The sequence below is a fragment of the Mesorhizobium sp. M0830 genome, assembly GCF_040319965.1.
Classification (GTDB): domain Bacteria; phylum Pseudomonadota; class Alphaproteobacteria; order Rhizobiales; family Rhizobiaceae; genus Mesorhizobium.
The window spans coordinates 1-57671 of sequence record NZ_JAMYOR010000030.1 but is presented as its reverse complement, the minus strand read 5'-3'; the positions used below and the strand labels follow the sequence as shown (position 1 = coordinate 57671).

The 57671-nt window shown below is 60.4% G+C and carries 46 protein-coding genes and 2 pseudogenes (1 of these 48 running past the window's edge); 20 read left to right on the top strand and 28 right to left on the bottom strand.

Features of this window, described 5'->3' with window-relative positions; translation table 11 throughout:
* Both NKI20_RS18695 and NKI20_RS18690 read left to right on the top strand, forming a co-directional pair.
* A protein-coding gene (locus tag NKI20_RS18695) for an ABC transporter substrate-binding protein (protein WP_352832869.1) crosses the window boundary here: on the top strand, positions 1-708 show its 3' portion. It extends 408 nt beyond the left edge of the window; 708 of the gene's 1116 nt are visible here — the last part of the coding sequence; the start codon falls outside the window, past its left edge; the stop codon is at positions 706-708.
* 128 nt (positions 709-836) lie between these two features.
* Positions 837-1172 carry a hypothetical protein gene (locus tag NKI20_RS18690; RefSeq protein ID WP_352832866.1) on the top strand — a complete coding sequence of 112 codons (336 nt, stop codon included), beginning with the start codon at positions 837-839 and terminating at the stop codon, positions 1170-1172.
* Between the two features lies 1 nt (position 1173).
* Here NKI20_RS18690 and NKI20_RS18685 read toward each other — a convergent pair whose 3' ends face one another.
* From NKI20_RS18685 to NKI20_RS18645, 9 genes and pseudogenes are all read right to left on the bottom strand, one after another.
* Positions 1174-2256 carry a RelA/SpoT domain-containing protein gene (locus NKI20_RS18685; RefSeq protein WP_352832864.1) on the bottom strand — a complete coding sequence of 361 codons (1083 nt, stop codon included), beginning with the start codon at positions 2254-2256 and terminating at the stop codon, positions 1174-1176.
* Between the two features lie 312 nt (positions 2257-2568).
* A pseudogene (locus NKI20_RS18680) lies at positions 2569-2782 on the bottom strand (spermidine/putrescine ABC transporter substrate-binding protein PotF); the annotation flags it as partial.
* A 66-nt stretch (positions 2783-2848) separates the two neighbouring features.
* Positions 2849-3700 (bottom strand): adenylate/guanylate cyclase domain-containing protein, encoded by an 852-nt coding sequence (locus NKI20_RS18675; protein ID WP_352832861.1) that lies wholly within the window; start codon positions 3698-3700, stop codon positions 2849-2851.
* 222 nt (positions 3701-3922) lie between these two features.
* Positions 3923-4417 carry a Rab family GTPase gene (locus NKI20_RS18670; protein WP_352832858.1) on the bottom strand — a complete coding sequence of 165 codons (495 nt, stop codon included), beginning with the start codon at positions 4415-4417 and terminating at the stop codon, positions 3923-3925.
* A 13-nt stretch (positions 4418-4430) separates the two neighbouring features.
* Positions 4431-7088 (bottom strand): OmpA family protein, encoded by a 2658-nt coding sequence (locus tag NKI20_RS18665; RefSeq protein WP_352832855.1) that lies wholly within the window; start codon positions 7086-7088, stop codon positions 4431-4433.
* Positions 7089-7095: 7 nt separating this feature from the next.
* On the bottom strand, positions 7096-7761 hold the full coding sequence (locus NKI20_RS18660) for a hypothetical protein (RefSeq protein ID WP_352832852.1): 666 nt from the start codon (positions 7759-7761) through the stop codon (positions 7096-7098).
* Between the two features lie 716 nt (positions 7762-8477).
* Complete coding sequence (locus tag NKI20_RS18655) at positions 8478-9158, bottom strand: redoxin domain-containing protein (protein ID WP_023762157.1); 681 nt, start codon at positions 9156-9158, stop codon at positions 8478-8480.
* Positions 9159-9176: 18 nt separating this feature from the next.
* Positions 9177-12476 (bottom strand): ATP-binding protein, encoded by a 3300-nt coding sequence (locus tag NKI20_RS18650; RefSeq protein ID WP_352832848.1) that lies wholly within the window; start codon positions 12474-12476, stop codon positions 9177-9179.
* Between the two features lie 460 nt (positions 12477-12936).
* Positions 12937-15279 carry a mechanosensitive ion channel family protein gene (locus NKI20_RS18645; protein WP_023762159.1) on the bottom strand — a complete coding sequence of 781 codons (2343 nt, stop codon included), beginning with the start codon at positions 15277-15279 and terminating at the stop codon, positions 12937-12939.
* Between the two features lie 240 nt (positions 15280-15519).
* On the opposite strand from NKI20_RS18645, the gene NKI20_RS18640 reads away from it, so the two are divergent.
* Positions 15520-15762 carry a glycosyltransferase gene (locus NKI20_RS18640; protein ID WP_352832843.1) on the top strand — a complete coding sequence of 81 codons (243 nt, stop codon included), beginning with the start codon at positions 15520-15522 and terminating at the stop codon, positions 15760-15762.
* A gap of 6 nt (positions 15763-15768) precedes the next feature.
* On the top strand, positions 15769-18729 hold the full coding sequence (locus NKI20_RS18635) for a glycosyltransferase (protein ID WP_352832840.1): 2961 nt from the start codon (positions 15769-15771) through the stop codon (positions 18727-18729).
* 75 nt (positions 18730-18804) lie between these two features.
* Here the strand turns inward: NKI20_RS18635 and NKI20_RS18630 are convergent, their stop codons facing one another.
* From NKI20_RS18630 to NKI20_RS18620, 3 genes are all read right to left on the bottom strand, one after another.
* The gene (locus NKI20_RS18630; protein WP_352832837.1) at positions 18805-20190 is read right to left on the bottom strand and encodes a hypothetical protein; all 1386 of its coding nucleotides are present in this window, start codon (positions 20188-20190) and stop codon (positions 18805-18807) included.
* On the bottom strand, positions 20190-20714 hold the full coding sequence (locus NKI20_RS18625) for a GNAT family N-acetyltransferase (protein WP_352832834.1): 525 nt from the start codon (positions 20712-20714) through the stop codon (positions 20190-20192). The genes NKI20_RS18630 and NKI20_RS18625 overlap by 1 nt, the downstream gene beginning before the upstream one ends.
* 74 nt (positions 20715-20788) lie before the next feature.
* Positions 20789-21613: a hypothetical protein gene (locus tag NKI20_RS18620; protein ID WP_023762164.1), complete on the bottom strand. Its 825-nt coding sequence runs from the start codon at positions 21611-21613 to the stop codon at positions 20789-20791.
* 204 nt (positions 21614-21817) lie between these two features.
* Between NKI20_RS18620 and NKI20_RS18615 the strand changes: the two genes are divergently transcribed.
* Positions 21818-23233, top strand: a complete 1416-nt coding sequence (locus NKI20_RS18615) for an adenylate/guanylate cyclase domain-containing protein (protein WP_352832830.1) — start codon at positions 21818-21820, stop codon at positions 23231-23233.
* A gap of 48 nt (positions 23234-23281) precedes the next feature.
* Here NKI20_RS18615 and NKI20_RS18610 read toward each other — a convergent pair whose 3' ends face one another.
* The 8 genes from NKI20_RS18610 to NKI20_RS18575 all read right to left on the bottom strand — a co-directional run bounded on the left by NKI20_RS18610 (position 23282) and on the right by NKI20_RS18575 (position 34285).
* Positions 23282-23761, bottom strand: coding sequence for a class I SAM-dependent methyltransferase (locus tag NKI20_RS18610; RefSeq protein ID WP_352832900.1), 480 nt, complete (start codon positions 23759-23761; stop codon positions 23282-23284).
* Positions 23762-23932: 171 nt separating this feature from the next.
* Positions 23933-25114: an ABC transporter permease gene (locus NKI20_RS18605; RefSeq protein ID WP_352730669.1), complete on the bottom strand. Its 1182-nt coding sequence runs from the start codon at positions 25112-25114 to the stop codon at positions 23933-23935.
* A complete protein-coding gene (locus NKI20_RS18600; protein WP_031261060.1) occupies positions 25111-26109 on the bottom strand; it encodes an ABC transporter permease in 999 nt (332 codons plus the stop codon). Before NKI20_RS18600 ends, NKI20_RS18605 begins: the two co-directional genes overlap by 4 nt.
* A 2-nt stretch (positions 26110-26111) precedes the next feature.
* Entirely contained in the window at positions 26112-28010 is a 1899-nt protein-coding gene (locus NKI20_RS18595) for an ABC transporter substrate-binding protein (protein WP_352832826.1), read from the bottom strand.
* Positions 28007-29902 (bottom strand): ABC transporter ATP-binding protein, encoded by a 1896-nt coding sequence (locus NKI20_RS18590; protein WP_023762170.1) that lies wholly within the window; start codon positions 29900-29902, stop codon positions 28007-28009. Before NKI20_RS18590 ends, NKI20_RS18595 begins: the two co-directional genes overlap by 4 nt.
* A gap of 160 nt (positions 29903-30062) precedes the next feature.
* Positions 30063-31403: an adenylate/guanylate cyclase domain-containing protein gene (locus tag NKI20_RS18585; RefSeq protein ID WP_352832822.1), complete on the bottom strand. Its 1341-nt coding sequence runs from the start codon at positions 31401-31403 to the stop codon at positions 30063-30065.
* A 262-nt stretch (positions 31404-31665) separates the two neighbouring features.
* Positions 31666-33009, bottom strand: a complete 1344-nt coding sequence (locus NKI20_RS18580) for a nucleotide sugar dehydrogenase (RefSeq protein WP_352832820.1) — start codon at positions 33007-33009, stop codon at positions 31666-31668.
* 115 nt (positions 33010-33124) lie between these two features.
* Positions 33125-34285 (bottom strand): DUF3095 domain-containing protein, encoded by a 1161-nt coding sequence (locus tag NKI20_RS18575; protein ID WP_352605716.1) that lies wholly within the window; start codon positions 34283-34285, stop codon positions 33125-33127.
* A 92-nt stretch (positions 34286-34377) separates the two neighbouring features.
* On the opposite strand from NKI20_RS18575, the gene NKI20_RS18570 reads away from it, so the two are divergent.
* Together NKI20_RS18570 and NKI20_RS18565 are read left to right on the top strand one after the other, a co-directional pair.
* Positions 34378-35466 carry a glycosyltransferase family 4 protein gene (locus NKI20_RS18570; RefSeq protein ID WP_352832818.1) on the top strand — a complete coding sequence of 363 codons (1089 nt, stop codon included), beginning with the start codon at positions 34378-34380 and terminating at the stop codon, positions 35464-35466.
* Positions 35463-36224, top strand: a complete 762-nt coding sequence (locus tag NKI20_RS18565) for a polysaccharide deacetylase family protein (RefSeq protein ID WP_023762175.1) — start codon at positions 35463-35465, stop codon at positions 36222-36224. Before NKI20_RS18570 ends, NKI20_RS18565 begins: the two co-directional genes overlap by 4 nt.
* A 1-nt stretch (position 36225) precedes the next feature.
* On the opposite strand, the gene NKI20_RS18560 is transcribed toward NKI20_RS18565, so the two are convergent.
* The 4 genes from NKI20_RS18560 to NKI20_RS18545 form a co-directional block, all read right to left on the bottom strand.
* Positions 36226-37080, bottom strand: coding sequence for an MBL fold metallo-hydrolase (locus tag NKI20_RS18560; protein ID WP_352832897.1), 855 nt, complete (start codon positions 37078-37080; stop codon positions 36226-36228).
* 186 nt (positions 37081-37266) lie between these two features.
* Positions 37267-37716: a cyclic nucleotide-binding domain-containing protein gene (locus tag NKI20_RS18555; RefSeq protein WP_352605636.1), complete on the bottom strand. Its 450-nt coding sequence runs from the start codon at positions 37714-37716 to the stop codon at positions 37267-37269.
* Between the two features lie 83 nt (positions 37717-37799).
* Positions 37800-40514 (bottom strand): ABC transporter transmembrane domain-containing protein, encoded by a 2715-nt coding sequence (locus tag NKI20_RS18550; RefSeq protein ID WP_023762178.1) that lies wholly within the window; start codon positions 40512-40514, stop codon positions 37800-37802.
* Between the two features lie 17 nt (positions 40515-40531).
* A complete protein-coding gene (locus tag NKI20_RS18545) occupies positions 40532-40795 on the bottom strand; it encodes a hypothetical protein (protein WP_352832814.1) in 264 nt (87 codons plus the stop codon).
* 83 nt (positions 40796-40878) lie between these two features.
* On the opposite strand from NKI20_RS18545, the gene NKI20_RS18540 reads away from it, so the two are divergent.
* Positions 40879-41550, top strand: coding sequence for a class I SAM-dependent methyltransferase (locus NKI20_RS18540; RefSeq protein ID WP_352832893.1), 672 nt, complete (start codon positions 40879-40881; stop codon positions 41548-41550).
* Positions 41551-41557: 7 nt separating this feature from the next.
* Here the strand turns inward: NKI20_RS18540 and NKI20_RS18535 are convergent, their stop codons facing one another.
* From NKI20_RS18535 to NKI20_RS18525, 3 genes are read right to left on the bottom strand one after another with little or no spacing between them, the layout of a single operon-like run.
* On the bottom strand, positions 41558-42754 hold the full coding sequence (locus NKI20_RS18535) for a glycosyltransferase family protein (RefSeq protein ID WP_352832812.1): 1197 nt from the start codon (positions 42752-42754) through the stop codon (positions 41558-41560).
* A complete protein-coding gene (locus NKI20_RS18530; protein WP_352832809.1) occupies positions 42751-43995 on the bottom strand; it encodes a glycosyltransferase in 1245 nt (414 codons plus the stop codon). The genes NKI20_RS18535 and NKI20_RS18530 overlap by 4 nt, the downstream gene beginning before the upstream one ends.
* Position 43996: 1 nt before the next feature.
* Positions 43997-45211, bottom strand: a complete 1215-nt coding sequence (locus tag NKI20_RS18525) for a glycosyltransferase family protein (protein WP_031261200.1) — start codon at positions 45209-45211, stop codon at positions 43997-43999.
* Positions 45212-45624: 413 nt separating this feature from the next.
* Here NKI20_RS18525 and NKI20_RS18520 point away from each other — a divergent pair, with 413 nt between their 5' ends.
* The 6 genes from NKI20_RS18520 (at position 45625) to NKI20_RS18495 (ending at position 52656) form a co-directional block, all read left to right on the top strand.
* Positions 45625-47007: an adenylate/guanylate cyclase domain-containing protein gene (locus NKI20_RS18520; RefSeq protein ID WP_352832806.1), complete on the top strand. Its 1383-nt coding sequence runs from the start codon at positions 45625-45627 to the stop codon at positions 47005-47007.
* A gap of 219 nt (positions 47008-47226) precedes the next feature.
* Positions 47227-48291: a cyclic nucleotide-gated potassium channel gene (locus NKI20_RS18515; RefSeq protein WP_352832803.1), complete on the top strand. Its 1065-nt coding sequence runs from the start codon at positions 47227-47229 to the stop codon at positions 48289-48291.
* A gap of 504 nt (positions 48292-48795) precedes the next feature.
* Positions 48796-49074, top strand: coding sequence for a hypothetical protein (locus NKI20_RS18510; protein ID WP_352832800.1), 279 nt, complete (start codon positions 48796-48798; stop codon positions 49072-49074).
* Positions 49075-49182: 108 nt separating this feature from the next.
* On the top strand, positions 49183-49875 hold the full coding sequence (locus NKI20_RS18505) for a response regulator (protein ID WP_352832798.1): 693 nt from the start codon (positions 49183-49185) through the stop codon (positions 49873-49875).
* Positions 49866-51461, top strand: a complete 1596-nt coding sequence (locus NKI20_RS18500; protein WP_352832795.1) for a sensor histidine kinase — start codon at positions 49866-49868, stop codon at positions 51459-51461. Before NKI20_RS18505 ends, NKI20_RS18500 begins: the two co-directional genes overlap by 10 nt.
* A 28-nt stretch (positions 51462-51489) precedes the next feature.
* Entirely contained in the window at positions 51490-52656 is a 1167-nt protein-coding gene (locus NKI20_RS18495) for an NAD(P)/FAD-dependent oxidoreductase (RefSeq protein WP_352832793.1), read from the top strand.
* 235 nt (positions 52657-52891) lie between these two features.
* On the opposite strand, the gene NKI20_RS18490 is transcribed toward NKI20_RS18495, so the two are convergent.
* Positions 52892-53317: a GNAT family N-acetyltransferase gene (locus tag NKI20_RS18490; protein ID WP_352832790.1), complete on the bottom strand. Its 426-nt coding sequence runs from the start codon at positions 53315-53317 to the stop codon at positions 52892-52894.
* A gap of 260 nt (positions 53318-53577) precedes the next feature.
* On the opposite strand from NKI20_RS18490, the gene leuD reads away from it, so the two are divergent.
* The 6 genes and pseudogenes from leuD to NKI20_RS18460 all read left to right on the top strand — a co-directional run.
* Complete coding sequence (gene leuD / locus NKI20_RS18485; RefSeq protein ID WP_352832787.1) at positions 53578-54183, top strand: 3-isopropylmalate dehydratase small subunit; 606 nt, start codon at positions 53578-53580, stop codon at positions 54181-54183.
* Between the two features lie 55 nt (positions 54184-54238).
* Positions 54239-55162 carry an Ivy family c-type lysozyme inhibitor gene (locus NKI20_RS18480; protein WP_352832784.1) on the top strand — a complete coding sequence of 308 codons (924 nt, stop codon included), beginning with the start codon at positions 54239-54241 and terminating at the stop codon, positions 55160-55162.
* Between the two features lie 310 nt (positions 55163-55472).
* A complete protein-coding gene (locus NKI20_RS18475; protein WP_023758962.1) occupies positions 55473-55856 on the top strand; it encodes a RidA family protein in 384 nt (127 codons plus the stop codon).
* Between the two features lie 11 nt (positions 55857-55867).
* A complete protein-coding gene (locus NKI20_RS18470) occupies positions 55868-56218 on the top strand; it encodes a VOC family protein (RefSeq protein WP_352832780.1) in 351 nt (116 codons plus the stop codon).
* Between the two features lie 90 nt (positions 56219-56308).
* Positions 56309-57412 carry a 3-isopropylmalate dehydrogenase gene (leuB, locus tag NKI20_RS18465; RefSeq protein WP_352606110.1) on the top strand — a complete coding sequence of 368 codons (1104 nt, stop codon included), beginning with the start codon at positions 56309-56311 and terminating at the stop codon, positions 57410-57412.
* A 5-nt stretch (positions 57413-57417) separates the two neighbouring features.
* Positions 57418-57671: pseudogene (locus tag NKI20_RS18460) on the top strand (hypothetical protein); the annotation flags it as partial.

The following is a 57671-nucleotide window of genomic DNA, read 5'->3' as shown; positions in this document are numbered from 1 at the left end:
GAACAGGCCAAGGCCGCAGGTATCCCGTTGGTCTCCTGGCATGCCGGACCGGTGATCGGGCCCGACGAGAAAAGCGGCGTGTTCGCCAACGTGTCGACGGATGCCATGCAAGTCTCAACGGCCGCGGCCGACTGGGCCTACGCCGATGCCAAGGGCAAGCCCGGCGTCGTTATCTTCACCGATTCGACCTACGCCATCGCCATCGCCAAAGCCGACAAGATGAAGGCGGAGATCGAGCGGCTGGGCGGCAAGGTGCTCGAATATGTCGACACGCCGATCGCCGAGACCTCCCAGCGCATGCCGCAGCTGACCACTTCGCTGCTGCAGAAATACGGCGATGCCTGGACGCATTCGCTGGCGATCAACGACCTTTATTTCGACTTCATGGGACCCTCGCTAGCCGCCGCCGGCAAAGCCGGCACCGACGCGCCGATCAATGTCGCCGCCGGCGACGGTTCGGAATCGGCCTATCAGCGCATCCGCGCCGGCCAATTCCAGAAGGTGACGGTCGCCGAACCGCTCAACTTGCAGGGCTGGCAATTGGTCGACGAACTCAATCGCGCCATCGCTGGCGAAAAATGGTCGGGTTATTTATCGCCGCTGCACGTCGTGACCGCCGACAATGTCGAGTTCGACGGCGGCCCGACCAATGCGTTCGACCCCGGCAATGGCTACCGGGACGAGTACAAGAAGATCTGGGGCAAGTAGGAGCCAGGCGATGCGGGCGCAACGCGATGCGCCCGCATCGCATTCGTACCACAAATCCACGAATTGCACCGCGCCTGCCCTTGCCGGTCGGCGGCCATCCCAAGCGCAGAAACCAGGAAACCTCCGCCATGATCATCCGCTACGCCCTCTTCGAAGGGGAAATCCACGCCGGGCGCGAGAGCGAGTTCCGGCGCTTCGTCAGGGAAAGGCTAGTGCCGTTGTGGACGCAATTTCCTGGGGCGGAAGAGGTGCGTGTCCTGGACGGCACCGCGCGGGACGACGGCGCTCCCGTCTATGCCATGGCACTTGCCATTCGCTATCCCGACATGGACACCTGCAGCCGGGCGCTGCAGTCCGACGTTCGCTTTCAGAGCCGCGACGTGACCGGAGAGCTGCTCAAGATGTTCACCGGCCGCGTGCATCACCATGTTTTCGAGGCCAACGAGTTTTCAACCGCTCGATAGACTAGACTGTATTCGATAGCCGCCTTCCCGTGCAGATGGATTGCAGATTGCGAACAAATAAGGAAACGTCTCCGAAGTAATTCGGATACATTTCACCAAGCTTTTCGACCTTATCGACCTCGACCAAGACAGCCGTTGCACCATTACTCCTTAGCTCGATTTTTAGCTCCATCTCTTCCAATGTCCTCGCACCTAACATAAGCGTCCAGAATGGTTGGATGGTCACGTTATGATCTTTGCCATATTGGAGCAAATAGTATCGAGATTTTTCCGTTGGCTGTACGAAGTTTTCTGAATAATGGGTAAGAGTCTTGATGCCTTCTAGTATGCTGGTCGCACCTATACGCTTGTTAATATCCCGCAATTCCTGCACCCGGTCATTGTGATCCGGAACATCGATATGAACGGGGCACTGCTCAACGTGCGCGAATTCCGCCGACATAAGCTCGAAAAGGCGTAGCCAGTCCTGATCGCCCGTTCCGTGCTTCAGATCCTGGCCCCGGAACAGCCCGACAGCCTCAACTGCAGTCGCCCATGAGTGCTGAAGTCTGGTCCGAACTTGCAATTCGATGCGTCGTCCCTCGAAAGCCTCAGTGTCGGCATCTTTGGGTCGGTACTTGAAAACAATGTGGTGACTTCGATAGCCGTCCGGCTTCGGCTCATCGATATAGTTGAATTCCCGAGAGTGGATATCATGGGGGAACTTGTCTCGCATCGATGCGAGAAGCGAGCGAACACCTTTGATGTCGGCCATGATCGCTCGGCAACCGCCGATGTCGTTCATGGTGTCCAAATTGGTGGTGGACTCGCGAAGCTTCCGACGAATGGATGCGATACGCTTCGGGCGGGATGCCATGTCGCCCTTCAGTCGCAGGGCCCTCATGTGGTGACCGACAGAGAACCGAACGCTCCGCATCGGCAGAAAGTGCGAGTCGCGCCAGCTATTGGCGATTGAGAAGATTTCGAGTGTGTCCACGTACTGGCCGACAGTGATGTCTTGTCCGAACTGAATAGGTTTTGCCAGTCGGTCGCCTGCCCTGCGAACGGCTTTCGTGCCGTAGGCAAGGCGCGGGTACTCAGTCATTGGACCCATGAAGTCAAGGTAGTCCGCCTCATTCTGGACTGGCGGGACCGCAAGGGAATCAGATCTCATGGATCACAACATACGGATCTTAAACCTGGTGGGCTATGACGTTGCGGGCCGTCAATGTTTTTCGCGGCTGCGAAACAACTTGATGTCCATGATGGCGGCGGCCAGCGTTTCGCCTCCAAGAACCTTTCAGCTTCGGCGCAAGGGCGAGCGATGGCGACGGTGAAGCCGGCATCGAAGAGAGTGCCCTCAAGATCGTGAACCGCCCCCACGTTGATTGGAGGTTCCAATTCCTGAGACAATTGGCCCCAAACCCACCGTGCCCCACATATAGTTCACGGAATATTGGTTGCCTGGGCCGTACTTGGGGTGCGCCGCTCGATGACGTCCCACATGTTGGCGATGTTTGGCAACTTCGTCCTGTCCGGCTTCTGGAAGACGTCCCGACTTGGCGGGACAGGAAACTGGCGCTTGGCACGACGACATCGTAGCCGGTTCCGCCTGTGAGAAGCTTGGTCTCAGAGTTGAATGGGCCAACTCGGTCGTTGAATGCCCTACACCATGACGCAGTGCGATCAGCGGCAAATCAGGCCGGGAGCCGCCACATTCGGACACGACCTGTACCACGCAATTCCGTTTCCTCGAGCGGGTCGCAAGCAAATTTTGGTCCGAGCAGTTGGCGAGTTGCATCGGAAATACGGATTTCATCGGGCTCCGCAGACGTTTGAATGCGTGAGGCGAGGTTAACCGTCTCGCCCCACAGGTCGTAGGCGAACCGCCTTTTGCCTATGACGCCAGCGACGATCGGTCCTGAGTGAATTCCAATTCTCAGTCTTATCGGTTCTCCCGCGAAGCGTTCGCGCTTGACCGCCCTCCGCAGTTCAAGTGCATAGTGCGCAAGGGCTTGTGCATGATCGGATCGCGCGGTGGGCAAGCCAGCGACAACCAACACACAATCGCCGATTGTCTTGATCTTTTCGCAGCCGTGTCGTTCCGAGAGCCGATCCGCCGCCTTAAAGAAGTAATTTAAGATAGCGAGCGTCGTTACCGCTCCGACGCTCCGCGCTCTTTCCGTAAAACCGACGATGTCGGCAAAAAGCACACTTACCTCCGCGTGGTTGTCCGCAATTTTTTTGTGTGCCTTCAACCGCTCCGCGATCGACGCCGGAAGAATGTTAAGGAGCAGGGATTCGGCGCGCTGGTATTCACGCGACAATCCCTCCTGGCTCTTCCTCAACGCCTCGTTTGTCGATTGTAATTTCTCGTTGAGTTGACGCTCCCTCTCTTGCAGGAGCGTCATTTCATAAGCCTTCTGTTGAAGCCGCTGCTTGTTGTCGCGTTCGGCAGTGGCGTCAAGAAAGAGCAGCCACACGCAGTCGTCGTCGGCAAAAAGATGAAGGTCCGCGACGCGCCCGCTGGGCAGTTCGATCATAGCCATATGATATGGAAGTTCCGGGAAAGGCAGCAAACCTTCCATGAATTGAAGCTGATCGGTAACAGGCCTACCGATGCGAACGGATAAGAGCCCGTAATGTTCAACGTTACCGCCCTTCGCGGCTATGCAAAGCTGAGCGTCAATTTTGACATATGCGATAGAGTGCTCGTTATAGAAGAAATTGTAAATCCAATCTCCGACTTCTCGTGGCAATCTACGCATGGTCTATTTGGTGACCATCGAAGCAAGTTGAAGGAACGCATCATCGACGTGCTCACCCGAAAGCGCACTTGTTAGATAGATTTGCCATCCACGTCGCCTCAGTCCATTTATCTCACTATCCGGTATTACCCACTGATCGGCCAGATCGGATTTGTTGAACAGCAATACAAACGGCATAGCACCGAATTCGGCCTCGACCCGCTCGCGCAGCGTGAGCGCGGCGGCAAGAGTAGCGGCGCGGGTTCCGTCGACGACAAGCACGAGCCCTGTCGCACCCCGCACATGGCTGACGCGGAATGAGCCGATATCGTCTTCGCCGGCCAAGTCCCACAAGATCAGATCCACTGTTTTGTCCGGGAGTGCGACACTCTTCTTGTCGATTTTCACTCCTACCGTGGTCAAGTAGGTTTCTGAAAAGATGCTTTGCACAAACCTGCGAACCAGGCTGGTCTTTCCGACAGAGAACCCGCCCAACATACAGATCTTTTTTTGCAACATCTTGGGCTCCGCCCTAATCCAGGTTTACCGTAACCGAAACCCGGCGATTGGTGGAGCTACCGGTTTGACTATTTTCAGGCACCGCCGGTTCAAAGGTGCCCGCGCCCCGAACCAGCAGTAGTTCCGGAGCGACGCCGCGCTTGTTGAGAAGCGCACGAACTGTCTCGGCGCGGGCGGCGCTGATCGACGCGTTGGCCGTCTCACGGCCCGTGGCGTCCGAATGGCCGGTCAACATGAACCGCGCTGTTACGCCTGACTTGCGGGCATCTTGGGCGAATTCCTTTATTTGACCCGCCAATCTGTCGAGAACCGGAATCTGCTCTGGTCCCGGCACAACTTTGCCGGAAGAGAAGAATATATCGGTCGTCTGGATCGCCTCTCTCAAATGATTGAGTTCTGCAAGGTCCAGCTCATGCAGCTGCGAGACATCCAGAACCACTCCGTCCGCCGAAAGTTGTTCGGCGGCGGCCTGCGCCCGGTTGATCCAGGCGGCAGGAGCCTCACCCACGACAACGATGCGACCCTGGATGATCGAAAGCTGGACCGATTTCGGCGGGGTCAGCGACGCCGTCAGCCGCTTCACCACGAACTTCGGATCGAGGCTCTGATAGAATTGCCAGTGTGAATGAACGCGGTCAGGATCAACCTCCGTTCCGGACAGCAGAGCTTGCGGGTCGGCGGCAAGCGGGTCTCTCAGGCCGGAAATGTAGAAATGTCCGCCCCTCGCCGTTTGTTGGGCGACGATGATCCCCGGTTGGGCCTCAAGTCGCGACACATAATATTGCCAGTGCTCCGCCGCGCGTGCTTCGGGGCTCACATCACGAACCTTGGAGATGTCGAATTCCGGTCCGCCTGCCGAAAGCTGGCGGGCGGCTGCGCGCGCCCGATCTATCCAGGTGTCGGGAGCCTCACCCTCGGCAACGATGCGATCGTTGACGATCGAAAGTCGTACTGTATCCGGCGGATACAGCGACGCTGTCAGCCGCTTCAACACGAACTCCGGCTCAAGGCTCTGATACAATTGCCACTGTGAATGAACGCGGGCGGGATCGACCTGCGTTCCAGACAACAGCGACTGCGGGTCGGCGCCAAGCGGGTCTCTCAGGCCGGCGATATAGAATTGGCCGTCGCGTATCTTTTGTTCTGCAACGATGATGCCCGGCTGGGTCCCCAGTCGCGACACATAGGCCTGCCAGTGCTCCGCGGCGCGTGCTTCGGGGCTCACATCACGAACCTTGGAGATGTCGAATTCCGGTCCGCCTGCCGAAAGCTGGCGGGCGGCTGCGCGCGCCCGATCTATCCAGGTGTCGGGAGCCTCACCCTCGGCAACGATGCGATCGTTGACGATCGAAAGTCGTACTGTATCGGGCGGGGTCAGCGACGCCGTCAGCCGCTTCAACACGAACTCCGGCTCAAGGCTCTGATACAATTGCCACTGTGAATGAACGCGGGCGGGATCGACCTGCGTTCCAGACAACAGCGACTGCGGGTCGGCGCCAAGCGGGTCTCTCAGGCCGGCAATATAGAATTGGCCGCCGCGTATCTTTTGTTCTGCAACGATGATGCCAGGCTGGGTCTCCAGTCGCGACACATAGGCCTGCCAGCGCTGCCCGGATTGCCAGGAAAGAAAGAACCAACCGCCTGCCGGAATCAAAATCAGTAGGGCTGCAGCCACCACCAGCCACGGAAATCCCTGGTTTGATTCCTCCTGCTTCAGTTCAACGCAGGTCTGCAACTGCGCTTCTATGCCGGCCAACTGCGAACTGTCGCCGTCAAACTGCTCTAAAGCCTGCGAGCATTCATCATGGATGCGAAGCAATACATCGCGAACGATTTCATGCAATTCCTCTGGCGGATTTCCTCGGATCACCGAAACCAGGGTCGCAAACGGTCCAACTTCCGACCAGAGACGAAGGTCGCCAAAACGAATTGTGTCCAGGCCGCTCTGCTCTTTCTCGTTAAACGAATCTTTCACAAAATCTTGAATTGCACTGAGCATCGAAGAAATGAGTTGAGGATCTTCGCTAGTTGCATTATCGGCAGTTACATGCGCTATCAAAAGACCGGAATTCCGGTTAATGAGAAAGACATGCTCCACACGATAGATAAGAGAATGTTTCAGAACAACTTCTGAGAAGCTAGCTCCAGTTCTCCACGATTCAAATCTCCACTTGAGCCCATGCCAGGTAAAGATGTGTCTCAAAGTTTCATTCAACGACTGAAAGGTCTGGTCGATCTTTTCCCCGATCGACTTGCGAATTGCCGGCAGAAACACTGGGTATAATATATCTGTCAGCGTGCGCGGGCTCTTCTGGATTGACCGTTGCACAGCCCTTTCAACAGCTGGCGCAAGGGCCTCGCCGAGTTGCGCATGAGGTGCTCGTGCGGCCGCACTGGAAAGAACGTCGCCCACGGCTGCCGCGAGCTGCTCCGGTTCGTCCAGCAGATGGGTAACTCGTGAAAGCTCTGAAATTTCGCGGCTGACCAGCAATTGGCGCAGCGTTTCCATGCGAGGATCGGCGGTTGGAACTCCGTCGAAACGCGCGCGGTAGTCCGGATCAACATTCCGGGCAATTTCGATCAAAAGGCGAGCCAGAGCCTCGCGATCAATCTCTGTATCGTTCGAGGCTGTTCTTTGCGGAAGGGTGATCGGGTCGACGGTTGACGTCAAGGTCCCATCAACTCACTTTCCAGCTACGGTCCGAGTTGCTCTTGCTGCCGACGGGGTCCTGATTCAGACATTTTGCAACCTCGACAAACAGGCCAGCCAGAAGATTTCGGTCGGTCTTGACGTTGCTGAGATCGGCAAACATTTTCTCTATCAGCAACTGAACGCCTTCATTCTTCTGCTTGATTTCCTCACGCAGCAAATGATCGTTTCGATTTATCCGGTCCGCAACGTCGCGCTCAAGCTCGCTCAATTGGTCCGACAACGCGCGCACCTGCTTTTCGAGGGCCTGGTTTTGCTCGCGAAGATTCCGGTCAATCTCCTTGTCGGCATCGGCTCGTGAATCTTTTTCGTTCCGCAATTGCCCCGCAAGCGAATCGACCTGCTTCTTTGCATTTGACTCGTACATTTCGAGATTGCGCTTGGCTTCCGATTCGACATCCTTGAAGCGCTGCAAGACCCGTTCTTCAAGCTTGGAAAAGCGGCGGTCATAGTCCTGCATCTGGTTGCCGAACAGCAGATCGCGTATCTTGTCGACACCTACAGCGTCGCCCGAGGCCCCGCCCTCGCGAGCCTGGCCCACCACGAAGTTCAGCCCGTTTCCCTCTGCATTACCGATCAGGTTTCCGTCCACTTTATTTGCCGAAGAAGCGGCATTCGAAGATTCCTTAGCCATCCAGACGCCCCATTGACCAGAACAAAACTTGAAAACGCGAAATCATGTCAGACAAATACCAGGTCTGCAAGCCGGAATCCCTTGGCGCAATCCGATTCGTGCGTCCCTTGTTCGTCTTTTGGGCAATGCACAACCTACGATTGAGTTCGCTCTTGGTACCTATTTTTGACAACGGAAATAGCCGGCAAATCCAATTGACCACTCGGCAATCTACGCCGAAATGAGTAGTGATACGTTATATGAAATGAGGTCGATATGAATTGCGACTAACCTATATCTTCATTGAAACTCTATGAGCGCTTCCTTACGGCCCGTCTTCAAGGCTTTTCGCCTGGCTCTAATTCGCCCCGATCTTGACAGAGCTGTGCTGCAGTTCGGCACGCATCGCGCGATCGACGGTCTGTCGAGCTCTGAGCTTGCCGCCGAACTCCTGCGCTCTCTTGTAGTTATTGAAAAGTGGACCCAACCGCGACGTTCGCGGCACCCTTCTCTGTCACCGACCGACGGCTTGGCAGGCTAAGGAGTGCGGCTATCGAACCGGCTTCGGCAGCAGACATAGGTCGGCGGACCGTGCGGGGCATGACGTTCCTGCCGCAGGCACCACAACGATGCTGCGTGCAGACCTCGGTGTCGAGGGCGATGCAAATGTCTATCGCATCATGCGGGGATAGACGCGATTGCGTGCGCATCGCCGCAACTTACTCCTGCAAGGGTCTCTATTGGGCGACTTGGGACACTGCTGACATCAACTCCTGCGGGTTTGGAGCTCCAAACATGTATCGCCCACCCTCTGGAACCTCCGTGAAGCTCCACCGGACGATCCCCTGCCGGTCCAGCAGGAATTGACCTATCAATTGTCCGTGTCCCGTTGCCATCATCTGCTCGTCGGCTTCGGTCACTTCGTAATTGTCCTTCTTGCCGAGGAATTCGCTGGCCGCAAAAGGATCCATGGGACCGGGCAACTCGCCTGGTAAGTCGACCCGCATATCCTTCGCCATTGCCATCGAGACCTTGTACGGCCAGTTCGTCTCGTTTTCGGTGAATTCGAGATTGGGCAGTCCAAAAGCACGATGTGAAGCGCGTTCAGGGTCGGACGCCGCAAGCAGATTTGGCATCGGGTGGTAGCGGAAATAGAGACGCGCCCGTTCGATCGGCGTGTTGACCACCGTCAGGCTCTGCACGCCCTTTTCACGCAGTTCCGGATCAAGCCGCGCCTGGGCGGCGATATGGCGCCGGCAAAACGCACAATGCAGACCTCGAAACAGGCCAACAAGGACCGGTTTATGCCCGCGAAAGTCGTCAAGCGCGATCTTGCCTTCCTGGGAAATGGCGTCGAGTACCACGTTTGGCGCCCGGTCGCCCGGTTGAAGCGGTACCAAGTCACTGCGCGCGGACATTTCAACCTCCAACCCCGGCTAATCGAGAAAAGGCAGCACCACAAGCGTCTCCGGGTCGAGCCCGTGCTGGGCGCATACACCCTGCGCCAAGGAAAAGTAGCGTTCGGCCTCGGCCAGATTGTCGAGGTCGAGATTAAGCGTTGCAAGACCATCATAGCACGGAAACAGCAGTTGGGGTTCGGCCGTTTCGCGGGCTACCTCCAGTGCTTCGTTGAACAAGCCAACCGCCAGTTCCGGACGGCCGTTGCACTGGTGGATCTGCCCAAGCACGATCAACGGCACCGGCAGGTGCTCGCGCTGGTCGAGTGCCCGGTCGATCTCGATGGCCTTCTCGGCAGCAGGCACGCCCTCCGTTGGACAGCGATCCGTGAAGGTACAACAAGCGACCGCCAAATTGGCGAGGAGGCGCGCCTGGAAGCCCAAATCACCAATGTGGCGCGCCACTTCAAGACCGCGCCGACAGACCTCCATCGCCCGTGCCGGATCGATGGTCGTGTAAAGCACGCCGAGATTGGTGTAGCCGCGGCAGGCCGCGCCCAGCAGACCGGCGGCTTCGGCCAATTCAATGCTACGCTCAACCTGACGCACGGCTTCATGGTTTCGCCCAAGACGAGCCAACGCCACAGCCTTGGTATTGAGTGCCTCGGCGGTCACAAGAGTGGCACCGCGCCCCACCTCGGAGACATGTTCCGTCGTCAGAGTGCCTACGCAATCCAGCGCTGCGTCTGCCCATTTTGCCGCGAGAGCATGATCTCCGCTACGGAATGCCTGTCGGCCACGTTCTTGCCAGAGATGCGCCTGCTCGACCGGGGCATCCGCTCCATCGAGGAGCGCTGCCGCTTCAGCATAGCGGGATTCTGCGTGGTCCCGCTTGCCGACGTCCCAGAGCAGCCGGCCGATCTTACGCAAAACTCGCGCCGAAGCGACACGATCGCCTGACTCGCGGTATGCCTGCAACACCGTGTCATAGTGGCTGTGCGCGATCTCGCGGTGGCCTGCCGGGCCGCTCAGATCGGCAATGCACTCTTGAATTGCCAGTTTGAGCGGCGTTTGCCCGACGGCGCCCAACGCAGTCAGTGCTCGCTCGTAGAGACGAAGGGCGTCATCGTTGGCGTATATCATGCGAGCGCGATCGCCCGCTGCCTGCAGGTAATGCGCGCCCTTCTCCCGTTCGGCGCTCTGTGCGAAATGATGACCGAGCACTGTCAAATCCTCGAGTCGTTCCGGCTTGCCGCCGCACATTTTCTCCAAGGCAGCACCGACCCGCCCGTGGATGTCGGTGCGGCGTTGCAGGAGCAGATTCTGATAGATCACGTCCTGCAGCAACGTTTGCGTAAAGCGGTAGCTTTGCGACGAGACCGAGCCTGATCCGGCAACTTCCTCGATGATTTCCGCATCGCACAGCATTTCGCAGGCGGCTTCAAGCCGGCCGGGGTCGGCTGTCACGGTTTTCAGAAGCGTGGCATCGAAGCGCGGGCCGATTACCGCGGCTTCCTGGGCCAATCGGCGCACCTCTTGGGGCAGCCGGTCGACGCGAGCAAGCAACATTGCCTGGATAGTGGCGGGAATGCCGGTTGCGACTTCGCCTGCCACAGTCCGCCATCGCTGGCCCTCGCGCATCAGTACACCGCGATCGATAAGGCCGCGAACGATCTCCTCTAGAAAAAGGGGGTTGCCGCCCGCGCGCTCGAGGATTTGCTCGAGAAGCCCGCCTGCAGAGTTTACCCAGCTCTCGCCGAAAAGCGCCGCCAGCAGGCTGCGGCCGTCATTACTGTTAAGTGGCGAAAGTCTCAGCGCTGTATGACTGACCCGACTTGAGTCGAGCTGGCCGCTGTCCGGCGCCGGACGGTGGGTGACCAGCAACATCAACCGCGTGCGTTCCAACCTGTCCATCACGAAACGTAGCGCCTCAAGCGACACAGCATCGGCCCAGTGCAGGTCTTCGACGACAATCAACAGCGGTGACAGCGCAAGCCGCCGTTCGATGATCGTGCGGACTGCGTAGAGAATTTGCCGCCGCAACTGCTCGGGCTCGACATGCTGCAACGTGGCATCGGGGTCGCCAAGGCCAAGCACATGGTAGAGCAGAGGCATCAATCGCTTTGCCTCCTCGCCCTGCAGGCCGAGATCGGTAAGCAAGGCTGCGAGCTTCTCCCGCATTTCGTCCCCATTGTCGTTTTGCATCATCCCGGCAGCGCTGCGCACCACCGCACCCAAGGCGCCAAATGATTGTTCGCCCAGCGGTGAGCAGGTGGCCTGCCGCACAGCGACGTTGCGAAAACGATCCTCATCGCCGACGCGGGCGACGAACTCCTTCACCAGCCGCGATTTCCCGATACCGGCTTCTCCGACGAGGCGCACAAGTTGGGCCGAGCCGCCACACGCCTGGTCAAGGCTCGCCAGCATTCTGTTGAGCTCCGCACCACGACCTATTATCGGCGCGCTGAGGCCGAGCGCGTCGAGCCCACGCGCTGCACGCGGCGCCGCTAGCGGGGCATCGAGTCGATGGACGAGCACACTGCCAGCCTTGCCGCGAAGCACGACATCACCCAGCGGCTCGTAAGAGAAGGCATGCCGGGTCAGCCTGTGAGTGAGCTCGCCTACCAGCACCTCACCCGGCGCGGCGAGCGATTGGAGACGTTGCGCCGTATTCACCGTGTCGCCGGTAACCGAATAGGATTTGGCGGTGCCGATGCCCAATCCGCCAGTAACAACAGGACCCGTGTTAATGCCGATGTGGAGTAACAGAGGCGAGCCGGAGTGGGAGGTGCCTTCGCCCAACCGCGCCGTCCGGGCGATCATGTCGAGAGCGGCGCGAAGCGCACGCTCCGGATCGTCCTCATGCGCGACCGGCGCACCGAACAAAGCGAGCAGTGCATCGCCGATGAATTTGTCGACGAAGCCACCAAAGTTTCGGACGGCCGCGGTCAATTCCTTGAACAGTTCGTTCTGCAGCGCTTGCATGACCTCGGGGTCGAGTTGCTCGCTGAGTGTCGTGAAGCCGCAAAGGTCGGCGAACAGGACCGTTACCGTCCGGCGATCGGCGTCAGAGACGGGATGCAGCCCTTCTTCGCGTTCGATGTTCGCAAGCAGCGACGGAGTCCGAGAAGGCGGCACAATGGTCTGGCTTGGTGTCGGAGCAGGCCGTTCGACGGCTTTTGCGGACGCACCGACGCTTGCCCCACATTTCGGACAGAACTCGAAATCAGGTGCGCAGGGATAGCCGCAACTGGCGCAAAGCACGGGCTGGCGCCTACCACACCTCGGACAGAAAGCGTAACCGCTCTCAACCTCGAAACCGCAGCCTGAGCAGTCCATAGAACAAGACCTCGCTAGGGGCCGTGACGGTGTGATCTAGCTACGCACTTCACGGCCAGGGTATCACAAGGATGAACCGATAGCCGTCGACCAGCAAGCGGCAGTGCAAAATGGGCATTGAGCGATCGGTGCGGTCCTGGGGCAGAGCGCTGCCGGTCCGGACGGCGCCGTGGCCATCGTTGCGAAAGTTCCCTCTTGCCACCTGCTAGCGTTGAGATGAGGAGACGCGTGATCAAGGCCACTCATCCTGACTTTCAATATCGACCGCCATAACGGCAAGATCGCTGCCGTACCGGCATATAGAGTTTGACGCAAAGGCCACGTCACTGCCGGCAGCTGTCAGAGTATAGTCGGGATCGGCGAGGCTCGTTACGCTTTTTTCGGCTTAAACAGTTGAAGATAGAAGGCGATCCCTGCCATGGGCGATGCGCGCAAGCCGCCGGTAGATGTCACAGTCTTCCTACTCCGTTGTGCTGGCTTTTTTCCTGCGCCGATTGGTGTGCGACTGCGCGACAGCCATTTGCAACTCGGGTGTGACCTCCAATGGCGCATTCTCTGCCTCATGTGGGGTCTGCAGCCCCTGGATGTGGACGGTCGGGAATGGGAGCTCGATGCCCTGTTCCTTGAAGACTTGGCGCAGGCGCACATAGAATTTGCGTTTCATACCGAAGGCGCCTCCCGGTCTGGTCATGGCCTTGACCCTCAACACGATGCCGTATTCGCCGAACTCCTGCACACCCTGCATCTTGATTGGGTCGAGCACCCAGTTTTTGAACTCCGGATCTTCCGCCAGTTCGAGGCCGATGCGCTTGATCAGCTTGCGAGCGAAGTCGATATCGGTGTCATAGCCAACGGTGATGTTGAATTTGTCGATAACCCAGTCACGGCTCTGGTTCTGGACTGCCCCGAGTTCACCGAAAGGTATCGTGAACAGCGGGCCACGATGGTGGCGCAGCTTCACCGAGCGCAGCGAAAAACTTTCCACCGTCCCCTTGTAATTGCCCGAGGAAATATATTCGCCGACACGAAACGCATCATCGAGCAGAAAAAACACGCCTGAAATGACGTCCTTGACGACGGTTTGTGCGCCAAAGCCCACCGCGACGCCGACGACGCCAGCGCCAGCGATCAGCGGGCCGATCTGGATACCCATGGAGGCGAGCATCATCAGCACCGCCATCACAACGATCAATGCGAGCAGCATGTTCTGGAGGATCGGCAAGAGCGTGTTCAGCCGCGCCTGCTGCGGATCGAGGATCGGGACGTCCTCGTCGCTGATCACAGGGTGCGGTATTTCGATGCCCAGCTTCCGTTCGATCAAAGCCTTGATGATCGACCAGCCGAAATCGGCTGCGAGGGCAATGACCACGACATTGATCAAGCCTCGCAAAATGAACATCGTCGTCGTATCGCTGTCGCGCATCGACTGCATGTTCAGACCCCAGACACCCGCGAGAAAGTAAGCCGCCGCCAGGATCAAAATCATCCGGATTCCGCGATCGATGACAGCGATCGTCACCGCCGGGATCGTAGGCCGGCCGACATCTTCCGAACCCGGCCGCAGGACGAAATTAACCCCGCGCTGTGTCAGCACGATTGCGAACGGCAGGAAGAATGCGGCGAAGGTAAACCAGAAGTATATATAGAGCCCGGCTACACGCTGCAGGAACAGGACGACGAAATAAGCAGTCAACAACCATGTCACTTCCGTGTGACCGCTGTGGCGCACACCGTCTCGCTGCGTTCTTGGCCGACGCCAGATGGCAAGCAGCAACAGCAGCAGCAGCACGAAATCGGCGCCCAGTGACAGGACCATCATTCCGTCCTGATCGATGCCGAGACCCGGCAAGAGGATAAACGCGGCGCCGAAAAAGGCGAAGACGCCGACGATCCGGGGCAGCCAATAGGACCAATGGTCCGCCACTACGTTGGTGATCGGCAAACCCCGAACCTCGACGGCGTTCTCGACGTTCATGAAGGAAGGGACGAGCATGGCCATGACGTACATGCGCACACCCCATGTGAGGACCGCCGCCATCAGGAATGTCAATACAATCTCGCGGATAAGCATCGGCCAGTCGAACAACATAAACGCGCCGGCGCTGCCCAGTGCGAAAGAGACAATCAGCATGCTGGAATAAAGCGCGCGACCACCAATCTTCTTGGCTCGCCCGATTGGCGTATCCTTCGGTTGCACGATAATCCAAAGACGAAATGGACGTGTGACTTTATACGTTGCCCAAGTGAGCGCCAGGCCGGCAGCAATGAACATCGCAATCAGCATAAATACGCTTGCGGACCCCTTGCTGGACATGTCCTGCATCGTCTCTGCGCGTACGCGCGCGAACTGGCCTGGCAGCAGGGGCAAGGTTCGCACGATTCGTTCGATATGGTGCCTGACCCGATCGAGCGTCGAGGATGCCATCGTATTCATCTGGCCCGGTGCGGCCACGGCGCCGGACGATGCGTCGGTCGGCGAAGCCCCTGCCTCGGCAGGCGTGCCCGTCGATCCGGCGTCCTGATTTCGTTGTTCAGCCACCCAGGCCTTCACTGTTGGATCGTCGAGAAGCTCGAACAGCTGTTTGACCCTTTCAGGCGGGACGGTCGCCGGCGCCTGCGCCTGTGCCTGGCCAGCCAACAAGAGGGCGATCCCAAAGACGAGCGGCCTGGCAACCAGGACCAGCATCGCCGTCAGGTACCCGAGACGCTGCGCCGGGCGCGCCAGGTTCGTGGCTCCCGATCGTCCAATCATGAGTGGCACCGTGCTGTTAACCTTCTGGTCAAAATCGACAAGCGACGACATTATGTCCGTTGTTGCCCTACCTTGGAGAAACAGATGTTGAGGTGCAAGACTTCATCGTTGCGAGCTAGACCGACGCCCGGCACCAGGATCCCAAGCCTATACCACGAGGGCATGAGCGCTTGCCATTCAGCCCTGTCTTCAAGCGTTTTTGCCTGCCCTAATTCGCCCCGATCTTGACAGAGCGGTGCTGCCATCCGATGCCGTCATCCGCCGACTCTTGCAGAAGAAAACGAAAGCTCGATGATCCACGACGATGCTACCGCAGCCGGTGTGGTCTCGATGTTCGATGCCGAGCAAACCATCGGCGCAACGCTTGTCAGCATCCGCCGGCAGGCCTACCACGTACTGAGCATGGTCGCGGTAGACGATGGGTCGACGGGCGGATCGCCGTTGAACATCGTCCCTGACGACCGCTTCCTTTGGCAGGCAATCGCAGGCTATGTTTCCGGACTTTTGTTCTGCCTTCGAACCAGGCGCGGGTAAGACGGCGTGGCGCATAATCCTTTGGTTTCAATCGTGGTTCCTGCGCACAATGCGGAGGTGACGCTGGCGCGCGCACTCGATTGCCTTCTCGATCAGGAAATATTGGATTGGGAGGCAATCATCATCGACGACGCCTCCACGGACAGCACCCCTGCCATCATCGCCGGTTATGTGGAGCACGATGCCCGATTTCGGACGTTGAGGTCTTGCGCGTATAGCGCCGCCGGCGCGCGCAACAGCGGGATTTCGAGAGCGCGCGGCCACTGGCTCATGTTTCTGGATGCTGACGATTGGGTGGATGCCAGCTTCCTTGCAAAAATGCTGGCCGCACTGAAAACCGCGCCCGATGCAGTGGCCGCCTATTGCGGTTCTCGGCGCGTGATGCCCGATGGCGAACTCACTCCTTCGAGCATTTCAACGGAGGTTGCGATCCAGCCCTTCGAAACATTCGCCCGCCGGTGTGCCATTCGCACTCACGCGCTTCTGGTCGATCGGGAGGCAATTGTCGAGTTGGGCGGTTTCGATGTGTCGCTGCGCACCTGCGAGGACTGGGATCTGTGGCAGCGCCTCGCACGTCTAGGCAAAAATTGGGTGATGGTCGACGAGCCGCTCGCTTACTGTCGGATCAGCCCCAACGCGCTCTCCCGCAATTCGACACAGATGATGCTAGATGCGGAAATCGTGATCGCCCGCGGCTTTTCTGCTGATCCCAGGGTCAAACACCCAGCACCGGCACACGCCAATGGAGCGATCTCGGCGAACGGCAGCACCGCTTCCGAAGCACTCGCGTGGTTCGCGTTGTGGAACGCCGCGTCGGATTGCGGCCGCGGCTGGCACTCGATCAACCCGCAGTCCCTGCGCGCGCTCCCGGCAGGACGTAAGTGGGCGCGTGAGATCGCCACGGTGGTCTTCGATGGCCTTATGGTTGGAAGCCTTTCGGTGCCAGCGCAATTGGCTGCCAGTTGGGACAGGTTCGGCGGCTCCCTCACCGAGTTGATCATCGAACTCGGCAAAGTCTGGGACAATCCCGTCGCCGCTCGCCGCGTCCAGTATCACCTTGAGCAAATGCTTCTCGACGTCGACGATCTTGCCGCGCCGCGCAGACTGGCGCGGACACTCGGAATTCGTGTCGACGCTCGAAATCCGACCTCGATCGACCTTCCGGAAGGAATCGATCAAATCTACGCCTATCTGATGATCGATGGCCAGATCGAGGCTGTCGTGCAGTTCGGCGTACTCGGGACAGTGACCGGGGATCATTGGATTGGATTGATCCTGGATATCGTGCCCCCTGAGCGGATTGTAGACAGTGCCGCAAGGCTTTCGAGACGATCGCCTGTACGGCAAAAGGGCGCTGGTGCCGACACGTCAAACGCGCTTGCAGCCGAGGCATTGTTGTCCGCAGGCGAACGTCGGCTCGATCCGGACAGCCACTTCGGCAAACTCGCCCAATTGGCCGCTGAAGCGCGGGAGCTGGTTCGATCAAGCGCCGAACCTGCACCACCTCCTGCAACGCCGCGCCGAGCACGGACCGCGGACAGGAGTGATCGCACGGCGTTCTGGAACAGCTATTTCGCGACCGAGGACCCGTGGAAGTACGGCTCGCCCTATGAGCAGGAAAAATATCAGCGGCAGCTCGAAATCCTGCCTGCTGGTCCCATCGGACGGGCGCTTGAGCTGGCCTGCGCGGAGGGCCACTTCACACGGCAGCTGGCGCCGCGTGTGGGCCATCTGACTGCAACTGACATCTCCGCCATAGCCATCGAGCGGGCCCGTGCGCGATGCAGCGATCAGCCGAACATTGAATTCGGTGTACTGGATTTCTCCGCCGACGCGCTGCCGGATGAGATGGATCTGATCTTCTGTTCGGAGGTGCTCTACTACCTGGATGATCTCACCGAGTTGCAGCGCATCGCCAAAAAATTCGCTGGGGCGTTGGCGCCTGGCGGCAGTTTCATCAGCGCACACGCATTCGTGCTGCGTGACAATGTTGAAAGGACGGGCTTCGACTGGAACACATTCGGTGCGCAAGCGATCTCGGAGACGCTGGCGGCGACCGAAGGCCTCGTCCTTGAGCAATCGATCCAGACCGAGCTCTACCGCATAGACCGCTTCCGCCGCCTGTCGCCGGACGATGTGGCGACGGAACCGGTGATCGATCATGTGCCAATCCGCGCGCCCATCGAAATCGGCGTCGCGCGAAATATCGTCTGGGGCGGGGCGCGGGCCTTGCGCCGCGACGTCGCCCGTAGCGAGCGGCGGCAGCGTGTCCCTGTCCTGATGTATCACAGCGTCGCCGATGATGGCCCGGCCGCGCTCGCCCGTTTTCGGCTCACGCCCGCAGCATTCGCCAGCCAGATGGCGCGGCTGCGCGCAAATGGCTTTCACGCGATTGGGTCCGAGCAGTTGGAACAGTCCATCGCCAACCGTCACCCTTTCGTTGGCCGCCCGGTGCTCATCACCTTCGACGACGGCTTCCAGAACTTTGCCGACCATGCCTGGCCGATCTTGCGCGCCAACGACCTGACCGCGGAAGTTTTCCTGGTGACAGATCTGGTGGGCGAAAGTGCAAAGTGGGACGCCGATATCGGTCCGCCGACGCGGCTTATGGACGCCGCGACGGTGCGACGCCTCTCGGCCGAAGGTGCGTTTTTCGGAAGCCATCTGGCGACGCATCGCGCGATCGATGGCCTGTCGAGCTGTGACCTGGCCGCCGAGCTCCTGCGCTCTCGTATGTTCATCGAACGGTGGACCGGTCGGCCAACCACGGCGTTCGCGGCACCATTCTCCGTCACCGACCGACGGCTTGGACAGCTTGCCAAGGAGTGCGGTTATCGGATCGGCTTCGGCGGTAGACATGGGCCGGCGGATCTCGATTGCGATCCCATCGACCTTCCACGCATCGAGATTCGCGGGGATCGCTCGCTTGATGACTTTGTTGCCATTGTCGAGGCGGTGCTCGAATGAAGCGGTCGGTCGCTCACCGATAGTCGCCGTCGCTTGCCGTTGTGCACCAATCTGGAAGGAGGCCTTAAGTGAGGCTCAGGTCCCCTTGATCACTGCTTGGCCGATCTTGCGCCATCGGGCGTTTTCGCGAACCAATCTCAGGTCGCCGGTCGTCTCAGCAAATGTGCGCGATCGGTATTGCCGGAGCAGGTCCGGGAAGAGCGCCCCTTCCGGCAGGCCGGCAAGCTGCTCGCGGACCGAAATCTTTTCGTCGATGACCCGCATGCCCCAGGCATTTTCCCGGACCTGCAGCTCCGTAGCCAAATCGCGCTCTTCCGGCGCGTTTTCGTCCAGCGCAGCCAGCAGAATCGAGTGGAAAAGCGCTACATAGCCAATCTGTCTCAGGCCGCCCACAACCCGGACACGCGGCAATATGGCAAGGACGAGGAACGTCAGGAACAAGTTCGGCAGCAGCACGCCGTCCAACAGCGCCTGCCTGAGGTGCGGCCGCTCGAACGGGATGGAAAGACCATGCGGCCTGTCAGGCTCGATCAGACGCCCGTTATCGAGGACGAGCTTGCGCACGCGCTCCTCGCGGATGCCCCAGAAATAGGCCGTGGCATTAGGCAGGAATCTGCCAAACGGGCTCGATTCGGCCTCTTGCAAGGCACGTTCGAGACGCTGGCGCCTTGCGGGCTCAATGAGCAGCCTGGAAAGAAGGCTGCCGTCATTTTCTAGATGCCGCGCCATGGCAGAAGCGGCGAGCCGATCATCGATGAAAACCGGCAGGGCCATGCCGGAACGATCCCAATCGGCGACCAGATCCTCGTTGAGGGCTGTCAGCGCGTCTGCGGCGGTTCCAAACACCTTGTCCTGGCTGGCAAGCAATGTGCCCAGCCAGCGGCTGGCATCCGTTTCATCGCCCACTGCCTCGAGCGCGCGCTTGTTGAGGGAGACGGGACCGGCCACGCAGGCGCTTTTGCGGCACAGTTTGTGGCGTCCCATGCCAAACAGGTTGACCTTGTCGTCGCCGACGTCGAGCCATCCCGGCCCCTCCCGGCCAATTGTCTCCATGGTCATCGTCGTTCCCATGAAACCGAAGAAGGCCGACAGCCCGTTTTCGACCGCGCCGAGCCAGGCAAGCAGGAGGGCATCGAAGGTGATCCTGTCCATCAGAAGCAGGCAATGCAGGCCGGACTGAATCACCGGTCTGTCCTCGAACTCTTCGAGGGCCTTGCCGATCTCTTCAGGCTGCATGATCACGCCAAGGCGCTGATGCAGGACTTCGCGCAGGATCGAGCGGGCAGCGATCGTCGGGGCCGATGCAGGCCTTGCCACCGGCCGCCACAGATGGCGGGCGTAATCGGAAACCGGTGCATTCCAGTTCTGCTCGATGTCACGCACGACTTCCGGGCAGAGCAGCGACAGCACAGCCAGAATTTCCGCCGGAGGCGTAGGGGTTGGATCAAAGACGGCGGTCATCAGAACCGCAGCCGTGCCATGCTCAGGAGGTCGTGGTACTGCCCGTCGGTAAAACCGGCCTTCACATGCCGGCCTTCGACCTCGAAGCCGTGGCCTTTGTAGAGGCGGATGGCTGGTTCGTTGTCGGCATAGACGGTCAACTCGACCCGCTTCAGGGCCCGCCAGTTGTCGGCCACGTCGAGCAGCGCGCTAAGTATGGCAGAGCCGATGCCCTTGCCGACAAAGGCATCGTCAAGGCCGATATTGATCTCGCCGATATGCGAACGGCGCGGCGAACCCTGCACGACCAGGCTGCCATGGCCGACGACCTTGCCGTCCAACTCCGCAACGATCCAGGTGGTTTCCTGGCCGGACTTGGCGATGCGCCGCTCCACCTGCTCGACCATCTCGAAGGGCATCCTGAGTGTGCCCCAGCGGAAGCCCGGCATGTTGAAGATAGCGCAAAGCGCCTCCGCATCGCTTGGCCGGACGGATCGGAGCTGCGGCTGGATTTTGTCGGAAGATGGCGAGGTCGTACTGGTCATGGCGTTCCCGGCGAAGGCAATCGGCCCGGCACGATGCACCGGACGTCATCTGGAAATCCAGCCTTCTCTGCAACCTATGATGCCGATTGCGAGCCAAAATACCGGGAGGCGGCGTAGAGTTTGAAGGCGCCGCTGATCCCGATCCAGCCGAAAAGGGCGAGCCAGAACAATGTCCCGGTCGCCGTCCAGTCGATCCGGTGCACCGCCGCGTCGGTGATGACGAGGCCAAGGATGGCAAGCAGGCCAACCAGAAACTGCGCCAAGCCGAGCACCAGCAGTTCCTCGGGCGGCGCGCTTTTCCAGACGAGATATGTGCCGCCCGCACCGGCGAGGAAGATGGCGCTGTAGACCTGAGCGTGGAAGGCATCGACCGGCCAGGGCCAGATGCTGTTGAATGTCAGGGGAAACAGCAACAGGCCGACGCCATAGAGCCCGAGGACCGCCGATTCCATCCGCATGTAGCCGCGCCATGCGGGGTTTAAGATCGCGCCTTTTGCAGAAGGACGGGCCCTTGCCCGCCACAGGAACAGCCCGGATACCGCGACCGAAGCAAGATAGACCAAAAACCAGAGCCAGGGCGCTTTGCGCTCGAAGTTGAAATAGCCGAGATTGATGAACGAAGCCACCGAGACGATGACGGTGAAGATGAAGGCCATGACGAGCACGAGCCTGCCGGGCGACCAGCGATTCCAGAACAGCAGCGCCGCCATCACGACCATTTCGGCGGTGTAGAAGCCGCCGAGAAAGCGGGCATTGAACGGCGTGACGGCCCAAGGCCAGCGCGGCTTGACTAGCACAGGCGCAAAAAACAGGCCAGCGCCCACGATCAGGACGATGATGACCGCCGCGGAGAACAGGCGCAGGGCCGCGGGAAATGGCGGGTTGTTGGATGTCGGCATGGGAGAAAGCCCCAAAGATGAATGCCCGTGAACCACCATAGTGCCGCTTGCCGCCGATGAAAATCCGCCGAATGGAAATTGAACTGCCACCAGGGCTTATCCATTCGATAGCCGTACGGTCCGTTTCGAAGTAAGATTGAGCACTTGGACCAAAGACCGGTCCGGTCAACACGCCCCGAGGGCGCATTTTCCGGAGCCTGCACGATGAACGAAGCTCAGGATCTGTTCTCGCTTCTGCGGCAATCGACCGATGTCGATCCACTGGCAATCGACGCGATCAAGCGGACCATCTCGGAGGGCAAGGACCGCGAACTTTGCCGCATCAATGCGCCAGCCTTCGCCAGCAAGCATGGCCTCGACGAGGAGCGGACCATAGGCGCCTTTCTCCACGCGGCGCGGGTGGGCATCTTCGACATTTCCTGGAATGTTCTGTGCCCCGGCTGTGGCGGCGTGCTCGACACCAACGCCACGCTGAAAACCCTGCAGAAGGACGAATACACCTGCGCGCTGTGCTCCGAGGGCTATTCGCCGACCCTCGACGAGATGGTCGAGGTGACATTCACCGTGAGTCCCCGCGTGCGCAGGATTGCCGCCCACAATCCACACGAACTGCCGATGGTGGAATATTTCAGCCAAATCTACTGGGCGTCCGGCGTTGATCTGCCGGAAGAAGATTTCGCGAAGACGATCGAAGCGTTCTCGCTGGAGGATATCGAACTTGCTCCCGGTGAAAAGGCGGTTCTGCCCATACAGCTTCCGTCCGAATTCATCATCGTCTTCGAGCCGGTCACCCATTCAGCGCAGTTCATCGACGTGAAGGGCGAACCAACAAAGGAGCGCCGAAGCCTCTCTTTGGTCTTCGACCGCGACCATGTCCAAAACCAGACTCTGGAGATGCGGCCCGGCCCGTTGCGCATTTCGCTGGAAAACAGGACCGACACCCGCGTGCTGCCGACGGTCTTCATCGCCGGCCAGGCATTGCATGATTTGCTGGGCAAACGCCGGCCCTTTCTCACCGCCAAGCGCCTGCTCACCAACCAGACGTTTCGCGATCTCTATCGCACGGATACGCTCGACATCAACCAGCGCCTGAAGATCACCAGCCTGACCTTCCTGTTCACCGACCTGCGCGGATCGACCGCGCTTTACGAGCGGGTGGGGGACCTTTCCGCCTTCGATCTCGTGCGCGCGCATTTCCAGGTTCTGCACGAGATCGTCGCCGCGGAGGCAGGCGCGGTGGTGAAGACGATCGGTGATGCAGTGATGGCGACCTTCGCGACGCCTGATCGTGCGATTGCCGCGGCCCTCAGGATGCGCGATGCCATGCGTGCGCTCAATGACAAGAGCGGGCGCGAGGATCTGCTGCTCAAGATCGGAGTCCATGCCGGCCCCTGCATCGCCGTGTCCATGAACGAGCGACAGGACTATTTCGGCCAGACGGTCAACATTGCTTCACGGGTCCAGAACCTGGCCAACGCACAGGCGATCTTCGCCACCCGCGCGGTGGTCGACGACAATCTCACCGCTGATCTGTTGCGCAGGAACGCGCTGACGCCTGTGCCTCACGAAGTCTCGCTGCGCGGCATCGAGCGAGAGATAGCAGTATATACGATCCCCTGAAGATTAGGGCCCCTTGGGGCCCCTGAAGATTGGGGTCGTCTCGGCCCCTCACACGCGCCTACAGATAAAATAGCGATCGGCGGGTACCGAAGGGGGCGGCGGGAGGCGTTGCAACTGTGGGTGATCGAGCGGCGTGCCGCTGACCGCGATGCCGCCGACGCGAAGCAGGCGCGCGGTCAGATCGGGAAGCCAGGTAGAAGTCACTGCATCGCGATCTTCATAGCCGGTGCCAAGGTCGGCATGAACAAGAGCGGCGTCGATGCCAATGAACCTGCTCGCCGTCTCACGTATTTCGCCGAGGACGAGGTTTTCAGCTTCGGGAATTGAGCTGGAATGGGCGGCGAGTGCGCGGTCGAACGCCACGATCCGGCGCCCGGGCAGGCGCTCGCGCAGATGGTGGAACGTCCGTCCATTGCCGAGGCCGAGTTCGATCACGGGGCCCTCGATCTTCGCCACCTCCGCGCAGACTTGATCGAGAATGTCGCGCTGTGCGGTCATCCTGCGGATGAAACTCTCGAGCCGACTCATATGCGTTTGTGTGTCCTGAACCAGCTCAAGAGATCGGCAATGCCCGCGATAAAACCCCGATCGAGCCTCGTCGCATATAGAGGCCAACGATGAACACTGCAACAACCGAACAGGCTGCCGACGAGGATCGTACCGGTGGAGTTGACGGCCCGGCGCGCCGGAATAGCGATGTCATTTGTATGGGTCTGCGGCGTCCCGCAAGCCGTCCCCGAGGAAGTTGAACGCCAAGATGACGAGAATGACGGGGAGCATCGGCAAAAGCAGCCATGGATAGAACGCGATGACGCTAACGCTGCGCGCCTCGGTTAGCAGGATGCCCCAGCTGGTTGTCGGCGGCCTCAGGCCGAGCCCGAGGAAGCTCAGCGCCGTCTCGCCCAGGATCATGCCGGGTATGGAGATCGTCGCCGTCGCGATCAGATGCGACATGAAGCCGGGAATGAGGTGCCGCCGGATAATGCGGCTGCTGTTGGCGCCCATCAATTGCGCTGCCAGAACGTAATCCTCCTCGCGCAAGGCAAGAAGCTTTGAACGCACGGCCCGCGCCAGTCCGGTCCAGTGGAGCAGCCCGAGGATGACGGTGATGCCGAAATAGATCAGGATCGGACTCCAGGTTATCGGCATGATCGCCGCCAGAGCCAGCCATAGCGGAATACTGGGGATCGATTGCAGAACTTCGATTATCCGTTGAACGATAAGGTCGAAGATACCGCCGTGATAGCCAGCCAGTCCACCTATGACGATGCCGAGCAGGAAGCTGAAACTGATGCCGACAAGGCCGATTGTCAGTGAAATACGTGCGCCATAGATGATGCGCGAGAGCACATCGCGCCCCAGCCTGTCAGTGCCGGCCAGAAAAAGCTCGCCGTTTTCAGCAGGGCAGACAAAATGCCTGTCACCTTCGATCAGGCCCCAGAACCGGTAACTGTCGCCCTTGCAGAAGAAACGGATCCGCTGAACATCATCCGGCTTCTCGATGTAGTTCCGCTTGAGCGTATCCATGTCCAGCGTCATCTGGCGGCCATAGACGAACGGCCCGACGAGTTGGCCGTTGTGGAACAGGTGCACCCGCTGCGGCGGCGAATAGATGTAGTCCATGTTGCGCGTGTGCAGATTGTAGGGCGCCAGGAACTCGCAGATCAGTATCCCGAAATAGAGCGCTGCCAGGAATATGCCGGATACAAGGGCGAGCCGATGCCGTCGGAATTTCCACCACATCAGGCGCAACTGCGACGCCTGAAAGACCTTCGACTGCTCCGCCGTCATCGCCTCGACCGATTGCAGGTCAAAGGGCGCGATGGAGACGTAGTGTTGCAGTGGGGCACCCGGAGCGGGCAGCGGCGATTGCGTGTTCATTTTGTGCTGCCGCCCTGCAAACGAATTCGCGGATCAAGGAGCGCGAGCGCCAAGTCGGAAATCAGGACGCCGATGACCGTCAGGAAGGCGAGGAACATCAGGAACGACCCCGCCAGATACATATCCTGGCTTTGCAGCGCTCTGATCAGCATCGGCCCGGTCGTTTCCAAAGACAGCACTATCGCGGTGATTTCGGCACCGGAGATGATGGCCGGCAGGATAGAGCCGATGTCGGAAATGAAGAAATTGAGCGCCATGCGCAGCGGATATTTGACGAGCGCCCTGAAGGGATGAAGGCCTTTGGCGCGCGCGGTCACGACATATTGCTTGTGAAGCTCATCGAGCAGATTGGCGCGCAGCCGCCGGATCATGCTTGCCGTGCCGCCAGTGCCGATGATCAAGACCGGGATCCAGAGATGGGCGAGGATCGACTTCGCCTTGTCCCAGCTCATCGGCTCACTGAGATATTGCGGGTCCATGAGATGGCCGATGGAGGTGCCGAACCAGATATTGGCGAAATACATCAGGATCAGCGCCAGCATGAAATTCGGAATGGCAAGGCCGAGAAGGCCGAAGAGAGTAAGGCCGTAGTCGCCCCAACTGTATTGATGCGTGGCAGAGTACATGCCGATCGGAAAGGCGATGAGCCAGGTGAATATGATCGTGACGAAGGAAACCAGCACGGTCAGCCACATTCGGTCCCCGACGACGTCGCGAACCGGCAACTCATACTCGAAGGAATAGCCGAAATCGCCGTGCAGCATCCCGCCGACCCAGTAGAAGTAGCGAATGACCGGCGGCTGGTCGAAACCATATTCCTTCCGCATCATTTGGATGCGATCGGAATCCACCGCTTCGCCCTGAGCCCGAAGCTCGGAGACATAGCTGTCGAAATAGTCGCCTGGGGGAAGTTCGATGATCGTGAACACCAGCGCCGATATGATCAGCAGCGTTGGAACCATCACAGCGATGCGCCAGACAATATATCGAAACACGCTCAGGACTCTCCAAGCCAGAATGTATCCGGCATGTAGACACCGAAATAGGCGGTCGGGTCATAGCCGTAGAGCGCCTTGTCAGGCAGATTGCGCAGTCGTGAGGACGCCAGAACCGGCTGATGTGTTCCGTTCACCGTGCCGATCGAAAACACCTGATCGGTGTAAATCGACAGCATTGAATTCCAGATTTCGGCGCGCTCCGCGGCATCGGTCGATGCGTTCCAGCGCTTGAGTAAAGCCACCAACTCGACCACTTCAGGAAGATCGGGCGCCTCACCCATCTTGCCATGGGACAGATAGTAAGCACCCCAGAGCGGCCATTGCAGCTGGTCGTCGATGGTGGGGGCCAACTGGTACGGGTTCATGTCGGGGGTCGGCACGCCATTGTCGATGCCCGACCACATCGACATCATGATCTGGCCGCCAAGCGCGCGGCTGCGGAAGATGTCGCGCTGAGAAGTCCGTACGAACAGGGCGATGCCTATCTGGCGCCAGTGATCGGTGATGAGTTCGAGCGCGTCGGTTTCCAAGGTGCTTTCGCCGGCCGTTTCCACTATGATCTGAGCCGGGCGTCCATCGGGAAGTATCCGCAGGCCATCAGCGTCGTGCGCCTGAAGCCCGACCTCGTCGAGCAGGGCGTTGGCCTTGTCGGGATCATGGGCGACCCAGGCCTTCGCGAATTCCGGCCGGTAGAGCGGGCTCTCCGGCAGGACCGTATCTGCACTTTCCTGCGCCAATCCGTAGAACACGGCCAGATTGATCTCGCGCCTGTCCACAGCGAGCGACAGTGCGCGGCGCACGCGCACGTCACGAAAAAGGCCACGCCACACCTGGTCGGCACAATTCAGATTGGGCAGCAGCGCCAGCCGCGAACCCTGTGTGCGTTTCCAGAGATGCATCTTCACCGGGTAGCGCTTCTCCGTATCCTTCAGGAAGGAGTAATCGGCGAAGTCAATTCCCATGGCTTGCAGGTCGCTCTCGCCCGCACCGGTCTTGGCGGAAATGATCGCCGACGAACTGACGTTCATGACAATCCGGTCAACATAGGGCAGTTGCCGGCCATTCTCGTCTGTCCGATGAAAGAACGGGTTTCGCTCGAAGATGAACTGCTCAGCCGGCGGCTTGGTCCGGTTCTGCCAGGGATCGAGCGTCGGCAGCTCCGGGTTCTCCGGGCGATACTGCCTCGACATGCGGATATGCAGGAGCGTCCATTTCTGGACCCGGTTCTCCGTCATGAGGCCGGCGAGCCGGAATGGATCCTGGTACTTCTTGTGGAACTGCTTGAGATAGGCGGCCGGCAGGACAAGCGATAGCGGCGAGGCGGCAGCGAGCTTGGGCAGGAAGTCGGGATTTGGCGCCTCCCAACTGTAGCGGACCGTCAACGGGTCGACGATCTCGAAGCGTGGCGGCTTGCCATCCGCCAGCAGGCCCGGGGCAAGGCCGCCTTGCGAAAGCTCATCGTTCAGCCAGACATCTTCCCAGCAATAGCGAAAGTCCTCCGGCGTCAACAGGCTGCCGTCAGACCATTTATGTCCTTCCCGCATCTTGAAAGTGAAGACGCGATCATGCGCTACGTCGAAACTTTCGAGAATGTCGGGTTGCATGTTAAGCTTTTCGTCATAGCCGACCAGGCGAGCATACCCATAGATCGTCATCATCCGGATATCTTTCTGGCTGCCGATGATCGTGCGCAGCGTGCCGCCATACTGGCCGGGCTGCCGGCCCATCGCAGCGAGATTCAACACGCGCGGGTTCTTGGGCAGGCGTTCCGTGAGTGCCGGCAGCGCCTTGGCCTTCAGCTGCGGCAGAAAAAAGTCCGGCTCCAGATCGCCCGCGTGCAACGTGCCCGGCAGAAATGCCGAAGTCATGAGCCCAAGGACGGTGCGCCGGCTGATCAAGGGCGTAGCTCGCTGACATCGGCCGAACGTCGGGCCAGCACGAGGTGGCCACCGCCAAGATCGAGCGGCGACAGCATACCCTCGTCGCCCTCGTCGCGGAATTGCGGTCCCCATGCGCTGGTGTCGGAGGCGCCGCTGAGCTTCAACGTCTTGAAATCCATCGGCCTGTCGAGATCGGGAAAAGGTACTGCGGCGACCAGTGAGCGCGTGTAGGGGTGGACCGGTTTCCTAAGCAGAATTTCGCGCGGGGCAAGCTCGACGATACGCCCGCCGCACATCACTGCGATGCGGTCTGCCATGTAGTCCACCACCGCCAGGTTGTGGGATATGAATAGGTAGGTCAGGCCCAGTTCCTTCTGCAGGTCCTTCAAGAGGTTCAGGATCTGCGCCTGGACAGAGACATCGAGCGCCGAAACCGGCTCGTCGCAGATCAGGAGTTCAGGCCCCAGCGCCAACGCGCGCGCGATGCCGATACGCTGACGCTGCCCGCCGGAGAAACTGTGCGGATATCGCTTGATGAAGCGCGGATCGAGCCCGATTGCCTGCATAAGGCTCTTGACCGTGGCTAGTCGGGATGCGGCATTGCCCCGTTGATGGATTTCCAACGGCTCGCTCAAGATGTTCTCCACCGTCATGCGAGGTGAAAGCGACGAAACCGGATCCTGGAAGACCATCTGGATTTTCGCTCGCAGCAGGCGCAGGGCGTCTCCCTTGCCTTCCAAGACGTCGATCGGTCCATCGCGGCCGTTGAAGATCACAGAGCCACCGCTGGGGGTGACAGCCCGCATGAGGATCTTGCTGACGGTGGTTTTGCCGGAGCCGCTTTCGCCGACCAGACCCAGGCACTCACCCCGCCTGATATCGAAGCTCACGCCGTCTACGGCGCGAACAGAGGTTTGATGATCCCCGCCGAACCATCCGGACTTGCGGATGGTGAAGGTCTTTTCCAGATCCCTGACCGATAGCAGGATGTCGTCCGGCCCCTTCGATGCCGGCGCCGTCTGTTTGCCGAGCAGGTTCCCGACATTCACAGGCACCTCGCGGAGCGCCTTTAGCCTTTCACCAGGCTTCAGGTCGAAATGCGGAACGGCTGCCATCAGGCCCCTCAGGTAAGGGTGACCTGGCCGGCGGAATATCGCCTCGACAGGTCCCGCTTCCATGATCTCGCCATGGTAGATAACCACAACCTCGTCGGCGACATTGGCGACCACGCCGAGGTCGTGCGTGATCAGCAGCATCGCCATGTTCAGCTTGCTCTGAAGCCCGCGCAGCAATTGCAGGATTTGCGCCTGGATGGTGACGTCCAACGCCGTCGTCGGCTCGTCGGCGATCAACAGGGCGGGCCGGCAGATAAGCGCCATGGCGATCATGGCGCGCTGACGCAGTCCTCCCGAAAGTTCAAACGGATACATGTCATAGGCGCGCTTGGGATTAGGAAAGCCGACAAGGCTGAGCATTTCCTCGGTCCGCGCCTTGCGCTCTGCCCGAGGCAGGGGCGTATGAATCTGCAGGGATTCGCTGACCTGGTTGCCGATCGTGTGCAGCGGCGACAGCGATATCATCGGCTCCTGAAAAATCTTGCCGATGCGGCTGCCTCTCAACGCCCGGATTTCGGGTCCATCACGCGGCATCTGCAGGATATCCTGCGTCGTGCCAGGCTTTTCAGGATCGGAAAATAGGATACGGCCACGAACATGGGCTGTGTTCGGCAAAATGCCCATCACTGCCTGGCTAAGAACCGATTTTCCGGAACCGGACTCGCCCACAAGCGCGGTAACCTTGCCGGGCAGGACGCGAAGATTTGCACGCCTGACGGCATGCAACGGTCCCCCGACAATGGCAAAAGAGATGCCAACATCTTCGACCCGCAGTAGATCAACACCCGAATTCATTCTCACACCAGCCCCACCCTGGCGGCCTGCCGAGCGGCAGGCCCAGAAAGCGAGACTAGCGCATTACCAGCCTAGAGCAACTTGGATTCGAAGCGGTCGCCAGTGGCGAATCCGGCGACCGGACCGGTTACCAAAGGTGTTCGGATCAGATTGGGGCGAGCTACTGGAGCTTCCTCGGGTCGCCCGCCGACAGCCGAGCGGCATCGCGATGAAGCAGCATGACCTGCTCGGCCTCCGATCTCCGGTCGTAAGTCGGCTCCAGCGCACGGTCTTCATCGAGTGCGAGAGCGCCCGACAGATCGGGTGAAAGCACCGTCAGCTTCTGCTTGACCCCCGCCAGTTCCTCGTTGCCGAGCGTTAGCCAGCTGTTAGCGCCGCAATAGCCGGCGAAGTCTTTGCTGGCGAGAACGCAGTGCGGATATTTCTTGGTCAGGGTCTGGAGGCGCTGGACCTCGTTTACTGCCGAGCCGAAGACAGAGAATGTGAGCCGGTCGGTAAGCCCGACATTGCCGAACATCACGTTGCCGACATGCAGGCCGATGCCAAATTTTATGTCGGCCAACCCCTGTTCCTTCCTTCGCAGATTGAGATCGATCATGCGCGCAGTGGCTTTGTGCGCTGCCGCCAGAGCAGACTGGCAGGCGGTCTCGGACTGCGAGCGATGCCTTTCGCAAGGGTAGACGGCAATGAAGCCATCCCCTATGAAACTCATGATCTGCCCGCCTTTGCGATTGAAAGGTGCAGCAATGGCATCGAAAAACTGGTTCAGCGTATCGATGTAGATTTCGCGGCCGGAAGTTTCGGCGAGCCTTGTCGACCCGCGCATATCGGCCATGACCAGCGCGGCCCGGATTGTGTCGCCCTCGCCGCGCTTGATCTGGCCGTCCAGCACGCGTCTGCCGGCGTCGCCGCCGAGATAAGTGGTCATCATGTTGTCGGCCAGCTTGGTGAGCACCGCCATTTTGGTAGCGATGGCGAGATGGTTTTGGATACGCAGCAGCGCCGAAATCATGCTGTCGGTGAAACCTGAAGCACTGTCGGTGGACCAGGACCCGATCATGCCCTGACTGGTATTGCCGTTAAAAGGATGGACGAAGGCAATGTAATCGGTCACGCCCATAAGCCTGAGTTCATCGAAAACAGGAAATTCCGACGGGACCGACGGGTCGAGCCGACGCCGCAGATGGTCGAGCTTGTTGCTGAGCAGATGGTAGTATGGGCTGGTCAGGAATCTGTCAGAATGGACGCCGTCCTTTTTGCGGAAGCCTTCCACTTCCATGCCTTGGCCGCGAACCCAGGTGAAGCCAAGCGCGTCATAAAGCGGATGAAGCATCGAAAAGCTCAAATGCACCCGCTTCAGCGGCAGGCCGGCAGCAGCCAGCCGTTCGCAAAACCCCTTTACCAATGTTTCCAGCTCGTTGCCCGCCAGCGCCGACTGAGTCAGCCAATCGGCAACCTTATCCATGAGAATTGTGGAAATTTCTGCTTGCGCCGTGCTCATACCACCTCGAAACCCGTCGAAGACGGAGCCGTTATCCTTCGATCCGCCATAACACAGTTCCGCCAGCGACCCAAAGATACCCCAAAGTCAACGAGGCCGGCTTCGGCGGCAGATCGGCGAAAGAATTTCCCGAATGACTGTCCTTGCAACCAAGGAACAGGCTTAACTGCATTCATGTCTTGTGACGTTATGTGGCGAAGCTGCGGGCGGAGTGCAATCACGATCCTGACATCGGCCAGAAAATTCGCCGGCTGGGACGCAGTCAGGCCTTCACCACCGTCTCTCGGACGAGCCCGAGACGGCCAAAAACATTGCGTGTGTCGACGATCAGAAGGGCGTGATCAGCGATTGTCTGATAGTCGATCGCGTCATGGTCGGTTGCAACGACGACAGCATCGAAATCCTTCAAGGCCGCCTCGGTCAATTCGACCGAGCGGCGCCCCTTGATCGCCATATGCTCCCTTGTGGTCGGGATCTCGGGAACATGCGGATCGTGGAATTCCGCCTTGCCGCCCCATTCCTCGATGAGTTCAATGAGCCGCAATGAGGGGCTTTCGCGTATGTCGGGCACATTCTTCTTATAGGCGAGCCCGATGATGAGAATGCGCGAGCGGCTGAGCGCCTTGCCGCAGCGCCGGTCCAGCGCTTTCGCCAGTTCATCGACCACATGACGCGGCATGGCGGTGTTGATCTCTGCCGCCAGCTCGATGAAGCGGGTCGGCAGTTCGTATTCGCGCGCCTTCCACGTCAGGTAGAAGGGATCGATCGGAACGCAGTGCCCGCCCAATCCGGGGCCAGGATAGAAAGGCATGTAGCCGAACGGCTTGCTCTTGGCCGCCTCGATCACCTCCCAGATGTCGATGCCCATCGCGCCGAGCACGACCTTCAATTCGTTGACGAGGGCTATGTTGACCGAACGGAAGATGTTTTCCGTCAGCTTGACTGCCTCGGCGGTCGCCGTGGTGGAAACCGGAACGACGGTTTTGACCACGCCTTGGTAGAAAGCCTGCACGAGCGTCGCCGCTTCAACGCCGTCACCTGCCACGACCTTCGGGATCGTCGCGACTTCAAAGCTGCGGTTGCCGGGATCCTCGCGTTCGGGCGAGAAGCCGAGGAAGAAGTCTATCTTCGACTGCAAGCCGGTTTCTTCCAGCATGGGCTTGATCACGTCGTCGGTGGTGCCGGGATAGGTAGTAGATTCCAGCACGATGAGGTGGCCGAGACGCAGATACCTTGCGATGGTGCCAGTCGTGTTCCTGACAAAGGAGAGGTCCGGCTCACGGTTTTTCGTCAGCGGTGTAGGAACGCAGATGATGATGATATCGCAGGTGGACAGTTCGGCAAAATCCGCGGTGGCGCGGAACCGTCCACTCGCCACGTGGCCTGCAAGGGCTGTCGACGTCACCGCCTCGATGTAAGATTGGCCGCTGTTCAGGCTCTCGACCTTCTGGGCTTCGATGTCGAAGCCGAAAACCGGGAAGCCGGCGCGTGCGACCGCAATTGCCAGCGGCAACCCGACATAGCCCAATCCGATCACGCCGACTTGCGCGGCGTGCGTCGAGATACGGTTCAGCAGACGGTCATATGCCGATCGTGAAGCGTCCAAAAATCTGCTTCCCCGTTAATTCGGATAGGCTGGCCGTTCCCATGGCGCGGCTTACCATGGTCCCAGGAACCATGGCCGAGGCATATTGCGGAAAAAGGATTCCCGCAAGCCGTCATCAGACCGGCAACTTTGCCTTCAAGCTTGCGGCAGCCATCGCATAGCCGCCGGCCGCACCATCTATGAAATGAACGTGATCGCGCTGCAGAGGCGAGGCGACGAGGCATGTCATCAAGGCCGATTTCTGGCGGTGTAGGCCATAGTTGCAGATGCCCGCCTCTTCCGCCTGTTTCAGCCGGTTCTCGATCCGTTGCAACACATCAGCGTCAACGTCGATGGTCATCTTCAAGCCGTCATCGAATTTCCGGAAATCCGAATTGCTGGCCACGTCGCGTTTGTAGATTCTCGGATCGAAACTGCCGATCGTCCAGCCATATCTATCGGTGACGGCCGTAAGCGTCATCAGGAACACTATCCACACCTTCGACAACCACCGCCGTCCCGCCGGCGCCGTGGCCCGCGCCTCGATATCCAGGCCGGCGGGCAGCAAACTGTAGTCCGGCCCGTTCACCGGCACTGGGTGGCCATCGCGTTCCTGCCTGCGGGCAAGGGCGATGATGTCGGATGCCAGATACTGAAAACCGCGCAAGTCGCGCGACGCCCCCGGTATGGCTATGATCGAGACGATTTCGCCATGCCGGGTTTCGATCGGGTTCCAGCGGCAGGAGAGGCCGGTCAGGTCCGGCCGCGCGCCGGCCGGCGCAGGATCGATGCGGTAGCGCCCCGCTTTCATCTCGGCTTCCGCCCAACTGCCGCCACCGCCGGCGAACATGGCGTAGAAGACCGCTTCGGAGGCCTGGAATCTCGCCACGCGAACGTCGAGGCCTTGGGCTCGAATATCCTTTATCGGCACGATTGCGGCTCGCAAGGTCAGGTCCAGTTCGTCCGCCACCCATCTCTGGACAGCCGCCAGCGCGTTGCGGGTGATCTCCAGCGCCGAGCCGGGAAACGCGACGAGTGCGCCGTCGCCGCCGAAGACAAAGGGCAGATCTTGCCGACCCAGCGCATTGAGCAGCGCCGAAATGACGCTGGCGCCAGCCATATTGACAGTTTTGTAGCGTCCAGCCTCGATCGCCTTGGTCGAGCCGACAATGTCGGCGGTGGCCAGCGCCCAGCCATCGGGGAGAGGCCGATAGTTGTCGATATCGGCAACGCTTTCGAACTTTGCGAAGACCGGCAGAGAAGCGACAAACGGGTCGGACGCGGCAGCTGTTTCCATGAGCATCAGATAGCACATTCCACTGCTTGAAGGTGAAGTCGATCATGCTTCGAAATTGACTTGCGCATGCTTTCCGATGATAGGGTCGCGCGATGCGAATTGCCTTCTACGCGCCGCTGAAGTCGCCCAATCATCCCGTTGCCTCCGGCGACCGCCAGATGGCACGGATGCTGGTCAAGGCGCTGGAGCATGGAGGCCACAGCGTCGAACTGGCATCCGAATTGCGCTTCTATCTACGCGAACCGGAGCCGAAAAGTTTCGATGCGCTCAAGATAGAGGCCCGAGGGGAAGCCGCGCGGCTGACCAGGCTTTGGGATCGTGACGGCAAGCCCGATCTATGGTTCTGCTATCATCCCTATTATAAAGCGCCCGACCTGATCGGGCCCGAGCTGGCGTCGACCTTTGCTATCCCATATGTGACAGCGGAAGCTTCCTATTCGAGGCGGCGCAATGCCGGTTTGTGGGCCGATACGCAAGCGTTGGTGGTGCGAGCCGTCGAGCAGGCGGCGCTGAACATCTGCTTCACGCAAAGGGATCGTCAGGGACTGGCAGATGCGATACCCGACGTCGCTCTTGATATGCTGTCGCCCTTCATCGACACATCGGTATTCCGGGAAATGCCGGGACGAGGTTGTCCGACGCGCCTCGTCACCGTTGCCATGATGCGCCCGGGCGACAAAGTCGAAAGCTATCGCATGCTGGCGCAAGCGCTCGGCGTGATCGGCCACCTGCCCTGGACCATGTCGGTCGTCGGCGACGGGCCCGCCCGTGACGAGGTCAAGGCGCAATTCGCCGGCTTGCCCGCCGACCGTATCGAATGGCTTGGCGCGATTGAGCCAGCCGCCGTGCCGGATGTCCTCTATGGTGGAGGAATTTACGTCTGGCCGGGTTTCGGCGAGGCCTATGGCGTTGCCTATCTTGAAGCACAGGCCGCCGGGCTTCCGGTGGTGGCTCAGGACATCGCCGGCGTGCCGGAAGTCGTGCGAGATGGCCAGACCGGGTTTCTCACCCCGCCGAGCGATGTGGCGGCGTTCGCTTCTGCCGTTGAAAGGCTTCTGGCCCGTAACGACGAAAGAACCATCATGGCCGCAGAAGCCAGACGTTTCATCCTCGAAGAACGTTCCCTCGGCGTTGCAGCGGCGCGTCTGGCCGAACTTCTTCCGAAGGTCTCCGTTTCATGACATCCGATCGGATCTGGCAGCCCTTGGTGGAAGAACTGGCGGGCCGGCAGCGGGCGGGTCGTAAGGCAGAGTTCTGGCTGCGCGACGATGATGCCGTGGATCCGACACCTTCGCTTGATCGGCTGCTCGACCTCACCGGCGAGTTCGCGGTTCCGGTCACTCTGGCCGTCATTCCGGCCCTCACCGACGAGAAGCTTGTCGCCCGGCTTGACGAGGCGCCGCAAACCACGGTCGCCATCCATGGCTGGCTGCATCGAAATCATGCGCCCGAGGGTCAGAAAAAGCAGGAACTCGGCGCCCATCGGCCACGCGAGGCGGTGCTCGATGAACTGGCTGGCGGGCTGTCGCACGTAACCGGCCTGCACGGCGCGCGCACCATTCCGATGCTGGTGCCCCCCTGGAACAGGATCGACGCCGGCCTGGTATCCGACCTAGGATCGATAGGATTTGCGGCATTGTCGGTCTATGGGCCGCCGAAACCGGCCTCACTGGCGGTCATCAACAGCAATGTCGACATCATGGATTGGCATGGCACGCGCGGCTGCCGCGATCATGGCTTATTGGTCCAGGCTATCATCGCGCACTTGCAGCATGCATTCGACGACGAACCGGTCGGCCTGCTCACCCACCATCTCGTACATGATGAATCGGCCTGGCTTTTCCTCGAACGGCTGTTCACAGTCACTGCACAGACTGACCCCTGCGCATGGCTTCCAATCAGGACATTGATCGGGCGCAGCGCCGGCAAAGGAAAATAGCTCAGCGCTTTTTGTGCAATGAGACTGGAAATTCGAGCGTCTGGCCATCCCGCGCGGCAAAAGCGCCGGCAAACCTGTCTTTGGCCAGTTTCTCGATCTCATCCAGTTCCTCGTCGGTGCGTGTCGCATCGTGGTGAAACAGCGCAAGCCCTCGCGCACCGGCCGCCTCACAGAGTTTGACGCCCTGTTGCCATGTCGAGTGCCCGTTACCGCGGCGTCGTTCCATTTCCTCCTCGGTGTATGTGCAGTCGTAGATGACGAGGTCGGCATCTTCGATGAGGCCGAGCACCGTGCGATCGAGTTTGTCCGGCTCGTGCTCAGTGTCTGTGATCACTGCCACGACGCGGCCGCCCCATTCGACCCGATAGCCGATACAGCCGCCTGGGTGAACAAGACTGCCGGTTCGGACCACCACCCCTTCGCGCGGCCGAAGCACGTCTCCGGGCATGAAATCGCGGCAGTCGAGGCTTGCCTTGCAGACATCCAGTTTCACCGGAAACCACGGCGGCCGCATGAACTCATTGACCATCTGCCGGGTCGTCATGCGTCCTGCAAGATGCCCGGACCAAATCGTAACCTTGACGCCCCGGTCGTAGATCGGCGCGAAGAAGGGCAGCCCGATGATGTGATCGTAGTGGCAATGGGTGAAAAGCAGGTCGAAATCGGCCACTCCCGACTTCCGAAGCGCCCCGCCGGCAGGCCGCAGGCCAGAGCCCGCGTCGAACAGAAGCGTATGCTTACCACATCGCAACTCAATGCAGCTTGTGTTGCCGCCATAGCGAGAGAATTCTGGCCCCGATACCGGAATGCTGCCGCGCACACCCCAAAACCTGACCAGGAAAACGTCGTCGTCCATGGTAGTCCCTTCGCGGTTCCCGTCGCTCATCGTAGCCAAACAACTGCTGCTAGAGCAATTCCAGGAACAGTGTGAACCAGTTTTCCGTCCGAATTTGCGTCCAAACAAGAGGCGAGACTGGTTTCCTCCAGTGACCTCAAGAGGCCAGTGCTATCACGACGGGGAGGATCGACCGCACGTCATTCGCTATTTGGCGCTTCGTGCGTCGATCAGATCCGCAGTGGTGTGGCTCAGGCGATCGGCAAGAACCCGCAATATCTCAATGGTCATTTCCGGCGACTCCTTCATAAGCCTCAGGAAATGTTCCTTGCTGATTCTTAAGGCTTCCAGCTGACTTGCCGCTCTGACGGTGGCAGTGCGGGAGCTGTTGCACAGTATGGCGATCTCGCCAACAATCGAATTTGGCACCATTTCGGCAACTTTTATCGGTCCGCTGTCGGAATCGACCAGAATATCTGCCCTGCCCGAAAGGATGACATAGGCGGCATCTCCCTCGTCGCCCTGCCGGAAAAGGATCTGGCCGGCGCTGTAGCTCACGCGATCGGATGTGAACGCAAGCAATTTGAGCTTTGTCAACTCGATGCCAGAAAACAAGGGAACGCGTTGCAGCATTCCAACTTCATCCTTGAGCAGCATTGTCGCAAACCTCAAAATTCGCGCTTGCCAGACTAGAGCAACGGGCGCCCAGATGGAATTAATTCCGTCTTCGGGACATCGCTCTACGACACCAGTTCCTTGAAGATACCGTTCTCTGCCAAAAGTGTCTCGTGTGTTCCGTCTTCCACCAATTGACCCGAGTCGAAGACGATAACGCGATCGAACATCATCGCCATTGACGGATTCGTAACGACCCACACAATTGCCGGCGAATGGCCGTCGCGTCTGGCTTCCTCGAGCACGTTTCGCAGCACCCTATCCTGCATGCGTTGGTCGAGCGCCGATAGTGGCCGGTTGAGAATGAGAAAATCGGGACGCTTGAGCAAGGCTCGGGCAACATCGAGCTTCTGTCGCTGTCCACCGGTCAGCCGCCTGCCGCCGGAGCCGACGTTGAAGTCCAGGCCAACATCCAGAAGTTCGGCATAAAGCCCCAGCTCGTCAAGAATGTCATAGAGGATGGAGCGTATGCGGTCCGGCGCGTCGGGATGATTGTTGCCCACACGCCCGAACAGGACATTATCCATGACGGTGGCCGCGGCAATGTATCTGGCAGGGTCATACCGTTCGACCGCAGTTTGCAGTTCGGGCGGCAGGTTTTCATAGAACCGGTTGCGGGCAGCGACGATCTTGCTCATCAGCTCATCGCTCAGCAGGCCGAAGCGGTGCCGAGGCTCGATGTAGGCAAAACTCAAGGTGACGATCATGGCACGGTCGTTCTCCGAAACCGCCTCGTAGGGACGATTCTTGAGCCGTTGCAGCAAGGTTTCGTAGGCGGGTATCTCGTCGGCGCTCATGAAGGCGAGCTGCTGGAAGAACTGGTGATCGGGTGGCAGGTCGGCAAATAGCTCAATCGCCTGTTGGGCGATTTCCATGCCCATTTCGTAGAGCGTTCGGTCGAGGCCGGCTTGTCTCAGCACAGAAGCAAAATAGGGATTGGCGGCAAGAGCCCTGTCGGCCAGTTCGGGGCCGGCGGCAGCGCCGAAGAGCAGGTTTTGGCCGATCGTTGCTTCCTTGTTGTAGGCGCCCGGTTCGAAAGGAACCACCAGTCCGCTCAGCCCTTCCTGGTCCAGCCGGGTTCGCAGCGCCGCACGCAGTTCGACGATCCGCCTGGCAAGCTCCGTGTGACGCGCGAGGTCGGCCGAAGAGCGCAAACCAAGATCCAGAATATCGCGCGACAGAACAACCGCGTCGAGCACCCGGCGCACGGCTTCAAAGAGGTCGTGCGGGCCGGTAGCGCCAGCGGAAGCATAGTTGATCCAGTCGCTGTGGATATCAAAATCCGGATTGCCCGACCGGCGCGCCTCGTGGATGTTCCAGCGATGCTGGTCCGCCGCGACACCGTCATAAGACGCCGATGTCAGCGGCGCATGCTTCAACCCGTAGAGCAGGTTGTCGCGAAGGCTTGCCTGGAACAGGAAAACATCCGACGAGGCATAGGACATGCGCCGGCCGGTCACTGCTTCGGGGAGTTCAAGCAGGTCGTCTGCGCCCGAAGCGACTCTTCCGCTGTCCGGCCAGTTCAGCCGCGCGAAAGCTTCTGCAAGCGCCTCCGCTCCACCTGTTGCGGTACTGACCAGCGCCACCGTCTCACCCGGCTTGACCTGGAGGGAGACACGGTTGAGGAGCATCGCACCGCCATCGTCTGCTATGGACAGACCGATCGCCGACAGGGGGTTGGTCATCGGTTCGGGATCGTCGATCGTCAATGCCCCGATTTTCGGCGCGATGAGACTCTCGACGGTGAACTGTTCAACCACCTGTTGATATTTGACCTGGACATCCTGCCGATCCTGATCCCAGTCGATCAGTTCCTTCATCGGTCCGGGCAGGTCCTTGTAGGCGCCGATCACGGCCACGAGCTGGCCGACGTCCAGTCGCCCCTGGATGACCAGATACCCGCCGATCATGTAGAACAGAAAGGGCGTGAGCTGCGCGAGAAAATTGTTGAGGAACTTCACCATGAATTTCCATTGGTAAAGATCGAAGCGGATTTTGAAGATGAGCCCGAGCCGGGCAGCTATGTCGGCGCGCTCGTAGTTTGATGTGTCGTGGACGTGAACCGCGCCGATGCCGTCGACGATTTCGCCAACCCGGCCCGAAAGCGCGCGCGCCGTCAACTGCCGTTGGCGCCCGAGCACGATCAGCCGCCGCCGCATTCGCGGGATGAGCACGATCTGGATCACCACGATCACGACCGCTATCATTCCGAGCCAGACGTTCTGGATCATGATGAACAGCATGGACGTCAGCGCCTGGCCGCCGAGCAGTACCGGCTGCAGGAAGGCATCGCCGATGAAGCCGCCCAGCGGCTCCACCTCGTCCTTCACCATGGTCGCCACTTCGGCGGATTTCACCCGCTTGAAGTAGACCGGCGGAAACCGCAGCACACGATCGACCAGATCGAAGCGGATACGCCGCAGCATACGTTCGCCGAGGCGGCCCTTGTAGGTGTTGATGTAGAGCTTGAACAGGCCGTTGATGACGACCAGCAAGAGGAACACAAGGCTCAGGGCAAACAGCGTCTCCTTGCGGTCGAGCTGAAAACCGGAGAAGAACTGGACCTCTCCAATGAACGGCACGTTATAGTGTAGCCTCATGAATGGCTGGGTCGCGCCGGGTTGCTCGAAGCCCTTGCCTTGGATCGGGCCGTTGACGATCAGCTTCGGCAGGTCGAAGGACATGAAATACGGGATCATCGAAAGCAGGACGATCATCAATATCCAGAGCTGCTGCTTCTTGGTGTGCGTCCAGATATAGCGGGCTAGGCTGGGTTCCATATGAGACTGTGGATCCTTCAGTTGGAAGGATGCGGGATGGAGACGCACCTGCTGGCGAATGGGATATCGGCAATTTCTTCGTTGCCAACGACAATCTCAAAGCTGCGGTGCAGGGAGGTTGTCCTGCGCTCAGACGATTCGCGGCTTCCGTAGGGTTTTGGCGAATAGCCGAGCACGAGGCTGCAGCTGCGCGGCTGGTACTGGCGGATGGACGCCGATGGTCCGGACAGACGCAGCCGGCTCTCTCCGGCATCGGGCAATGGCGAAGCGGCTTGCAGCATGATCACGTCCGCGGAACGAACAGCCTTGCGGGAGGCAAGATTGCGTTGTGTCGCCCGAAATCCCAACATACAAGACGAATATGATGGATGTCACGCAACCGCGCAATGCCGGCATGGACTGGCACGAACAAGCCCTGGACCTGACGCGGGGAATTGCCGCCTATGTCAACGACCCTCTCATTGCCGGGCTGGCGCGCGTCATCGCCAAGCATCCGAAGGCCGATATCGCCAACGCCTTCAATCACAAGCAGGTCGCCTGCAAGATGTGGGCGCTCGATAGGCTGTTCGAAAGCTGCGGCGGCCGGTTCGGGCGCATATGGGTTCTGGGTGGATGGTACGGCGTATTGCCCGCAATGCTTTTCAACGACGCTCGCTTCGACATCGTGGCGATCGACAGCATCGACATCGATCCCGAAGTCGCGCCGGTCGCCGGGACCCTCAACCGGGAAGCCGGCGACCGGTTCCGGGCGCTGACGGCAGATATGTACGCGCTCGACTATGCGGCCGGGCAGCCCGACCTGACGGTCAATACGAGCTGCGAACACATAGCCGATCTGCGCGCCTGGCTTGCTCTGCTTCCGCGGGGCACGAATGTACTGCTGCAATCGAACGACTATTTCAGCGAGCCGACGCACATCAACTGCGTGGCTTCGCTTGCAGCCTTCGAAGCAATGGCGGCGCTACGGGAGGTGCGGTTCTCCGGCGAATTGCCGACAAAAAATTATACGCGCTTCATGCTGATTGGATCTGTTTAGACCAAGACTAGGATCCAAAGTCCGTTTGATCATCAGCTTTTCCGAAACCGGGCCGCATTTTTAGGGACCATGTTCGATACCGCTCGCGCAGGATTTGCGCCGAGTGACGCGCGCCCTCTAGATCGAGACGATGCGCGGACGGCGTCGGTGCCACAAGTGCCTGTTCAATCGCTTGCGTCAAACCTTCAGGCGTTAGGTCCTTTTCCATCAGCACCGTTGCAAGACCGAGTTCTTCGAGCATCAGGGCGCGAACATTTTGTTCGGTTTCCCCGCCGGCTGCAAATGGAACGAGCAGGGAGCGACAACCCGCGCGCAGGACATCGCAGACCGTGTTGTAACCCGCCTGCGACACTGACAGGCGGGCGCCGGTCAGCAGGCTGGCGAAATCCGCGCGGAACCTGAAGATGGACAGGCCCGGCGTGGCATCGCCTGCGATCGCGTCAAACTCGTCTTTCGGCAGGTTTGGGCCGGTGATCAAACACCATTTCCAACCGTTGTTGGCGTTCCGCGCTGCTGCGATGGTGGAGCCGACAAGGCTCTTTCCGGCAGCCCCGCCGCCAACCGACACCAGAACGTCGAAGCGCTCGGACCCCACGGGCGACGGCGGTGCGGCAACGAGCCCTGTATAGGTGACTTCGGCCCTGATCGCCCCAGCCAGTGGAAATGTCTTGTCGATGGTTGCGAAAGCCGGGTCGCCATGGACCATAACAAGGTCGAAATGTCGGTTGATGAGATCGACCGTTTCCTCGTTTCGGCCGGGCTTGACGCGCTCCTGAAGGATATCACGCACGGACGTCGCCAGCAGCGGTCTGGGCGACGTCGCGTCGATGGCCTCGAGCAGCGGCAAGAGTTCGAAACGCATCTGCCGGCGTCCAAATGGAAACGCCTCGATAATGACGATATCCGGCCTGCAATCCCGGAATGCCTGCAGCAGCATCTCTGAACGCCGTTTCCTGAAATCATCGTCGATGGGTTTGCCCTGCAAATCGACAAGTCCGGAAAATCCTTCATCACCGGAGGTGACAGGTGGCAAGGTTACAGATTTTACGCCGAGTCCCGGAAACCCCGCGACCGGCGCTCCGCCGGTCACAATGGTTACGTCAAACCCGTCATCGACCAGAGCCGCCGCGACACGGCTAGAGCGCGCGAGATGGCCGATACCGAGCAGGTGCTGGACATAAAGGAAGGCGCGCAGCCGGTTCAATCGGCGGCCCGCCACTCGCGCTCGAACAGTTCCTTGAGCTGTCCAATGCTTGCCAAATGATCGAAGTTGCCGCGCACGCGCCGCTCTGCTGCGTCGCCGAGGCGGGTGCGCAGCACGGGATCACGGATCAGGCGCTCCAGCGCCTGTGCCAGGGCAATTGGATTTTCCGTCGGAACCAGCAGCCCGGTTTCATCCGGCGATAAAATCTCCGGCACGCCGGAAATATTGGTCGACACGCAGGCAAGCCGCTGGCTAGCCGCCTCCATCAGAACATTCGGCAGACCGTCCCGGTCGCCATTAGCGGTGATCCTGCAGGCCAGGGCGAAGATGTCGGCGCAGCGGTAGTGCTCAAGCACCTCCTCCTGCGCGAGCGCGCCTTTCCAAGCGACGCGACCACTCAGTCCCAGCTTCTGCGCCAGTACCTTGAGCCGTTCCAGTTCCTCGCCGTCGCCGATATGCTCGAAACGCCACGCCAAATCGCCAGGCAAGAGGGCAAGGGCCTCCAGCAAGGTGTCGTAACCTTTCTTTTCAACGGCGCGCCCGACACTCAGAAGGATAACCGGTTCGTCCAGCGCCGAGCCGTCATGATGCTTTCGCGCCTCGCCAAAACTGCCGAAACGATCGAGGTCGAGCCCATGGTAGCTCAGATGCACAGACGAGTTGCCGTTAGCAAGTTCTGTCAGACGGTCGAAGCCGGTCTTCGTGCAAGTGACCGTCCAGCGCGCCGAGGAAAGCTTGCCAGCCAAATCCCAGTCCGCCGAAGTCCAGATGTCCTTGGCATGGGCTGAGCAGCTCCAGGGCAGGCTAAGAAGCTGGCTGGCATAGCGCGTCACCGATGCCGGTGTGTGCACGAAATGTGCATGCAACCATCCCGCGTCTTTCGGCCATTCGGCCGCCAGCACCAGCGCTTGCCCGAAACGGCGCGCGCGATTGCGGGTAAAGTCGCGGGGGATATCGGCAGCCAGCGATCCGAGCGCGCGCCAGAAGCCCGGCCGCAGCAAACAAGCAAACAGCGAGCGAAGCACGCGAAGCGGCTCTTCATGCAGATATTCCGGCAGATAGTGGACGGCCGCTTTGATCTCGTCATGCACGGGGTGGCGTTTTGCGTCGGTCGGCCGCCGGAGCGCGACGAGTATCAGCTCGAACCCCGCGCGCTCCAGACCGAGCAGTTCCTGCGCGATAAAGGTTTCCGATACGCGCGGATAGCCCTTCAGAACCACGACAATCTTGCGATGTCGCAAGTCAGTTCATTCCTTCAATGACCGACAGGCGATGGCCGGGCCGCCGGTCGAGCAGTTCCGCGACGATTTCGGAAATATGAGGCAGCCCTTCCAGCGTCAGATGCGGATTGCTCTGTGATGGGCGGGGCCAGTCCGGCAGTGCCACCAGTGCATCGGCAAACCGCTGGGAGTCCTTGGCTTCTTCCGGCAAAAACATCTCGATGAGGCCGAGTTCGGCTGCGCGCCGAGCGCGGATCAGTTGTTCCTCGCGGGGCTCGACGCGTGGCACGATCAGCGCCGGCTTGTCGAAAGATAGTATCTCGCAATAGGTGTTGTAACCGCCCATCGCCACAACCGCCTTGGCGCCGGCAATCAGGTCTTCCATGCGGTTGTCGAACTCGATGATCTTGATGTAGGGGATCTTGGACCCCTTCTTGATCAGCTTGTTGCGCTTGCGCGCCGGCATGTAAGGTCCAAGGACGATCAGCGCCCTGTGTTGCAATTGCGGATCCTGCTGATAGGCATCGATGACGTCGTGGATCAGTTCGGCGCCGTCGCCTCCGCCACCGGTGGTAACGAGGATATAATCGCCCTCGGGCCGGTGGCCGGGCAACTCGTTCCGCTGTAGGCTCCGTTGCAGGAAACCGACGAATCTCATCTTTGCCCTGACAACCGGCGGCACATCCAAGCCGGTCAACGGATCGTAGAAATCCGGCGGACCATAGGCCCAGATCTTGTCGTAGAACAGGCCTATCTTGCGCATCACATCCCTGCGTGCCCACTCTGCTTCGAGCAGATGCGGCGCATCCATCACCTCGCGCAGGCCAAGCACCAGCGTGGTTCCCCGCGTCTTGAGGTAGGACAGCGTGTCCTCAATCTCACCGCGCAGGCCGAGCGGTTCCTTGTCGACGATGAAGATATCCGGCCGGAAGGTCTCGGCTGTGTGGCGGATGATCGACTGACGCATCCTTAGCGTCTCATGCAGATCGATATCCTTTTCCAGCGAGGTGTACTCGCCGTTGCGCAATTTGATGACGCTGGGGATCTTCACGAAGTCGACACGGGCGCGGTAGTCGAAGGCGCCCGCTATAGGCGCACCCGAAATGATAAGCACCTGAAGTCCCCGGAAATCCTCGACCAGCGAATGCGCGATCGTCCGGCAGCGCTGCAAGTGGCCAAGCCCGAACGTGTCGTGGCTGTACATGAGAATTCGAGCATTTTCTGCGTGCTGGGTCATTATTGAACGTCTTTTCGAATTCTCGCCTTGAGGACCGTGACAAACCCGCAGGCTTCGGAACCCCCTGGCTGTACCGACCTGTTGTGAAACATGACGGCGCAATTTTCAATTTGTATTAGCAGAAAACCGCAGATCGCCTAGTTATCCGCGAACTCATCGACTTTGCCCTTCATCCGAAGGCTTCAGGCACCGCCCGGCCAGGATCGGGCCGTTCCCCGCCATACGGTCCGCCGTGATGAACCCTCGTTGTCCGCTCGGCAAGCGGTCGCTGCCGCTGCAACGGCTTACGGTCCGGTCCTCGCAACGAAACCATTTCGGCTTCGTCGGTGCCCGAATTTTGCACGATTCCACCGCCCGACCCGATTGGTGCTACACTGACAGCCAGTTAACGCGACGGACCGTTGTTCGGTGATATGACCAAAGCAACCGCTTTACCCGACAGAGTGGATTTCGACGTGGCCGCAGGTGAGACATTGCTTGAGGCGGCTCTCAGATCGGGCGTGCCATTTGCCCACGCATGCGGCGGCAGGGCGAAATGCTCGACATGCCGCGTTTGGGTTCTCGACGGCATTGAGGCTTGCCCGGACCGCAATCCCGACGAAACCCAGATGGCGAACCGGTTGAGATTGGCCGATGAGGTTCGGCTGGCCTGTCAACTCCGGCCGGAAGGCGAGCTTCGCGTCCGACGCCTCGTGCTAGACGAAACCGACATGATGATCACCAGCCAGCTTGGTGCTTCTGCCGCGACGCGTTGCGGCGAAGCAAGGCGTGTTGCGGTCTTCTTCAGCGACATTGTAGATTTCACAGCGCTGTCGGAGCGGCTTTCCCCCTATGACGTGATGTATCTGCTCAATCGCTACTTCGCCCAGGTCGGCGACATCATCGAGCAGAATGGCGGTTTCATCGACAAACTGATCGGCGATGGGCTCATGGCAATATTCGGTATCGACGACCAGCCAGACGCTCCGCTCCGCGCCGTGAACGCCGCACTTCAGACCCTCGCCACAGTCGATCGTCTGAAGCCGTTCTTTGCCTCGATGTATGGCATCGATTTCGATATTCGTATCGGCCTCAACTACGGCGAAGCCGTCATCGGCACATTGGGTTTTGCTGGCCACGAACGTCTCACGGCCATCGGCGACGTTGTAAATCTGGCCAGCCGGGTCGAGTCCGCCAATAAAGATGCCGGTACGCGCTTGCTGATATCCGAGGCCCTCCGCGACCAGATCGCCGAAAAGGTGGAAATCGGCGACTTCGTCAGGGTGCGCCTTCGCGGTACCGGCGAGCGCACAAGCCTGTTCGAAATCGTCAGGCTGAAGCCCGAAATTGACGCCGAGCTGAATGCCAAGGGGCTTCGCGAAACCATCCGTCAGGGCGGCAGGAGGTGGGTTCGCGCTTTTTCCGAAGACGAGCTTCAGCCCTACGAACGTCGGATTCTCGATTTTGAAGATTGCGATATCGTCGTCGTTCGTGGATCCGACAACTATTGCGCCTTCAACAATGCTTGCCCGCATCTTCATCTGCCGCTCTACGAACGCCGAAGTTCCGCTCAGGTCGAGGCGCTGCAGCTCCCACACACGGGGAGCACGATCACAGCAGATCTTGGCCTGGTCTGCCGATGGCATCAGAGTTGTTTCGACCTGCTTACCGGCGAAATCAGGCAGTGGGCCAAGTTGGAGCACGACGGTACCAGGGCGGGACTTGAATATTTGGGTGACATTTCGAAGAACCGCGCAAAGCTGATCGTATATCCTTGCCGAAAGCAGGACGGCTTTGTGTGGATCGGGCTCGAGTGAAAACGACGGCCCGATATTTCAGTTTTTCCGTCGGACCCATTGCAATGTCCGGATTGGGTCATTCTCGTCGGTTGTGGCTTGCTGTTCACGTCCGGTCACGAAGCAATCCGGGATATCTGAGTTTGCCGTTGATAATGCACGTCGCCGCGACGGCGGCACCTTTGCGCTTGCCTTGAAGACATCCTAGTTTGGAGGCTGGTAACCGCTCGTGAGCATAGAATGTCGGCACTGCCTTTCTTAAGAATTTACGCGCCGCTCAACGCGCTGCTGGCTGCGATTGGGCTTGTGGCGGTGGCTACGCTCACGACACCGGACATGTCCGGACGAAGCAGACTGGCTCTGGCTGCGGTCCTCGCGGTCATCTGGGGCGTCTATCTCCTGCAACTGGCCGAGACGCTGCTCAAGCGCCGGGCGGGAGACGTTCGGGACAGGACGCCGGCAATCGCAATTGATGTGCTCGCGGTTTTGGTTCCGCTCGCCGCATTTCTACTCGTCGGTATGCCCGACCGGAGCCTCTACTGTGCTGTCTGGCTGCTGAAACCTCTGCGCGACTCGACTTTCTTCCCGCTGCTGGGCAGGATCCTGACCAACGAAGCGCGCAACCTGATCGGCGTCACGACGCTCTTCGGCGTCGTTCTGTTCGGTGTCGCGCTCGCGGCCTATGTCATCGAGCGCGACGCCCAACCGGAAAAGTTCGGCAGCATCCCCCAGGCAATGTGGTGGGCGGTGGTCACGCTGTCCACCACCGGCTATGGCGACGCTATTCCGCAAAGCTTCGCCGGCCGGGTCCTGGCCGGGATGGTCATGATGAGTGGCATCGGCATCTTCGCGCTCTGGGCTGGCATTCTTGCCACCGGCTTTTATCAAGAAGTGCGTCGCGAGGATTTCGTTCGCAATTGGCAATTGGTCGCCGCCGTGCCGTTGTTTCAGAAGCTCGGCCCGGCCGCGCTAGTCGAGATCGTGCGCGCGTTAAGACCTCGCGTCATGCCGGCGGGCGCCGTGATCTGCCGCAATGGCGAGACCGGTGATCAGATGTTCTTCGTCGTGGAGGGGCGCGTCAGCGTCGCGACGCCGAACCCGGTGGAGCTTGGCCCTGGCGCCTTCTTCGGCGAGATGGCGCTGATCAGCGGCGAACCGCGCTCGGCGACCGTCAGCGCCGCAACGGGGGTCTCACTCCTGTCGCTGCACTCGGCGGATTTCCAGATGCTGTGCAGCAGCAGCCCGGAGATCGCGGAAATCATCCGCAAGACCGCGCTCGAGCGGCGCGGCGCGGCGCCGCACTAGGTGTGTTCTTCACGAGGAGGATGTGATGGGAAGGTTGTGTGCCGCTTATCGGCCATTCAGTTGTCCCTGGTGACCGCCTGACATCGCCTCGCTTGGCTGTCCTGTCTCGCGCGAAGGCCGACGGCAGACGCTCGAACTTTAAAGCAGAGAAGTTCCCGGAGGCCGTCGTTTACGGGGAGAAGATGCCGGCAGGCAGATGAGAGGGCGCCAACCTCTGGAAGGGTGGGCAAATTCCAGTTCGAAGTGGTTGCCCCAGCCCTGCACGAAAACTGCACAAGCTTGCGGGAAACCTCCTCGCATCCGCCGCACCGTTTCCTCGCCGACCTGCGAAACAGGCGGCATGCAAAAGCGAGCAAAACCCTGTTGGTCCCTGCCCTATCGGCTGCGCAGTGAAGGCTGGTGGCTGGCCGATCCGCCGCGCGCAAGCTCTTTGGCGATGCTCATTCCGTTTGCCCGCAAGCGCCCGGCGCCAATCCGGCTCGAAGCCATCAGGGAAGCCAGGTTATGACCTCGCCGTTCACCGCCGTGCTGAGCTGTTGCAGCCGCTTCGGCGTTGCCGTGCTGTTGCCAGCACTTGCGGAATTTCTCTTTTATGGCCAACCCGCCGGGATCACGGTTTTCCTGTTCGCCTTCCTGCTTGCCGCCCGCATCGCGTTGGGAAAATCCAACGAATGGCTGCTGTCGGCCAATCTTCCGACGTTATCTCTGGCGCTCCATGCCGGCTGTCTCATCAATTTCGCCGCGCTGATTGCCAATTACAATGTCGCCATTCCTTCGAAATGACCGGCCAGGGGCGTTCCCCTCGACTGGCGGCTGCTGCGCACTCTCGACACCAGGGGTCCGCCCGTGGTTCCTGACCATATCGAATCCCATTTGCCGGGCCGCTGATCGATGCCGCATCACATCCTCGTCGCCGACGACGATCCGCATATCCGCGAGGTGATCTGCTTCGCGCTTGAAAAGGCCGGCATGAAAACGCAAGGAGTGGCCGACGGCGCCGCTGCCCTGCAAGCGATCGGGCGGAAGGCACCCGACCTCGTCGTGCTCGACATTGGCATGCCGGAGATGGATGGGCTGGAGGTCTGCCGGCGGCTGCGGCACACATCCGATGTGCCGGTGCTGTTCCTGTCGGCGCGTGACGAAGAGATCGATCGCATATTGGGCCTCGAAATGGGCGGTGACGACTATGTGACGAAACCGTTCAGCCCGCGCGAGCTGGTGGCCCGGGTCAACGTCATCCTGCGGCGCGCCCGCCCGGCGTCGCCCGAACCGGTAGACGACCGGCAGTTCGTGCATGGCAAGCTTGCTTTGGCGCCGGCCAGCCATGCCGCCAGCTTCGACGGCAAGCCGCTTGCCCTGACGGGGATAGAGTTCTCGATCCTGAAGGGATTCCTGGCGCGGCCGACGCATGTGCTCGACCGCGACGCGGTGACGGCCAGCGCCTATGCAGGCAATATCCATGTCGCCGGCCGCACCGTCGACAGCCACATCCGCAACATCCGGGCCAAGTTGGCGGCACTGGGTTGCCCTGAGGTCATCGAGACCGTGCATGGCGTCGGCTTCCGGCTCGGCCGATGCGGCTGACTTCCAGCAAGTGGATCGGCCGCAAATGGCGGCCTCGCCTCGCCACGGTCGTCGTCGCCATCCTGATCGTGGTGATGGCCTTGCCGCTGGTCGGCCTGTTCTTCTTCCGCCTCTACGAGAACCAGCTGATCCGCCAGACCGAGGCGGAGCTGATCGCGCAAGGCGCGGCCATCGCCGCCATCTATGCGCAGGATGTGCGCGACGTCGGCATTCCCGTGGAAAAACTCGGCGCACCGATGCGGCAGGCAGGTGGGAATGCGAGCCGAAGCGCCAATCCGGACCTGTACAGGCCGATCGAGCCGCAACTCGATCTTGCCTCGGACTACGTGCTTCCCATCCGGCCGGCGGCGGTGACTGCGACCGCCGATCCCGCCTTCGCCGCGATCGGCACCCGCCTGTCCGGCATTCTCGACGCAACCCAGAAAACCACGCTTGCCGGTTTCCGATTGCTCGATCCCACAGGCGTCGTCATTGCCGGGCGCGGCGAGGTTGGGCAATCGCTCGCTGGCGTTGAAGAGGTGCGCGAGGCACTCGCCGGCCGCTACGCCAGCGCACTCAGGCTGCGTATCCCCGACCAGCCGACACCGCCGCTCTATTCGGTCAGCCGCGGCACCAAGGTGCGTGTCTTCGTCGCCTTGCCGGTGGCCGTCGATGGCCAGGTCGCCGGCGTGGTCTATGTGTCGCGGACGCCCAACAACATCATCAAACATCTCTATGGCGAGCGCGGCAAGGTGACGTTGGCGGCGATCGCCATCCTCGGCGGCACGCTGCTCATCGGCCTGGTTTTCCTGCGAACCGTCAGCCGGCCGATCTACGCGCTGATCGACCGCACCGAGCGCATCGCCGCCGGTGATCCTGGTGCGATCCGGCCGCTCGACCACCACGGCACATATGAGATGGCCGAGCTGTCCGCCGCCTTCCTCGACATGGCCGAAAAACTGCAGGCACGCTCGGATTCCATCCAGACGTTTGCCACCCATGTCTCGCACGAACTCAAATCGCCACTGACGGCGATCCAGGGCGCGGCCGAGCTGCTGCGCGATTCAGGTAGCGCGATGGACGATACGGAGCGTCGGCGCTTCTCCAACAATATCGTTACCGATGCGGGGCGGCTCAATCTGCTGGTGCGGCGGCTGCTCGATCTGGCGCGCGCCGAAAACCTGGCGCCGAGCGGCGAAAGCATCTCGATCGGCGCGGCATTGGCGCTGCTTCCCGGCGACAACAGGCTGGCGGTTCGCGTCGAAGCCGGCGGCGATCTGGCCTTGCGCATATCGGCGGAGAATGCGGCAATCGTGCTTGCCAATCTCATCGACAATTCCGCCAGGCATGGTGCGACGGAGGTTTCGATTGACGCGATGAGCGCCGGTGGCAAGGCGCGCATCCTGGTCAGCGACAACGGCGCCGGCATTTCGCCCGCCAACCGGGCGCGCATCTTCGAGCCGTTCTTCACCACGCGCCGCGATTCGGGCGGCACCGGCATGGGCCTCGGCATCGTCCTGGCCCTCCTGAAAGCGCATGATGGTATGATCGCACTGGTTGACTCCGAACGCGGCACGCGCTTCGAGATCATCTTGCCGGTCGCGTGAGGACGCGGGCAAAGGATCGGAGAAAAAAGTGCGCTACGACATCGTCATCATCGGCGGGGCCATCGTCGGATCCTCGGTCGCCTATTATCTGCGCGAGGAAGGGTTTTCCGGCTCGATCGCCTTGATCGAGCGCGATCCGCAGTTCGCCCACGCGGCAACGACGCTATCCATGGCCTCGATCCGCCAGCAATTCTCGATCCCGGAAAACATCCGGCTGTCGCAGTTCACGCTGAAACTGTTCCGGCGGCTGAAGGAAGAGTTCGGCGCGGATGCCGATATCGGCTTTCGCGAGGGTGGCTATCTCATCCTTGCCGGCGAGGACGGGCTGCCGATCCTGAAGGCCAATCACGACGTGCAGATGGCCGAGGGCGCCGACATCGTTCTCGAGGACGCCGACGCGCTGGTGCGCCGCTTCCCGTGGCTATCGGCCGAAGGCATCACCGCCGGTGCCTATGGCCGGACAGGCGAGGGCTGGTTCGACGCGCATGCGATGCTGATGCTGTTCCGCAAGGCATTGCGGCTGAAGAAGATCGATTTCATCACCGCTGATGTCACCAATATTGCGTGCGACGGCAACCGCGTCACCAGCGTCAGGCTCGACAATGGCGAGGTGCTGGAGGCCGGCATCGTCGTCAACGCCGCTGGGCCGAACGCCGGCAAGGTGGCCGGCATGGCCGGCCTGGCGCTGCCGGTAGAGCCGCGCAAACGCAATGTCTTCGTTTTCGAGGCGCGCGAGAAATACACCGACATGCCGCTGCTGGTCGACCCGTCCGGCATCTATGTGCGCCCGGAAGGCTCGGTCTATCTCACCGGCGGTGCCGAACCGGAAGAGGGCGATGGCCCGGCTGCCCCCGGGGATTTCGAGGTTGATTGGCCGCTGTTCGAAGAGGTGATCTGGCCGGTGCTGGCGACCCGCGTTCCGGCCTTCGAGGCGATCAAGCCGACGCGCGCCTGGGCCGGCCACTACGACTACAACACACTCGACCAGAACGCGGTGATCGGCCCGCATCCGCAGGTCGGCAATTTCCTGTTCGCCAACGGGTTCTCCGGCCACGGCCTGCAGCAGGCGCCGGCGGTCGGCAAGGCGCTGGCCGAGCTGATCGTGCATGGCGGTTATCGCACGGTGGACTGTTCGGCGTTCGGCTATGGCCGGATTGCGGAGGGGCGGGCGTTTCGGGAATTGAATGTGATTTGAGACGGGGGCGTCGCAGAATAAAGCCGTTCTGTCGAGTTCCCGCCCACCCCCCTCTGGCCTGCCGGCCATCTCCCCCGCAAGGAGGGAGATTACGCGCTCAACCGCTTTCGCCAATCTCCAGCGTGGCAAGAATGAGCGGAGCGTCGAAGTTGCTATCTCCCCCCTTGCGGGGGAGATGGCCGGCAGGCCAGAGGGGGGTGCTGTCCCGCTAGTGTTGCAAGTCAAGTGACCGCAGTCAGCCCTTGCGGGCGAACCAGAAGGCATCGGCCATGCGCTTCATGCCGATGCGCTCGTAAAAGCCGACGGCATCGGGCATGGAGATCAGGCTGATGGCGACGGACGGCCCGAGTTGCCGGCGCGCCTCGTCCATCAGGCCCTTGCCGATGCCGAGCCCCTGCGCCGATTGGGAAACGGCGAGTTCGGAGATGTAGCAGACCCAGGAAAAGTCGGTGAGCGCCCTGATAACGCCGATCAGCGGCTTGCCCTCCACGTCGAGACGCGCGGTCAGGACTAGGTTTGCGCCTGAAAGCATCGTCTGGAGGCGAGCGTCGTCATCGACAGGACGCGTTTCGCCAAGGCCGGAGTCCACCAGCACGCGACGGAATTCGGCGATGTCGAGCTGCGGCTCGCTGGCATAGAGGACGTGCGAATTCTCAATCATGGCTGCCAGAGTGCACCAGCGGGCGAGCATTTCGAAGCCACTTTTTGAAGTGTTTCAGTTTTGGCATGCGGCATGGTAAAGCCGTCCCGGCAGCCCGTAGCTCAGGGGAAGAGCGCCAGCTACATGCTGGAGGCCCCCGGTCAAGACGGGGCGGGTTCGCCGCCATACGCCGCGCACAAACAGTTGCCTTTTATTTGCCGCCGGCATTGTGTAAACCGGCGTCAGCAAATTCCCCCGCAACGAAAACACGGGCAAAAGCCATGGAAAAATTCACCAAGCTCACCGGCGTCGCGGCTCCGATGCCGATCGTCAATGTCGACACCGACATGATCATCCCCAAGGATTATCTGAAGACGATCAAGCGCACCGGGCTCGGCACCGGCCTGTTCGCCGAAATGCGCTACAAGGACGACGGTTCGGAAAATCCGGATTTCGTGCTCAACAAGCCGGCCTACCGCAAGGCGCAGATTCTGGTCGCCGGCGACAATTTCGGCTGCGGCTCGAGCAGAGAGCATGCACCGTGGGCGCTGCTCAATTTCGGCATTCGCTGCGTCATCTCGACCTCGTTCGCCGACATTTTCTACAACAACTGCTTCAAGAACGGCATTCTGCCGATCACCGTCAGCCCCGACGATCTCGAGAAGCTGATGGACGACGCGTCACGCGGTTCCAACGCCACGGTGTCGGTCGATCTCGAGGCCAAGGAAATCCGCGGGCCAGATGGTGGTGTGGTCACCTTCGACCTCGACGACTTCAAGCGGCACTGCCTGCTCAACGGGCTCGACGACATCGGCCTGACCATGGAGAAGGCCGGCGCCATCGCTTCGTTCGAGAAGAAGAACGCCGAACAGCGTCCGTGGGCCTGAGCGGTACGCTCAGGGCGGATAGGCGGGTTCGTTGCGGCTGAGTGGAGGGACAGTCATGACTCGTTCGCTTCTTGCCGGCGGCTGCGGGCTGGCGTTTCTTTTGCTGACTGCCGTGGGCCACGCCCAGACGCAGACGCCCGCCGCGCCAGCGCCGGCGGCCGAAAGGCCTGCCACCGACCAGGGAGCAGACGCCGCCGACGCTTCCGATGACGACAGCCAAGCGCCTGTGCCATTCGAGGGCGGCCAGCTGACCATCACCCAACCGGAACAGGACGGTGAGAAGGTGCTTGCCTATGACGGCAAGCAGCTGGCCACCAACTATGACGTCTTCTTCGACAGAATAGCCGAGGTCGGCGGCGTCAAGGTGGCGCTGTTCGATGTCGGCGATGGCGGCAATCAATGCGGGCCGGCGACAGTGATCGTCTGGAAGCCGGAAGGCGGCACCATCCAGAGCACCACAGTCGAGCAGGACGATTGCGGCGCGCCGCCATCGGCGGTGTCCGACAACGCCATCTATTTCGTGCCCTATCTGTTGCCAGGCGACCAGAAGCCGGCTTTGCAATGGTCGCCGACCGACGGGCTGACGATTTCGGGCAATCTGACCTACATGCCGGAACCCGGCACGGACTGGAAGGACATCGATCCGGAAAAGTACCAGAACATCATCGACGCCTTCCACAACGAGGCTGTCTACAAGGAAGCTGAAAAGCTGCTGGGCAAGAACATGCCCGACATGGCGACCAGCCTGCTGGTCGGCGGCGGCACGGAAAAGACCGCTTCGGGCGCCTTCTACGCCAGCGGCTGCGTGCCGCATGACTGCGGCGGCAATGACGGCTTCATGGCGGTCGACCCGGCCAAGCACAAGCTCTACTTCGCCCGCCGCGGCGACAATGGCGAGCCGAACGCCTGGCCGGCAGTGGCGACATGGCCGGCCGATGTCAAGGAGGCGCTGGACAAGGCGCTGGGCTCGGCGAATTAGGCATTTGTCGGTGGTGAACTGAAGATTGTTACGCCGCGATCCTTCACACCCCCCCTCTGCCCTGCCGGGCATCTCCCCCGCAAGGGGGGAGATCGGCCGTCACCACGACTTTCGCAAATCTTTCAACGTTGCAAGAATGGCGGTTCGTCAAAGCTGCCAATCTCCCTCCTTGCGGGGGAGATGGCCGGCAGGCCAGAGGGGGTGCTGCCCCGCCGGCATCGAGTTTGCACCGCCGATCCCTCTGCGTTGGCCCATGGCCGAACCAGCATATTCCCTGCAAAATGGCCACCCTCAATCCTGCGAGGACACCATGCGAAAACTGATCTCCACCGGCTCGCCGTTCGAAAAGACCGCCGGCTATTCGCGCGCGGTGGTGCAGGGCGACTGGTGTTTCGTGTCGGGGACGACCGGTTACGACTATGCGACGATGACGATGCCGGAGACGGTGGAAGCGCAGACGCGCAATTGCCTGGCGACGATCGGCAAGGCTCTCCAGGACGGCGGCTTCGAGATGGCCGATGTGGTGCGGGCGCATTACTACATCACCGACCAGGCCTTCGTGGATGTCGTCTTCCCGATCCTCGGCGAGACGTTCGGCGACATCAGGCCGGCGGCGACGATGATCGTCTGCCAGCTCAACAGACCGGAAATGAAGATCGAGATCGAGGTGACGGCGCTGCGGCGCACGGCGTGAAAGGCGGGCAGATGAAAGTCCGGCGTATCGTTGCCAACATCGAGACACCTGATATCGCTGCGGCACAGCGCTTCTACCAGGACGTGCTCGGCCTCGATGTGCTGATGGATCTTGGCTGGATCGCGACCTACGGTTCCGATCAAGAGATGCAGGTGCAGGTCAGTTTCATGGCGCAAGGCGGCTCCGGTACGCCGGTGCCGGATCTCTCGATCGAGGTCGACGATGTCGATGCGGCGCTCGATGCCATGAGTGCCGCCGGCTTCGCCATCGAATACGGGCCGGCCGACGAGCCTTGGGGCGTACGGCGCTTCTACGTGCGCGATCCGTTCGGCCGGCTGGTCAACATTCTCTCGCACCAGTGATCATGGTTATGGCGCGCGGGCTTGCGCGCCAAGCGCTTGGCGTTTAGCAAGGCCGCAAATCGCAACGCATTCTTTCTGGGACGGTTCTCCATGGCAACGAAGCATCTTTTCCTGCTCGCCGGCGACGGCATCGGTCCAGAGGCCATGGCCGAGGTCAAGAAACTGATTGCTGTCATGAACGACAAGCTTGGCAGCGATTTTTCCACTGACGAAGGTCTGGTCGGCGGCTGTGCCTATGATGCGCATGGCGCGGCGATCTCCGATGCCGACATGGAAAAGGCGATGGCGGCGGATGCGGTGCTGTTCGGCGCCGTCGGCGGTCCGAAATGGGATGCAGTGCCCTATGAGGTGCGCCCCGAAGCCGGCCTGCTGCGCCTGCGCAAGGACATGGAACTGTTCGCCAACCTGCGCCCGGCCATCTGCTATCCGGCGCTGGCGGCGTCCTCGTCGCTCAAGCAGGAGGTGGTCGAGGGTCTCGACATCCTGATCGTGCGCGAGCTGACCGGCGGCGTCTATTTCGGCGAGCCGAAGCAGATCATCGATCTGGGCAATGGCCAGAAGCGCGGCATCGACACGCAGGTCTACGACACGTTCGAGATCGAGCGCATTTCGGGCGTCGCCTTCGAGCTGGCACGCACCCGCAAGAACCATGTCACCTCGATGGAAAAGCGCAATGTGATGAAGTCCGGCGTGTTGTGGAACGAGGTCGTCACCCAAACGCACAAGGCGCGCTATTCAGACGTCAAGCTCGACCACATGCTGGCCGATGCCGGCGGCATGCAGCTGGTGCGCTGGCCAAAGCAGTTCGACGTCATCGTCACCGACAATCTGTTCGGCGACATGCTGTCCGACATCGCCGCCATGCTGACCGGCTCGATCGGCATGCTGCCGTCGGCCTCGCTCGGCGCGCCCGACGTGAAGACCAAGAAGCGCAAGGCGCTGTACGAGCCGGTGCACGGCTCGGCGCCGGATATTGCCGGCAAGGGCATTGCCAACCCGATCGCCATGATCGCCTCCTTCGCCATGTGCCTGCGCTATTCCTTCGGCATGGTTGCTGAAGCCGACCGTGTCGAAAGCGCGATCGCCGCCGTGCTCGACGCAGGCCTGCGGACAAAGGATATTATGTCCGATGGCATGACCGAGGTCGGCACCGTTGAGATGGGCGACGCGATCATCGCCAGGTTCCTCGGCTGATCTCCATGGCGGTCGATGTCCGCTGGGCGACGATCGAGGACGCGGCGGCACTGGCGGCCATACTGTGCGAGATGGCGGAGCATTACCGGCAGCCGCGCCTAGATGCCGACCGGGCCCTGTCTGCCGCACGCAAATGGCTTGGCGAGGAAAGTCCGGCCTATCCGCATTTCGCGCCAGGGCGAAATCATGAATCGTTAACCTGCAAGGACGGCTTGGCGGTAGGTCGGGTTCATGAGGGCTTTGAGGCGCTTACGCTTGA

What these genes read in the sequence shown, in the direction of transcription:
- NKI20_RS18690 (WP_352832866.1), top strand. Translation starts at nt 837, where the DNA reads ATGATCATCCGCTACGCCCTCTTCGAAGGGGAAATCCACGCCGGGCGC.
- NKI20_RS18685 (WP_352832864.1), bottom strand. Translation starts at nt 2,256, where the DNA reads ATGACTGAGTACCCGCGCCTTGCCTACGGCACGAAAGCCGTTCGCAGG.
- NKI20_RS18675 (WP_352832861.1), bottom strand. Translation starts at nt 3,700, where the DNA reads ATGGCTATGATCGAACTGCCCAGCGGGCGCGTCGCGGACCTTCATCTT.
- NKI20_RS18670 (WP_352832858.1), bottom strand. Translation starts at nt 4,417, where the DNA reads ATGTTGCAAAAAAAGATCTGTATGTTGGGCGGGTTCTCTGTCGGAAAG.
- NKI20_RS18660 (WP_352832852.1), bottom strand. Translation starts at nt 7,761, where the DNA reads ATGGCTAAGGAATCTTCGAATGCCGCTTCTTCGGCAAATAAAGTGGAC.
- NKI20_RS18655 (WP_023762157.1), bottom strand. Translation starts at nt 9,158, where the DNA reads ATGTCCGCGCGCAGTGACTTGGTACCGCTTCAACCGGGCGACCGGGCG.
- NKI20_RS18650 (WP_352832848.1), bottom strand. Translation starts at nt 12,476, where the DNA reads ATGGACTGCTCAGGCTGCGGTTTCGAGGTTGAGAGCGGTTACGCTTTC.
- NKI20_RS18645 (WP_023762159.1), bottom strand. Translation starts at nt 15,279, where the DNA reads ATGTCGTCGCTTGTCGATTTTGACCAGAAGGTTAACAGCACGGTGCCA.
- NKI20_RS18640 (WP_352832843.1), top strand. Translation starts at nt 15,520, where the DNA reads ATGATCCACGACGATGCTACCGCAGCCGGTGTGGTCTCGATGTTCGAT.
- NKI20_RS18630 (WP_352832837.1), bottom strand. Translation starts at nt 20,190, where the DNA reads ATGACCGCCGTCTTTGATCCAACCCCTACGCCTCCGGCGGAAATTCTG.
- NKI20_RS18625 (WP_352832834.1), bottom strand. Translation starts at nt 20,714, where the DNA reads ATGACCAGTACGACCTCGCCATCTTCCGACAAAATCCAGCCGCAGCTC.
- NKI20_RS18620 (WP_023762164.1), bottom strand. Translation starts at nt 21,613, where the DNA reads ATGCCGACATCCAACAACCCGCCATTTCCCGCGGCCCTGCGCCTGTTC.
- NKI20_RS18615 (WP_352832830.1), top strand. Translation starts at nt 21,818, where the DNA reads ATGAACGAAGCTCAGGATCTGTTCTCGCTTCTGCGGCAATCGACCGAT.
- NKI20_RS18610 (WP_352832900.1), bottom strand. Translation starts at nt 23,761, where the DNA reads ATGAGTCGGCTCGAGAGTTTCATCCGCAGGATGACCGCACAGCGCGAC.
- NKI20_RS18605 (WP_352730669.1), bottom strand. Translation starts at nt 25,114, where the DNA reads ATGAACACGCAATCGCCGCTGCCCGCTCCGGGTGCCCCACTGCAACAC.
- NKI20_RS18590 (WP_023762170.1), bottom strand. Translation starts at nt 29,902, where the DNA reads ATGAATTCGGGTGTTGATCTACTGCGGGTCGAAGATGTTGGCATCTCT.
- NKI20_RS18585 (WP_352832822.1), bottom strand. Translation starts at nt 31,403, where the DNA reads ATGAGCACGGCGCAAGCAGAAATTTCCACAATTCTCATGGATAAGGTT.
- NKI20_RS18575 (WP_352605716.1), bottom strand. Translation starts at nt 34,285, where the DNA reads ATGGAAACAGCTGCCGCGTCCGACCCGTTTGTCGCTTCTCTGCCGGTC.
- NKI20_RS18570 (WP_352832818.1), top strand. Translation starts at nt 34,378, where the DNA reads ATGCGAATTGCCTTCTACGCGCCGCTGAAGTCGCCCAATCATCCCGTT.
- NKI20_RS18565 (WP_023762175.1), top strand. Translation starts at nt 35,463, where the DNA reads ATGACATCCGATCGGATCTGGCAGCCCTTGGTGGAAGAACTGGCGGGC.
- NKI20_RS18560 (WP_352832897.1), bottom strand. Translation starts at nt 37,080, where the DNA reads ATGGACGACGACGTTTTCCTGGTCAGGTTTTGGGGTGTGCGCGGCAGC.
- NKI20_RS18555 (WP_352605636.1), bottom strand. Translation starts at nt 37,716, where the DNA reads ATGCTGCTCAAGGATGAAGTTGGAATGCTGCAACGCGTTCCCTTGTTT.
- NKI20_RS18550 (WP_023762178.1), bottom strand. Translation starts at nt 40,514, where the DNA reads ATGGAACCCAGCCTAGCCCGCTATATCTGGACGCACACCAAGAAGCAG.
- NKI20_RS18545 (WP_352832814.1), bottom strand. Translation starts at nt 40,795, where the DNA reads ATGCTGCAAGCCGCTTCGCCATTGCCCGATGCCGGAGAGAGCCGGCTG.
- NKI20_RS18540 (WP_352832893.1), top strand. Translation starts at nt 40,879, where the DNA reads ATGGATGTCACGCAACCGCGCAATGCCGGCATGGACTGGCACGAACAA.
- NKI20_RS18525 (WP_031261200.1), bottom strand. Translation starts at nt 45,211, where the DNA reads ATGACCCAGCACGCAGAAAATGCTCGAATTCTCATGTACAGCCACGAC.
- NKI20_RS18520 (WP_352832806.1), top strand. Translation starts at nt 45,625, where the DNA reads ATGACCAAAGCAACCGCTTTACCCGACAGAGTGGATTTCGACGTGGCC.
- NKI20_RS18515 (WP_352832803.1), top strand. Translation starts at nt 47,227, where the DNA reads ATGTCGGCACTGCCTTTCTTAAGAATTTACGCGCCGCTCAACGCGCTG.
- NKI20_RS18510 (WP_352832800.1), top strand. Translation starts at nt 48,796, where the DNA reads ATGACCTCGCCGTTCACCGCCGTGCTGAGCTGTTGCAGCCGCTTCGGC.
- NKI20_RS18505 (WP_352832798.1), top strand. Translation starts at nt 49,183, where the DNA reads ATGCCGCATCACATCCTCGTCGCCGACGACGATCCGCATATCCGCGAG.
- NKI20_RS18500 (WP_352832795.1), top strand. Translation starts at nt 49,866, where the DNA reads ATGCGGCTGACTTCCAGCAAGTGGATCGGCCGCAAATGGCGGCCTCGC.
- NKI20_RS18490 (WP_352832790.1), bottom strand. Translation starts at nt 53,317, where the DNA reads ATGATTGAGAATTCGCACGTCCTCTATGCCAGCGAGCCGCAGCTCGAC.
- leuD (WP_352832787.1), top strand. Translation starts at nt 53,578, where the DNA reads ATGGAAAAATTCACCAAGCTCACCGGCGTCGCGGCTCCGATGCCGATC.
- NKI20_RS18480 (WP_352832784.1), top strand. Translation starts at nt 54,239, where the DNA reads ATGACTCGTTCGCTTCTTGCCGGCGGCTGCGGGCTGGCGTTTCTTTTG.
- NKI20_RS18475 (WP_023758962.1), top strand. Translation starts at nt 55,473, where the DNA reads ATGCGAAAACTGATCTCCACCGGCTCGCCGTTCGAAAAGACCGCCGGC.
- NKI20_RS18470 (WP_352832780.1), top strand. Translation starts at nt 55,868, where the DNA reads ATGAAAGTCCGGCGTATCGTTGCCAACATCGAGACACCTGATATCGCT.
- leuB (WP_352606110.1), top strand. Translation starts at nt 56,309, where the DNA reads ATGGCAACGAAGCATCTTTTCCTGCTCGCCGGCGACGGCATCGGTCCA.